At 72.2% G+C, this 50,000-nt stretch carries 54 protein-coding genes and 1 tRNA gene (1 of these 55 only partly in view); 39 read left to right on the top strand and 16 right to left on the bottom strand.

The genetic code is table 11. The features are described from left to right. Positions 1-391, top strand: partial view of a S16 family serine protease gene (locus tag AB0M29_RS26630; protein ID WP_365386869.1) — the 3' portion only. It extends 398 nt beyond the left edge of the window; 391 of the gene's 789 nt are visible here — the last part of the coding sequence; its start codon lies beyond the left edge, outside the window; the stop codon is at positions 389-391. On the opposite strand, the gene AB0M29_RS26635 is transcribed toward AB0M29_RS26630, so the two are convergent. The 3 genes from AB0M29_RS26635 to AB0M29_RS26645 all read right to left on the bottom strand — a co-directional run bounded on the left by AB0M29_RS26635 (position 388) and on the right by AB0M29_RS26645 (position 2,911). Then, complete coding sequence (locus tag AB0M29_RS26635) at positions 388-1,677, bottom strand: MFS transporter (RefSeq protein WP_365386870.1); 1,290 nt, start codon at positions 1,675-1,677, stop codon at positions 388-390. The genes AB0M29_RS26630 and AB0M29_RS26635 overlap by 4 nt on opposite strands. Positions 1,678-1,703: 26 nt before the next feature. After that, the gene (locus AB0M29_RS26640) at positions 1,704-2,336 is read right to left on the bottom strand and encodes a helix-turn-helix domain-containing protein (RefSeq protein ID WP_365386872.1); all 633 of its coding nucleotides are present in this window, start codon (positions 2,334-2,336) and stop codon (positions 1,704-1,706) included. Positions 2,337-2,431: 95 nt separating this feature from the next. Then, positions 2,432-2,911 (bottom strand): Lrp/AsnC family transcriptional regulator, encoded by a 480-nt coding sequence (locus AB0M29_RS26645; RefSeq protein WP_365386874.1) that lies wholly within the window; start codon positions 2,909-2,911, stop codon positions 2,432-2,434. A 123-nt stretch (positions 2,912-3,034) separates the two neighbouring features. On the opposite strand from AB0M29_RS26645, the gene hppD reads away from it, so the two are divergent. Both hppD and AB0M29_RS26655 read left to right on the top strand, forming a co-directional pair. Continuing rightward, complete coding sequence (gene hppD, locus AB0M29_RS26650; RefSeq protein WP_365386876.1) at positions 3,035-4,189, top strand: 4-hydroxyphenylpyruvate dioxygenase; 1,155 nt, start codon at positions 3,035-3,037, stop codon at positions 4,187-4,189. Between the two features lie 33 nt (positions 4,190-4,222). Then, a complete protein-coding gene (locus AB0M29_RS26655) occupies positions 4,223-5,593 on the top strand; it encodes an FAD-linked oxidase C-terminal domain-containing protein (protein WP_365386878.1) in 1,371 nt (456 codons plus the stop codon). Positions 5,594-5,609: 16 nt separating this feature from the next. Here AB0M29_RS26655 and AB0M29_RS26660 read toward each other — a convergent pair whose 3' ends face one another. After that, a complete protein-coding gene (locus AB0M29_RS26660; protein WP_365386879.1) occupies positions 5,610-6,089 on the bottom strand; it encodes an SsgA family sporulation/cell division regulator in 480 nt (159 codons plus the stop codon). A 320-nt stretch (positions 6,090-6,409) separates the two neighbouring features. Here AB0M29_RS26660 and AB0M29_RS26665 point away from each other — a divergent pair, with 320 nt between their 5' ends. Next, complete coding sequence (locus tag AB0M29_RS26665; protein ID WP_365386882.1) at positions 6,410-7,642, top strand: RDD family protein; 1,233 nt, start codon at positions 6,410-6,412, stop codon at positions 7,640-7,642. Positions 7,643-7,716: 74 nt separating this feature from the next. Then, on the top strand, positions 7,717-8,394 hold the full coding sequence (locus tag AB0M29_RS26670; RefSeq protein ID WP_365386884.1) for an RDD family protein: 678 nt from the start codon (positions 7,717-7,719) through the stop codon (positions 8,392-8,394). Positions 8,395-8,476: 82 nt separating this feature from the next. On the opposite strand, the gene AB0M29_RS26675 is transcribed toward AB0M29_RS26670, so the two are convergent. Further along, complete coding sequence (locus tag AB0M29_RS26675; RefSeq protein WP_365386887.1) at positions 8,477-8,782, bottom strand: hypothetical protein; 306 nt, start codon at positions 8,780-8,782, stop codon at positions 8,477-8,479. Positions 8,783-9,097: 315 nt separating this feature from the next. On the opposite strand from AB0M29_RS26675, the gene AB0M29_RS26680 reads away from it, so the two are divergent. Together AB0M29_RS26680 and AB0M29_RS26685 are read left to right on the top strand one after the other, a co-directional pair. Next, the gene (locus tag AB0M29_RS26680) at positions 9,098-11,509 is read left to right on the top strand and encodes an immune inhibitor A domain-containing protein (protein ID WP_365386889.1); all 2,412 of its coding nucleotides are present in this window, start codon (positions 9,098-9,100) and stop codon (positions 11,507-11,509) included. 102 nt (positions 11,510-11,611) lie between these two features. Next, on the top strand, positions 11,612-11,923 hold the full coding sequence (locus tag AB0M29_RS26685; protein WP_365386891.1) for a hypothetical protein: 312 nt from the start codon (positions 11,612-11,614) through the stop codon (positions 11,921-11,923). 24 nt (positions 11,924-11,947) lie between these two features. On the opposite strand, the gene AB0M29_RS26690 is transcribed toward AB0M29_RS26685, so the two are convergent. Both AB0M29_RS26690 and AB0M29_RS26695 read right to left on the bottom strand, forming a co-directional pair. Beyond that, entirely contained in the window at positions 11,948-12,538 is a 591-nt protein-coding gene (locus AB0M29_RS26690; protein WP_365386893.1) for an isochorismatase family protein, read from the bottom strand. 272 nt (positions 12,539-12,810) lie between these two features. Next, the gene (locus AB0M29_RS26695; RefSeq protein WP_365386895.1) at positions 12,811-14,139 is read right to left on the bottom strand and encodes a nicotinate phosphoribosyltransferase; all 1,329 of its coding nucleotides are present in this window, start codon (positions 14,137-14,139) and stop codon (positions 12,811-12,813) included. A gap of 104 nt (positions 14,140-14,243) precedes the next feature. Here AB0M29_RS26695 and clpS point away from each other — a divergent pair, with 104 nt between their 5' ends. The 7 genes from clpS (at position 14,244) to AB0M29_RS26730 (ending at position 18,043) form a co-directional block, all read left to right on the top strand. Further along, a complete protein-coding gene (gene clpS / locus AB0M29_RS26700) occupies positions 14,244-14,555 on the top strand; it encodes an ATP-dependent Clp protease adapter ClpS (protein WP_365386898.1) in 312 nt (103 codons plus the stop codon). Beyond that, positions 14,555-15,118 carry a DUF2017 domain-containing protein gene (locus tag AB0M29_RS26705; RefSeq protein ID WP_365386899.1) on the top strand — a complete coding sequence of 188 codons (564 nt, stop codon included), beginning with the start codon at positions 14,555-14,557 and terminating at the stop codon, positions 15,116-15,118. Before clpS ends, AB0M29_RS26705 begins: the two co-directional genes overlap by 1 nt. Before the next feature lie 43 nt (positions 15,119-15,161). Further along, on the top strand, positions 15,162-15,572 hold the full coding sequence (locus tag AB0M29_RS26710) for a M67 family metallopeptidase (RefSeq protein WP_365386902.1): 411 nt from the start codon (positions 15,162-15,164) through the stop codon (positions 15,570-15,572). A 59-nt stretch (positions 15,573-15,631) separates the two neighbouring features. Beyond that, positions 15,632-15,736, top strand: a complete 105-nt coding sequence (locus AB0M29_RS26715) for a putative leader peptide (RefSeq protein ID WP_365386905.1) — start codon at positions 15,632-15,634, stop codon at positions 15,734-15,736. A gap of 119 nt (positions 15,737-15,855) precedes the next feature. Next, complete coding sequence (locus tag AB0M29_RS26720; RefSeq protein ID WP_365386908.1) at positions 15,856-16,134, top strand: MoaD/ThiS family protein; 279 nt, start codon at positions 15,856-15,858, stop codon at positions 16,132-16,134. Next, positions 16,134-17,084: a cysteine synthase gene (locus AB0M29_RS26725; RefSeq protein ID WP_365386910.1), complete on the top strand. Its 951-nt coding sequence runs from the start codon at positions 16,134-16,136 to the stop codon at positions 17,082-17,084. Before AB0M29_RS26720 ends, AB0M29_RS26725 begins: the two co-directional genes overlap by 1 nt. A 206-nt stretch (positions 17,085-17,290) precedes the next feature. Further along, a complete protein-coding gene (locus AB0M29_RS26730; protein ID WP_365386912.1) occupies positions 17,291-18,043 on the top strand; it encodes an MBL fold metallo-hydrolase in 753 nt (250 codons plus the stop codon). Positions 18,044-18,130: 87 nt separating this feature from the next. On the opposite strand, the gene AB0M29_RS26735 is transcribed toward AB0M29_RS26730, so the two are convergent. Further along, positions 18,131-19,390 (bottom strand): PTS transporter subunit EIIC, encoded by a 1,260-nt coding sequence (locus tag AB0M29_RS26735; RefSeq protein WP_365386914.1) that lies wholly within the window; start codon positions 19,388-19,390, stop codon positions 18,131-18,133. A 231-nt stretch (positions 19,391-19,621) separates the two neighbouring features. Continuing rightward, positions 19,622-20,926 (bottom strand): PTS transporter subunit EIIC, encoded by a 1,305-nt coding sequence (locus tag AB0M29_RS26740; RefSeq protein ID WP_365386916.1) that lies wholly within the window; start codon positions 20,924-20,926, stop codon positions 19,622-19,624. 220 nt (positions 20,927-21,146) lie between these two features. Between AB0M29_RS26740 and AB0M29_RS26745 the strand changes: the two genes are divergently transcribed. From AB0M29_RS26745 to rdgB, 4 genes are all read left to right on the top strand, one after another. Next, on the top strand, positions 21,147-21,380 hold the full coding sequence (locus tag AB0M29_RS26745) for a PTS glucose/sucrose transporter subunit IIB (RefSeq protein WP_365386918.1): 234 nt from the start codon (positions 21,147-21,149) through the stop codon (positions 21,378-21,380). 84 nt (positions 21,381-21,464) lie between these two features. Next, positions 21,465-22,220, top strand: coding sequence for a ribonuclease PH (gene rph / locus AB0M29_RS26750; RefSeq protein WP_365386921.1), 756 nt, complete (start codon positions 21,465-21,467; stop codon positions 22,218-22,220). An 82-nt stretch (positions 22,221-22,302) separates the two neighbouring features. Next, a complete protein-coding gene (locus AB0M29_RS26755) occupies positions 22,303-22,722 on the top strand; it encodes a hypothetical protein (RefSeq protein ID WP_365386923.1) in 420 nt (139 codons plus the stop codon). Positions 22,723-22,771: 49 nt separating this feature from the next. Beyond that, on the top strand, positions 22,772-23,377 hold the full coding sequence (rdgB, locus tag AB0M29_RS26760) for an RdgB/HAM1 family non-canonical purine NTP pyrophosphatase (RefSeq protein WP_365386925.1): 606 nt from the start codon (positions 22,772-22,774) through the stop codon (positions 23,375-23,377). 71 nt (positions 23,378-23,448) lie between these two features. Here rdgB and AB0M29_RS26765 read toward each other — a convergent pair. Next, a tRNA-Leu gene (locus AB0M29_RS26765) sits at positions 23,449-23,532 on the bottom strand. Between the two features lie 52 nt (positions 23,533-23,584). Next, a complete protein-coding gene (bcp, locus tag AB0M29_RS26770) occupies positions 23,585-24,052 on the bottom strand; it encodes a thioredoxin-dependent thiol peroxidase (protein WP_365386927.1) in 468 nt (155 codons plus the stop codon). Positions 24,053-24,152: 100 nt separating this feature from the next. On the opposite strand from bcp, the gene AB0M29_RS26775 reads away from it, so the two are divergent. Both AB0M29_RS26775 and AB0M29_RS26780 read left to right on the top strand, forming a co-directional pair. Then, positions 24,153-24,476: a DUF3618 domain-containing protein gene (locus AB0M29_RS26775; protein ID WP_365386929.1), complete on the top strand. Its 324-nt coding sequence runs from the start codon at positions 24,153-24,155 to the stop codon at positions 24,474-24,476. A gap of 49 nt (positions 24,477-24,525) precedes the next feature. Continuing rightward, the gene (locus tag AB0M29_RS26780) at positions 24,526-24,828 is read left to right on the top strand and encodes a co-chaperone GroES (RefSeq protein ID WP_188282170.1); all 303 of its coding nucleotides are present in this window, start codon (positions 24,526-24,528) and stop codon (positions 24,826-24,828) included. Between the two features lie 50 nt (positions 24,829-24,878). Here the strand turns inward: AB0M29_RS26780 and AB0M29_RS26785 are convergent, their stop codons facing one another. Further along, the gene (locus tag AB0M29_RS26785) at positions 24,879-27,248 is read right to left on the bottom strand and encodes a transglycosylase domain-containing protein (protein ID WP_365386931.1); all 2,370 of its coding nucleotides are present in this window, start codon (positions 27,246-27,248) and stop codon (positions 24,879-24,881) included. Positions 27,249-27,623: 375 nt separating this feature from the next. Between AB0M29_RS26785 and AB0M29_RS26790 the strand changes: the two genes are divergently transcribed. The 5 genes from AB0M29_RS26790 to AB0M29_RS26810 all read left to right on the top strand — a co-directional run bounded on the left by AB0M29_RS26790 (position 27,624) and on the right by AB0M29_RS26810 (position 32,217). Next, positions 27,624-28,406 (top strand): ABC-2 family transporter protein, encoded by a 783-nt coding sequence (locus AB0M29_RS26790; RefSeq protein WP_365386973.1) that lies wholly within the window; start codon positions 27,624-27,626, stop codon positions 28,404-28,406. Between the two features lie 64 nt (positions 28,407-28,470). Further along, positions 28,471-29,286, top strand: coding sequence for an ABC transporter permease (locus tag AB0M29_RS26795; protein WP_365386975.1), 816 nt, complete (start codon positions 28,471-28,473; stop codon positions 29,284-29,286). Positions 29,287-29,289: 3 nt separating this feature from the next. After that, positions 29,290-30,264 (top strand): ATP-binding cassette domain-containing protein, encoded by a 975-nt coding sequence (locus AB0M29_RS26800; protein WP_365386933.1) that lies wholly within the window; start codon positions 29,290-29,292, stop codon positions 30,262-30,264. A gap of 75 nt (positions 30,265-30,339) precedes the next feature. Further along, entirely contained in the window at positions 30,340-31,170 is an 831-nt protein-coding gene (locus AB0M29_RS26805) for a PP2C family protein-serine/threonine phosphatase (RefSeq protein WP_365386935.1), read from the top strand. Positions 31,171-31,224: 54 nt separating this feature from the next. After that, positions 31,225-32,217 (top strand): MASE1 domain-containing protein, encoded by a 993-nt coding sequence (locus AB0M29_RS26810; RefSeq protein WP_365386937.1) that lies wholly within the window; start codon positions 31,225-31,227, stop codon positions 32,215-32,217. Between the two features lie 6 nt (positions 32,218-32,223). On the opposite strand, the gene AB0M29_RS26815 is transcribed toward AB0M29_RS26810, so the two are convergent. After that, a complete protein-coding gene (locus tag AB0M29_RS26815) occupies positions 32,224-33,354 on the bottom strand; it encodes an aminotransferase class V-fold PLP-dependent enzyme (RefSeq protein WP_365386939.1) in 1,131 nt (376 codons plus the stop codon). Between the two features lie 136 nt (positions 33,355-33,490). Here AB0M29_RS26815 and AB0M29_RS26820 point away from each other — a divergent pair, with 136 nt between their 5' ends. From AB0M29_RS26820 to AB0M29_RS26830, 3 genes are all read left to right on the top strand, one after another. Continuing rightward, positions 33,491-34,807 (top strand): DUF445 domain-containing protein, encoded by a 1,317-nt coding sequence (locus AB0M29_RS26820; RefSeq protein ID WP_365386977.1) that lies wholly within the window; start codon positions 33,491-33,493, stop codon positions 34,805-34,807. A gap of 33 nt (positions 34,808-34,840) precedes the next feature. Further along, positions 34,841-35,761, top strand: coding sequence for a class E sortase (locus AB0M29_RS26825; RefSeq protein WP_365386941.1), 921 nt, complete (start codon positions 34,841-34,843; stop codon positions 35,759-35,761). A gap of 172 nt (positions 35,762-35,933) precedes the next feature. After that, on the top strand, positions 35,934-36,788 hold the full coding sequence (locus AB0M29_RS26830; protein WP_365386943.1) for a fumarylacetoacetate hydrolase family protein: 855 nt from the start codon (positions 35,934-35,936) through the stop codon (positions 36,786-36,788). Between the two features lie 310 nt (positions 36,789-37,098). On the opposite strand, the gene AB0M29_RS26835 is transcribed toward AB0M29_RS26830, so the two are convergent. From AB0M29_RS26835 to AB0M29_RS26845, 3 genes are all read right to left on the bottom strand, one after another. Continuing rightward, entirely contained in the window at positions 37,099-37,530 is a 432-nt protein-coding gene (locus AB0M29_RS26835) for a peptidoglycan-binding domain-containing protein (protein WP_365386945.1), read from the bottom strand. 119 nt (positions 37,531-37,649) lie between these two features. After that, positions 37,650-38,153: a heme-degrading domain-containing protein gene (locus AB0M29_RS26840; RefSeq protein WP_365386947.1), complete on the bottom strand. Its 504-nt coding sequence runs from the start codon at positions 38,151-38,153 to the stop codon at positions 37,650-37,652. Further along, positions 38,150-39,217: a Gfo/Idh/MocA family oxidoreductase gene (locus tag AB0M29_RS26845; RefSeq protein WP_365386949.1), complete on the bottom strand. Its 1,068-nt coding sequence runs from the start codon at positions 39,215-39,217 to the stop codon at positions 38,150-38,152. The genes AB0M29_RS26840 and AB0M29_RS26845 overlap by 4 nt, the downstream gene beginning before the upstream one ends. Before the next feature lie 56 nt (positions 39,218-39,273). Between AB0M29_RS26845 and AB0M29_RS26850 the strand changes: the two genes are divergently transcribed. From AB0M29_RS26850 to AB0M29_RS26900, 11 genes are all read left to right on the top strand, one after another. Beyond that, positions 39,274-40,416, top strand: a complete 1,143-nt coding sequence (locus AB0M29_RS26850) for an ROK family transcriptional regulator (RefSeq protein ID WP_365386951.1) — start codon at positions 39,274-39,276, stop codon at positions 40,414-40,416. Positions 40,417-40,458: 42 nt separating this feature from the next. Continuing rightward, positions 40,459-41,217: a GntR family transcriptional regulator gene (locus tag AB0M29_RS26855; protein ID WP_365386954.1), complete on the top strand. Its 759-nt coding sequence runs from the start codon at positions 40,459-40,461 to the stop codon at positions 41,215-41,217. 201 nt (positions 41,218-41,418) lie between these two features. Continuing rightward, the gene (locus AB0M29_RS26860; RefSeq protein WP_365386956.1) at positions 41,419-42,537 is read left to right on the top strand and encodes a TIGR03364 family FAD-dependent oxidoreductase; all 1,119 of its coding nucleotides are present in this window, start codon (positions 41,419-41,421) and stop codon (positions 42,535-42,537) included. 5 nt (positions 42,538-42,542) lie between these two features. Then, positions 42,543-43,253: a phosphonatase-like hydrolase gene (locus AB0M29_RS26865; protein ID WP_365386957.1), complete on the top strand. Its 711-nt coding sequence runs from the start codon at positions 42,543-42,545 to the stop codon at positions 43,251-43,253. Continuing rightward, positions 43,253-44,431, top strand: a complete 1,179-nt coding sequence (locus AB0M29_RS26870; protein ID WP_365386960.1) for an ABC transporter ATP-binding protein — start codon at positions 43,253-43,255, stop codon at positions 44,429-44,431. The genes AB0M29_RS26865 and AB0M29_RS26870 overlap by 1 nt, the downstream gene beginning before the upstream one ends. Then, on the top strand, positions 44,418-45,320 hold the full coding sequence (locus AB0M29_RS26875) for a 2-aminoethylphosphonate ABC transporter permease subunit (RefSeq protein WP_365386961.1): 903 nt from the start codon (positions 44,418-44,420) through the stop codon (positions 45,318-45,320). Before AB0M29_RS26870 ends, AB0M29_RS26875 begins: the two co-directional genes overlap by 14 nt. Next, positions 45,307-46,104, top strand: a complete 798-nt coding sequence (locus AB0M29_RS26880) for an ABC transporter permease subunit (RefSeq protein ID WP_365386963.1) — start codon at positions 45,307-45,309, stop codon at positions 46,102-46,104. Before AB0M29_RS26875 ends, AB0M29_RS26880 begins: the two co-directional genes overlap by 14 nt. Positions 46,105-46,191: 87 nt before the next feature. Continuing rightward, positions 46,192-47,271 carry a 2-aminoethylphosphonate ABC transporter substrate-binding protein gene (locus AB0M29_RS26885; protein ID WP_365386965.1) on the top strand — a complete coding sequence of 360 codons (1,080 nt, stop codon included), beginning with the start codon at positions 46,192-46,194 and terminating at the stop codon, positions 47,269-47,271. A gap of 84 nt (positions 47,272-47,355) precedes the next feature. Further along, on the top strand, positions 47,356-48,135 hold the full coding sequence (locus tag AB0M29_RS26890; protein ID WP_365386967.1) for an HAD-IIA family hydrolase: 780 nt from the start codon (positions 47,356-47,358) through the stop codon (positions 48,133-48,135). A gap of 165 nt (positions 48,136-48,300) precedes the next feature. After that, on the top strand, positions 48,301-49,011 hold the full coding sequence (locus AB0M29_RS26895; RefSeq protein ID WP_365386970.1) for a hypothetical protein: 711 nt from the start codon (positions 48,301-48,303) through the stop codon (positions 49,009-49,011). Between the two features lie 6 nt (positions 49,012-49,017). Further along, the gene (locus AB0M29_RS26900) at positions 49,018-49,701 is read left to right on the top strand and encodes a class F sortase (protein WP_365386971.1); all 684 of its coding nucleotides are present in this window, start codon (positions 49,018-49,020) and stop codon (positions 49,699-49,701) included. Positions 49,702-50,000 lie beyond the last annotated feature (299 nt).

Here is a 50,000-nt window from a genome sequence, read left to right on the forward strand (position 1 = left end):
CAAGCACCTCGGGCTGTCGCCCGCGAAGGTGAAGGTCGACCTGCACCTCGCCGACGTCGGCGGACCGAGCGCCGGGCTGCTCTTCACCCTCGGGATCATCGACAAGATCGACGGCAACGGCCGCGGCGGCGACCTCACCGGCGGCCGTAACATCGCCGGCACCGGCACCATCGACGCCGCGGGCAAGGTCGGCGCCGTCGGCGGCGTGCCGCTCAAGGAGCAGGCCGCCCGCCGCGACGGCGCCACCGTCTTCCTCGTCCCCCGCGCCGAGTGCACCGACGCCAAGCCGGAGCTGCCCGCCGGGCTGAAGCTCATCCCGGTCGACAACCTCGACGGCGCGCTGGCGGCCCTCGCCGCCCTAGACGTGGGGCAGAAGACGCCCAGCTGCTAGACGGCGGGCTCGGGCGGGGTGTTCCACTGGCGGAAGGCGGGGAGGAACAGCGGGCTGAGGGTGGTCAGCAGGTAGAGGGCGCTGACGGTGGCCATACCGGCGGTGAGGCCCGCGTACTGGACGACGTAGCCGCCGAGGAGGCCGCCGAGGGGGACCGCGACCAGGACGCCGGAGGTGACGGCGCCGAACACGCGGCTGCGGAGGCGCTCGGGGACCAACCGGACCATCTCGGTGCCGATGATGGGGTTGAGGACGCCGGCGGCGAGCCCGCAGACCGCGCAGGTGGCCACCAGCGGGGCCAGCCCGGGGAAGACGGCGGCGACCGCGGTGCGGGGGAAGCCGCAGACCAGGAACGCCCCGATGAACAGGGCGCGTTGCGGCAGCCGGTGGCCGAAGGCGCCGTAGAGCAGGGAGCCGGTGAGCGCCGCGGCGGCGAAGGTGCCGGAGACCACACCGATGCTCACCGAGCCGCCGAGGTTCCGCCGGGCGTCCACCGGCAGCAGCACCGCCGACCACGCCTGGTCGAGGGCGTTGGTGACCATCACCATCACCACGACCGCGAACAGCAGCCGGGCGCCCACCAGATAGGCGAAGCCCTCGCGCAACTCGGCCCGGTAGCCGCGCAGCGTGGCCGGTTCGCTCGGCCGCGGCGGCCGCGCCCCGCGGCGCACCCCGAAGCCGATCAGCAGCGCGGAGACGGCGAAGGTCCCCGCGTCCAGGAAGAGCACGTCCGCGGCGCCGGTGACGGCGATCAGCACACCCGCCAGCGGCGCGCCCAGCATCCGGGCGCCGCGCGAGGCGCTCTCGTACGCGCTCGACGCCCGCATGATCGTGGTGCCCGCGTGCTCCGCGAGCTGCGGCATCAGCACCTCGCGGGCGGTCTCGCCGGGGGCGTGGAAGAGCCCGGATATCGCGACCAGCACCAGCAGTTGCCAGAAGGCCAGCCCGGCGGTGAGGTGCAGCACGGGCACCGCGCCGATCGCCACCGCGCAGACCACGTCGGAGATCACGCTGGTACGGCGCAGCCCCAGCCGGTCGATCAGCGGCCCGCCGAGCAGCGCGGCCAGGACGACCGGCAGCGTACCGGCGAAGGCCACCAGACCGGCCCGCGCCGGGCTGCCGGTGGTCTGCAGCACGAACCACGGGACGGCCACGACGGTGAGCATGTTGCCGGTGACCGAGATGACGTTAGCGGTGAGCAGCAGGCCCAGCGGATGGCGGCTGCCGCCCCCGCCGGGCGCGTCGGCGGCGGTGCCGGTGTTCGGTTCCTCGGTGCGTGCGGTCATGATCGGTCCCCCCGCTGGGCAGTCGGTCAGTCGGACGTGACAGGAAAGCTGTGGAACTGGACGCGCAGCCGCTCGCTGCCGTCGTCGCCGTCGGCGCTCTCGCGCTCCCGGAAGCCCTCGATGAGCGCGTGCACCTGCGTGGACAGCTCCTGCGCCTGCTCGGGCGTCAGCCGCAGGGTGAACCGGCTGGCGTCCCAGGCGCGCTGCCACTCCTCGGGCCACTCGTGCATGGTGCTCAGCCAGGTCGTCAACTGCTCGGCGCTGCTGGTGGCGTGCTCGAACAGGAAGGTGGTGATCGCGCCGCGGACCGCGGGGTCCGGGTGCCGGACGAACTCCTCGATGCTGTCGAAGCGGTTGCCCCGGTGCACCGCCTTCCACCACCGCTCGCGCGCGGTGCCGCGCTCCGGCACGTCCTCGACGAACCCGTAGGCCGCGAGCTGCCGCAGGTGGTAGCTGGTGGCCCCGCTGGACTCGCCGAGCCGGTCGGCGAGTTGGGAGGCGGTGGCCGCTCCGTGGTCGCGCAGCGCGGCCAGCAGCCGCATCCGCAGCGGGTGCGCGAGGCCGCGCAGCGAGTGGGCGTCGAGGGTCACCATGTCCTCGGGGGACAGCGGTCCCGCCGGGACTCCGGCGGCGCGCGGCGTCGAGCCGTCATTCGTCATGCCGATCAGCGTACAAACGCAAAGAACCCTTTGCAACGGTCTTTGCAAAGCTCTTTGCACTGATGCCGCAAGGACCCCGCACTAACCCTGCGGCCTCACTCCGCCCGGGTGTCGCGGGCGGCCTGCTCCACCAGCGGGATGATCCGCAGCGGCACCGGGTTCTCCATCACGATCGCGGTGGCCGCGCGGACGATGCCCTCGAAGCCCACCACCCGGTCGATCACCCGCTGGAGATCGGCGTTGGACCGGGCGACCAGCCGGCACAGCATGTCGCCCTCTCCGGTGGTGGTGTGCAGCTCCAGCACCTCGGGCACCGTCGTCAGGTGGGCGCGCACCTCGGGGCCCTGGCCCTGCTTGATCTCCAAGGTGGCGAAGGCCGTCACCGGGTAGCCGAGGGCCGCCGGATCGACCTGCGGGCCGAAGCCGCGGATCACCCCGCCCGCCAGCAGCCGGTCCAGCCGCGCCTGTACGGTGCCGCGCGCCACCCCCAGCCGCCGGGACGCCTCCAGGACACCGATCCGCGGCTCCCGTGCGAGCAGCGTGATCAGCCGGCCGTCCAGCGCGTCGATCGCCATCCGGGGCCCCTTCCATAGTCATGATGCACAGATTGACCCGTCGATCGTGGCTTCGGCTGAGCAGTATGTCCAGCCGAAACGGGAACTGTTGCGCACTCTGAGAGGCGGAGAGACGCTTTTGTCATGACTGAGACCCAGGACGCAGCCACGGAGAACACCCCCGCCACGGCCACCAAGGACGCCTTCCCGGTGAAGGGCATGGACGCCGTCGTCTTCGCCGTCGGCAACGCCAAGCAGGCCGCGCACTACTACTCGACCGCCTTCGGCATGCGCCGCGTCGCGTACGCCGGGCCGGAGAACGGCAGCCGCGAGACCGCCTCCTACGTGCTGGAGTCGGGCGGCGCCCGCTTCGTCTTCACCTCCGTCATCAAGGCCGCCACCGAGCACGGCCGCTTCCTCGACGCCCATGTCGCGGCGCACGGCGACGGCGTCGTCGACCTCGCCATCGAGGTCCCGGACGCGCGGGCCGCCTACGAGTACGCCCTCGCGCACGGCGCCACCGGCCTCACCGAGCCGTACGAACTCAAGGACGAGCACGGCACCGTGGTGCTCGCCACCATCGCCACCTACGGCGAGACCCGGCACACCCTGGTCGACCGCTCCGGCTACGACGGCCCCTACCTGCCCGGCTACGACGCCGTCGGCCCGGTCGTCGAGCCGCCCGCGAAGCGGTTCTTCCAGGCCATCGACCACTGCGTCGGCAACGTCGAACTCGGCAAGATGAACGAGTGGGTGGCCTTCTACAACCGCGTCATGGGCTTCACCAACATGAAGGAGTTCGTCGGCGACGACATCGCCACCGAGTACTCGGCGCTGATGTCCAAGGTCGTCGCGGACGGCTCCCGCAAGGTCAAGTTCCCGCTCAACGAGCCCGCGATCGCCAAGAAGAAGTCCCAGATCGACGAGTACCTGGAGTTCTACGGCGGCCCCGGCGTCCAGCACATCGCGCTGGCCACCAACGACATCGTCGCCACCGTGCGCGCGATGCGGGCCGCGGGCGTGGAGTTCCTCGACACCCCCGACTCGTACTACGACACCCTCGGCGACTGGGCGGGCGAGACGCGGGTGCCCGTCGACACCCTGCGCGAGCTGAAGATCCTCGTCGACCGCGACGAGGACGGCTACCTGCTGCAGATCTTCACCAAGCCGGTGCAGGACCGGCCCACCGTCTTCTTCGAGATGATCGAGCGGCACGGCTCGATGGGCTTCGGCAAGGGCAACTTCAAGGCGCTCTTCGAGGCGATCGAGCGCGAGCAGGAGCGCCGCGGCAACCTGTAGCCCACAGGTACCGGGAAGTGCCAGGGTGGGCGTATGGACGACGATGTCATCACGCTGCTGAACTCCGGCCTCCCGGCCGACGCCGTACTGACCGACCCGGACGTGGTCGCGTCCTACGCCCACGACATGGCCAGCTTCTCGGCCGCCGGTGTGCCGGTGGCCGTGGTGCTGCCGCGCACCGTCGAGCAGGTGCAGCACGTGATGCGTACCGCGACCGCGCTCCGGGTGCCGGTGGTGCCGCAGGGCGCCCGCACCGGGCTGTCCGGCGGCGCCAACGCGGTCACCGGATGCATCGTGCTGTCGCTGGCGAGGATGGACCGGATCCTCGAGATCGACCCGGTCGACCGGATCGCGGTCGTCGAACCCGGCGTCGTCAACGCGGTGCTCTCCCGTGCCGTCGGCGAGGTCGGCCTGTACTACCCGCCGGACCCGTCGAGCTGGGAGCAGTGCACCATCGGCGGCAACATCGGCACCGGCGCGGGTGGCCTGTGCTGTGTGAAGTACGGCGTCACGGCCGAGTACGTGCTCGGCCTCGACGTGGTGCTCGCCGACGGGCGGCTGCTGACCACCGGGCGCAGGACCGCCAAGGGCGTCGCCGGATACGACCTCACCCGGCTGTTCGTCGGCTCCGAGGGCACCCTCGGGGTGGTGGTGCGGGCGGTGGTCGCGCTGCGGCCCGCGCCGCCCGTCCAGCTCGCCCTGGTCGCGGAGTTCCCCTCCGCGGCGGCCGCCTGCCGGGCGGTCTGCTCGATCATGGAGAGCGGCCATGTGCCGTCACTGCTGGAGCTGATGGACGGCACCACGATCCGGGCGGTCAACGCGATGGCCAACATGGGGCTGCCGGAGTCCACCGAGGCGCTGCTGCTGGCCGCGTTCGACACCGCGGACCCGGCCGCCGACCTGGCCGCGCTCGGCGCGCTGTGCAGCGCCGCGGGCGCCACCGAGGTGGTCCCCGCCGAGGATGCCGCCGAGTCCGAACTGCTGCTTCAGGCCCGCAGGTTGTCGCTCACCGCGCTGGAGACGCTGTCCACCGCCACGATGATCGACGACGTGTGCGTACCGCGGGGCAAGCTCGGCGCGATGCTCGACGGGGTGGCGGAGATCGCGGAGAAGTTCGACCTGACGATCGGGGTGTGCGCGCACGCCGGGGACGGCAACACCCACCCCGTGGTGTGCTTCGACGCCCAGGACGCCGACGAGTCGCGGCGGGCCAGGGAGTCCTTCGACGAGATCATGGCGCTGGGGCTGGCGCTCGGCGGCACCATCACCGGGGAGCACGGCGTGGGCCTGCTCAAGAAGGACTGGCTCGCCCGGGAACTCGGGCCGACGGGCGTGGAGTTGCAGCGAGGGGTGAAGGCGGTCTTCGACCCGCTCGGCCTGCTGAACCCGGGCAAGCTCTTCTGATCACCGGCGGGCCGGGTCACACCCCCGCGTCCGGCGTCTCGTCCTGCCCCGACCACGGATCGCTCAGCCACAGCTCGTCCCGGGTGGTCGGGGCCAGCAGCCGGCTCAGCCCGTCGTCCATGCCGAGCTGGTCGTACTCCGTCCCCGGCGGCACCACCCGCAGGGTGCGCTCCAGCCAGGCCGCGACCGGCGAGGAGGGCGCCTCCAGCAGCGCGTTGCCGTCGGGGGAGCTGAGGGCGAGGCAGATCACGCTGCGGCCGTTGACCTTCGTCGGCCAGATCCGCACATCGCCCTGCCCGCAGGGCCTGAACACCCCCTCCACGATCAGCTCGCGGGCGAAGGTCCAGTTCACAGGGGCGTCGGAGCCGATGTGAAAGGTGATGTGCACGGCGAAGGGATCGTCCGCGCGATAGGCCAGCCTGGCAGGCACGCCGATGCTCCGCTCCGGCGAGAGCACCAGTTGCATCTCCAGTTCGCGTTCCACCACGGTGTGCATCGAGTCGGTGTCCTTTCCTCGGCGCGGTGGCCCGTGCGTCGCGGTCGTCGCGTGGCGCGCGATGGCAGCGGCGTCGCGCGGCGGGTGCCGCACGGGGCCTGCACCTGGAGAGAGCGCGTATCACACCAACCATTACGCGTGTTCCGTGGATTTGGTTCAGAATTCCAGAACCTTGGGCGTGAAGGGGCGCGTGGGGGTAAAGACGAGTACGTGCGAGTGGTGTGCGGCTCGGCGGTCACGCCGGGTCCCCACGTCTGATAGATGTGGACTTCGTACGTCGTGTACACCCCCCGGCCGAGCAGATACGGAACCTGTGAACCATGAGCGCACCTACTTCTGGCTCCTCCGGTTCTTCGTCGTCGGCTTCCCCCGTGCCGGGCTACTACCCTGACCCGTCCATCCCGAACTACATCAGGTACTGGAACGGTTCGGCGTGGGTTCCGGGGACGAGCCGGCCCGCGCCGCTCGCCGGGGAGACGCTGAACGCGCCGCCCGGGGTGTCGCTCCCGGCCCAGGCACCCGCCCAGGCACCCGCCCCGACTCCCGCGCCCCCGCCCGCTCCTGAGCCGGTGCGGCAGCCCGCGGTGGACGAGTCGGGACCGATGTACCTGGACGAGGACCCGCGGGCGCCCCTGGCGGAGTACGGTCCGCAGAGCCCGGCGGCCCCGAGCCCTTCGCCTGCCCCTGCTCCCGCTCCTGCCCCCGCTCCTGCCTGGCCGCGGCCCGCGGTGTCGGGACCCGGCGCCGAGCAGCAGCGCATCTCGTGGGGCGCGCCGGGTGGCGTGCCCGCGCAGGCGGGTCCGCAGGAGGTACCGGTACAGCAGACACCGCAGCCGCAGCCGCAGTCGCAGCCGCCGCAGCAGGCGGCCCCGCACGCCCGGCCCGCGCCCGTGCCGCAGCCGCAGCAGCCGCAGGCACCCCAGCCGCAACCCCAGCCTCAGCCCGCCGCTCAGGCTTCGGCGCCGGCGCCCTGGGCGCAGCAGGTGCGTGAGCTGGCCGGGGAGGAGCGGGAGGTGGCGCCGTGGCGGCCGCCGGTCGCGGACCCGTTCCTGGCGATGACGCCGTCGCAGGAGCGGCCGGGCGGGCTGACCCGGCGGTTCGCGGCCCGGGTGGTCGACACCGTGCTCTTCGCGGCGGTCACCGGCGCCGCTGCCGTACCGCTGGGTACCTCCGCGTACCACCACGTCCAGGACAAGGTCGACGAGGCGAAGCTGACCGGCGAGACGGTCAGGGTGTGGCTGATCGACGGCACCACGGGCGCCGAGCTGGGCGCGGTGCTCGCGGTGGCGGTGCTGGCGGGCCTGCTGTTCGAGGTGCTGCCGACCGCGAAGTGGGGGCGCACGCTCGGCAAGAAGCTGGTCGGCCTGAAGGTGCTGGACATCGAGTCGCAGGTGCCGCCCGGCTTCGGCGCGAGCCTGCGCCGCTGGCTGACGCACGCGGTGCTGAACGCGCTCGTGGTCGGTGTCGCCGGGCTCGCCTGGTGTCTGTTCGACCGGCCCTGGCGGCAGTGCTGGCACGACAAGGCCGCCCGTACGTTCGTCGCGGGCGTCTGAGACCCGGGCCGGTCCCGTACTCCGAACGGATGCCGCCGCGGGCGGGGACGCGATGTCCGGGTTTGACTCGGACCATGAGTACCGATCAGCCGCCGCCCGGCTCGCCCGACGACCCGTTCGCCAAGCCGCCCCCCGGCGGCCCCTACGGCGGCGGTCCGTACGGCGCGCCGCCCCCCGGCGGTCCCGGCGGTCAGGAGGGCCCCCGCGGCCCGTATGACGCCCCGCCACCCGGCGGTCCCGGCGACCCGTACGGCGGCGGTGGCGGTCCTTACGGCGGTGGGCCCCCTGGCGACCCGTACGGCGGCGAGCCCGACCCGCTGGCCGGGATGCCGCCGCTGGCCGAGTCGGGCAAGCGGGTACTGGCGCGGATCATCGACCTGGTGATCGTGTTCATCCCGGCGGCGCTGATCGACTGGGGCTCCGGCGGCACCGACGACTTCGGCAGCAGCAGGTCGGCCATCGGCAGTGTGGCCTTCGCGGTGATCGGCTTCTTCTACGAGTGGCTCATGACGCAGTCGACCGGTCAGACGGTCGGCAAGAAGGCGATGAAGCTGCGGGCCGCGATGCTCGACAACGGCAGTGTGCCCAGCTCCTCGGCGTCGGCCGTGCGCGCCCTGGTGCTGTGGCTGCCCGCGTTCTGCTGCACGTGCGTGTGGTTCGGCATCATCGGGATCACCGTGCTGTTCGACAAGCCGTACAAGCAGGGTCTGCACGAGAAGGCGGCCAAGACGGTGGTGGTCCAGGCGGTCTGACGCCCCGACGGCCGCGGCCTCCCGCGGCCGGGCACACGACAGGGCGGCCACGGGATCGTGACCGCCCTGTGAGCCGGGGGACTCAGCGTCGCAGCGCCCCTTCGCCGACCCGGGACTCGGGGGCGCCGCTGGTCACGCGCGAACGCGGGACCGGCACCTGGGAGACCGGGGAGACGGGTATCGCGGAAGTCGCCCGCGCGGAACGGCCGCGGGCGGTGGCGGGCATGGTGACGGTCACCGCGACGAGCAGGCCGAGTATCAGCCCGGCGGCGGCGAGAGCGGCGACGCCTATGCCGGAGCGAACGTCCGACAGCAGCAGCATCGCGAAGGTGGACAGCACCACGGTCAGGGAACCGTAGGCGAGTTGCGCGGTCGTAGGACGAGGCATTGGGGGATCCGTCCTCGGTAGCGGACAGCGGACAGCGGGCACGAACGCAGGAACGGTCTCAACTCTACGAATCGGCATGCCCGGGTCCCACACCTGGTAAGCGTGACCTAACTCATGGTGCGATGCACGAGGGGGCGCACGGGGTCGCAGGCGGGTCAGACGTCTCAACCACCGGACAGGGCCGCCGGGTTGAGTGTCCGCTGAGCGGATTCGGGGGACCGGCTAACGTACTTGCGTGCCATGCTCAAGTCAAGATCTGTTTTTTCTTCCGCCACTTCGATGCAATGGCCTTTCCCAAGGGGAGGTCAAAGAATCTTGAAGACTCAGCGGAGGATCACCCAACCCGCCGCCCTGGCCCTCGCGATAGCCGTGCTGGGCGTGCCCGCGGCCACCGCCGCGGGCGCGTACGCGGCGGCTCCGGAGACCGCGTCGGCGAGTACGGCGGCCACGCACGACCCGGCGAGCAACCCGACCGTGCACGACCTGCCGGGCCCGTTCAGCAAGCAGCAGGCGGCGGAGCGCTCGGCGGCGCTGCAGCAGGTCGTCTCCGGCGACGCGACCGTGGAGCAGCGCGGTGCGTCCAAGGTCGTCCAACTCGGCTCCGGCAAGGGCAAGAAGAGCAAGTACGTCGAGCTGGGCCGGGAGAAGACCGACAAGATCTTCACCATCCTCGCCGAGTTCGGCGACACGGTGGACAACTCCACCATGTACGACCCGGACGGCCCCGACGGCCCCAAGCCTCCGGTGGTCAAGTACGGCGGCCAGCCCGGCCCGGCGCACAACACCATCGCCCAGCCGGACCGCGCCACCAACAACAGCACCGCCTGGCAGGCCGACTACAACCAGGCGCACTTCCAGGACCTGTACTTCTCGCACGACAGCAAGAAGCAGTCGCTGGCGAAGTACTACGAGGCGCAGTCCTCCGGCCGCTACTCCGTCGACGGCGAGGTCGCCGACTGGGTCAAGGTCCCGTACAACGAGGCCCGTTACGGCTCCAACTGGTGCGGCTCCACCATCTGCTCCAGCGCCTGGGACCTGATCCGCGACGCCACGAACGCCTATGTCGCCGACCAGAAGGCGCAGGGCCGCACCACCGCCCAGATCAAGGCGGACCTGGCGCAGTACGACCAGTGGGACCGCAACGACTACGACCACGACGGCAACTTCAACGAGCCCGACGGGTACATCGACCACTTCCAGATCGTGCACGCGGGCGAGGACGAGTCCGCGGGCGGCGGCGCGCAGGCCACCGACGCGCTGTGGGCGCACCGCTGGTACGCCTACGGCAGCAACGTCGGGAAGACCGGCCCCGAGGGCGACAAGGCGGGCGGCACCGAGATCGGTGACACCGGCATCTGGGTCGGCGACTACACCCTCCAGCCGGAGAACGGCGGACTCGGCGTCTTCGCCCACGAGTACGGCCACGACCTGGGCCTGCCCGACGAGTACGACACCACGTACGCCGGCGAGTCCAACGTCAACTTCTGGTCGCTGATGTCGTCGGGCTCCTGGCTGGGCACCGGCAAGAACGCGATCGGCGACCGGCCCGGCGACATGAGCGCCTGGGACAAGCTGCAGCTCGGCTGGCTCAACTACGGCAAGGCCAAGGCGGCCACGCGCTCGACCACCAAGCTGGGGGTCGCGGAGTACAACACCAAGAACAAGCAGGCGCTCGTCGTCCAGCTCCCCGACAAGGCGGTCACCACCACCATCACCACGCCCGCCGAGGGCAGCAAGCAGTGGTGGAGCGGCAGCGGCGACAACCTCGCCAACACCATGACCCGCTCGGTCGACCTCACCGGCGCCACCTCGGCCGCGCTGACCCTCAAGGGCTGGTGGGACATCGAGGAGAACTACGACTTCCTCTACACCGAGGTCTCCGCGGACGGCGGCGCCACCTGGACCGCCATCGACGGCACGGCCAACGGCAAGTCCATCCCGCGTGACGGCAGCGACGCCCCGGCACTGACCGGCACCAGCGGCGCGTACGAGGACCTGTCCTTCCCGCTGAACGCCTACGCGGGCAAGAAGATCCAGCTCCGCTTCCGCTACCTGACCGACGGCGGCGTGGCGCAGAAGGGCTTCGCGGCCGACGCGATCACGGTCACCGCGGACGGCAAGGCGGTCGTCACCGACGGCGCCGAGACCGACGACAACGGCTGGACCGCCACGGGCTTCTCGCGGATCGGGGCGTCGTTCACCAACGACTACCCGGAGTTCTACATCGCCGAGAACCGGCAGTACGTCAGCTACGACACCACGCTGAAGGTCGGCCCGTACAACTTCGGCTTCCTCAACAGCAAGCCGAACTGGGTCGAGCACTTCCCGTACCAGAACGGTCTGCTGGTCTGGCTGTGGGACACCTCGCAGCAGGACAACAACGTGGGCATCCACCCCGGCGCGGGCCAGATCCTGGCGGTCGACGCGCACGCCAAGCCGGAGAAGTGGTCGGACGGCACCCTGATGCGCAACCGCATCCAGGGCTACGACTCGACCTTCAGCTGGTACCCGACCGACGGCCTCACCCTGCACGCCAACGGTGTCGCCACGAAGATCAAGCCGAAGCTCGGCACGCCGGTCTTCGACGACCACTTCGGTACCTACTGGTACGACACCAACCCGACCGGCGGGGTGAAGGTGCCCGACACCAACACCCGGCTGCTGATCACGTCGGAGGCGCTGGACGGCAGCACCATGACCGTCCAGGTCGGGCCCGCCCACCGGTGACCGACCTGCCCGGATCCTCGGGCACCCTGTTTGACCTGCGGTAACCTCGCGTTCGGCCGTCGCCCTCTGGTGGGCGGCGGCCGAACGGCTGATGATGTGACCATGGCCGTCGGCGGATTCATCAAGCTCCCCAGCGGTACGGTCGTGGTCGCTCTGGGCCTGCCGCACCCGTCCTGGCCGGACCGCACCGTACGGGTCGTCGTGCACGCCCTGAACCGGCAGCGCGCGCTGACCCGGCTCAAGAACCTCGGCTTCCGCGGTGCCCGGCTGTCCGGCAACGCCGAGCCGCCCACCCCGGACGAGATCACCGCGGTGCTGCACCACCCGGACGGCCTGATCTGGCGCGAGTACGACGCGACCGGCGGCGCCGAGCTGTGGCACCCCATCTCGGCCCTCAACCGGGCCGTGGGCTGATCCGTCGGGCCCCCGGGCCGCCGCTCAGGCCCCGACGACCGGCTTCCCGGTCAGTTCCACGCCCGCGCCGCGCATCTGCGCCAGCGCCCGGTCGGTGGTCGCCGCGGCCACCCCGGCGGTCAGGTCGAGCAGCACCCGCGTGGTGAAGCCGTCGCGCACCGCGTCCAGCGCGGTCGCCCGTACGCAGTGGTCGGTGGCGATCCCCACCACGTCTACCTCGCTCACCCCGCGTGCCCGCAGCCAGTCCGCCAGCGTCGAGCCGTTCTCGTCCAGGCCTTCGAAGCCGCTGTACGCGGCGGTGTACGCGCCCTTGTCGAACACCGCGTCGACCGCCCCCGAGGCGACCGCCGGGGCGAAGTTCGGGTGGAACCCGGCCCCCTCCGTCCCCGCCACGCAGTGCACCGGCCACGAGTCCACGTAGTCGGGCCGCTCCGAGAAGTGCGCCCCCGGGTCGATGTGGTGGTCCCTCGTCGCCACCACATGCCGGTAGCACCCGGCGGACTCCCCGATCAGATCGGTGATCGCCGCCGCCACATCACCCCCACCGGCCACCGCGAGGCTGCCTCCCTCGCAGAAGTCGTTCTGCACATCGACGACGATCAGTGCGCGATGCATGGTGCCCTTCCGGCGGATCCAGTGAACATACGTGTACGTACGATCCTCCTGCCCGCCCCAGGGCGGAAGAGGTCGAGCCCCGAAGGGGCGCGGGGAAGCGCGCTGCGCTTGCGGTGGACCAGGCACCGTAGTGCCCCGAAGGGGCGCGGGGAACTGCGCGCTCAGCCCCCACCGACCGGTGGTCCGAAGACAACGCGTCTGCCCCATTGGGGCCGGTGGTGACCTGCAGGAGCGCGACGGCTGGTCGCGCAGTTCCCCGCGCCCCTACGGGGCTAGACCACTTCCGTCGGGAGGACCGGCTCTCCGCGGGAGAGTTGGGTGGCGGAGAGGGGGAGGTTGGCGCGGGCGGTGAGGTGACGGGTGCGGGCGGTGTCGAGGGGTTCGCGGGCGAGGACGTGGCCGGCGCGGACGAGGGGGACCAGGAGCTGGTGGGGGGCGAGGTCGGCGGGGATCGGCCCGGTGCCGACGACCTCGGCCGCGGCGACGCCGTCCTCGTCGGGCCGCCGGGCGGCCCACTTCCGGCCGCCCACACTCGTCTTCCCGCCCAGCGACTTCTTGGCCACGGAGACGAGCGGCGCGTCCGCGGCGTCGGACGCCGCGCGGGCGACCAGCTTGTAGACCATCGAGCACGTGGGGTGCCCGCTGCCGGTGACCAGCGAGGTGCCGACCCCGTACGCGTCGACCGGCGCCGCGGCCATCGACGCGATCGCGTACTCGTCCAGGTCGGAGGTGACGACGATCTTGGTGTCCTTGGCGCCGAGGTCGTCCAGCTGCTGCCGCACCCGGTGGGCGAGGAGCAGGAGGTCGCCGGAGTCGATCCGGACCGCGCCCAGCTCGGGCCCCGCCACCTCGACGGCGGTCCGTACCGCGGTGGCGAGGTCGTAGGTGTCGACCAGCAGCGTGGTGTCCCGGCCCAGCGACTCCACCTGGGCGGTGAACGCGTCCCGCTCGGTGTCGTGCAGCAGGGTGAATGCGTGCGCGCTGGTGCCGATGGTGGGGATGCCGTAGCGGAAGCCGGCGGCGAGGTTGGAGGAGGAGCGGAATCCGCCGAGGTAGGCGGCGCGCGAGGCGGCCACCGCGGCCAGCTCGTGGGTGCGCCGGGCGCCCATCTCCATCAGCGGGCGGTCACCGGCGGCCACCGCCATCCGGGAGGCCGCGGCGGCGATCGCCGAGTCGTGGTTGAGGATCGACAGGACGACCGTCTCCAGCACCACCGCCTCGGCGAAGCTGCCCTCGACCCGCAGGATCGGCGAGCCGGGGAAGTACACCTCGCCCTCCGGGTAGCCCCAGATGTCGCCGGTGAAGCGGTAGTCCGCCAGCCAGTCGAGGGTGGGGCCGTCCACCACCCGTTCGCGCCGCAGGAACTCCAGGACGGGCTCGTCGAAGCGGAAGTTCTCCACCGCGTCCAGGACGCGGCCGGTGCCCGCCACCACCCCGTAGCGGCGGCCCTCCGGCAGCCTGCGGGTGAACGCCTCGAAGACCGAGCGGCGGTGCGCGGCGCCGCTCTTCAACGCCGCCTGCAGCATCGTCAGTTCGTACCGGTCGGTGAACAGCGCGGTGGACGGCACGTCCACCGGCAGTCCCAGCTCTGCTGTGCTCATGCTGAGGATGCTACCCCCAATACTCGTCAGAGTGACGATTTCTCTGCGCTCATTTGTGCACCACTCCGGCGCCCATTTGTGCGAGGCACCACAGGAGCGGCAGCATGGAACCTGTGAGTGTCGCGCCCGTAGAGATCGAACGCACCGAATCGAGCGAAGCCCCCTTCGCGGTCCCCGCACCGGACGTTCCGTGGGTGACCCTCGTGCACAACGACCCCGTCAACCTCATGAGCTACGTGACGTACGTCTTCCAGACCTACTTCGGGTACTCGAAGGGCAAGGCCACCAAGCTGATGAAGGATGTCCACCACAAGGGCCGCGCCGTGGTGTCCAGCGGCACCCGCGAGGAGATGGAGCGCGACGTGCAGGCGATGCACGGCTACGGCCTCTGGGCGACCCTCTCGCAGGACCGCTGATGGGCCGCCGCACCCGCTCCGGCTACTTCGAGTCGGTCCCCGGCGGTGGCGCCGCCGTCGCCCTCGACGAGGTCGAGGTCTCCATCCTGCGCAGCCTCGCCGTCCAGCTGCTGGAACTCGTCGGGCCCGGTGACCAGCCCGCCGACGCCCAGGACGCGGACCCGCTGGCGTCGCTGTTCACCGAGGGCCCCAGCAAGCCGCCGGAGGACCCCGCGCTGGCCCGGCTGTTCCCCGACGCGTACGACCAGACCGCAGACGCCGCCGAGTTCCGCCGCTTCACCGAGAACGACCTGCGGGCCCGCAAGCGCGACGACGCCCTCGCGATGGTCCGCGGACTCGACGCGGGCGGCTCGGTGGTCGAGCTGACCCCCGACGACGCCCGGCAGTGGCTCGGCGCCCTCAACGATCTGCGGCTGACCATCGGCACCCGGCTGGAGGTCACCGAGGACGAGACCAGCGAGCTGTACCGGCTGCCGGACGACGACGAGCGCAAACCGCTGGTCATGGCCTATCTGTGGCTCGGCGGCCTCCAGGAGTCGCTGGTCGAGGCACTGATGAAGTGACCTGACACCCACCGGACCGCGGGGCCCCTGTTACTTTTCCCGCATGCTCACCATCACCCAGGACCTGTACGACGCGATCGTCGCCCATGCCCGGGCCGACCACCCCGACGAGGCGTGCGGGATCGTCGCGGGCCCGGAGGGCGGCGACCGCCCCGAGCGGTTCATCCCGATGCTGAACGCCGCCCGGTCGCCCACCTTCTACGAGTTCGACTCCGCCGACCTGCTCAAGCTCTACCGCGAGATGGACGACCGCGACGAGGTCCCGGTGATCGTCTACCACTCGCACACCGCCACCGAGGCGTACCCGTCCCGTACCGACATCGCGTACGCCAACGAGCCGGGCGCGCACTACGTGCTGGTCTCCACCGCGGAGGAGTTCCAGTTCCGCTCGTTCCGCATCGTGGACGGTGTGGTCACCGAGGAACCCGTACAAGTCGTGCCTTCCGGCGCATGACGTCCCGCATCGTGGAACAGCGGGCTCGGCCCACTGGCGGGAATCGATACGATGAGCCCATGGTTCTCCTCGACGTGAGTGACAAGGCGCCGGGCTCGCTGCTCGTGGCGCGGCTGCACGTCGACCTGTGCCGCCGCACCAGTGCGGCATGTCCGCGCGGCTGACGCCGCCCCGCGCCCGCGCACCACAGCACCGCCGCCCCGGCACAGCCACCCACCGCACCGCAGCCCCGCCAGAACCGCACCACCCCCCTGACTTCTCCCGCATTCACTGGAGCGCAGCCATGGCCATCGAGGTCCGCATCCCGACCATCCTCCGCACGTACACCGACGGCCAGAAGGCCGTCGAAGGCGCCGGCGGCACGCTCGACGAGCTTTTCTCGGACCTCGACAGCCGGCACGCGGGCCTGCGCGAGCGCGTCGTGGACGGCGGCGAGCTGCGCCGCTTCGTGAACGTCTACCTCAACGACGAGGACGTCCGCTTCCTGGAGGGCATCGCCACCAAGCTCACCGACGGCGACAGCGTCACCATCCTCCCGGCCGTGGCCGGAGGCATGTACTGATGCGATACGACAGCCCGCTGGCGGCGGTCGGCAACACACCGCTGGTCCGCCTGCCGCGACTGTCCCCGTCCGACGACGTGAGCGTCTGGGCGAAGCTGGAGGACCGCAACCCCACGGGGTCGGTCAAGGACCGCCCGGCCCTGCACATGATCGAGCAGGCGGAGGCGGACGGCCGCCTCACCCCGGGCTGCACCATCCTGGAGCCCACCTCGGGCAACACCGGCATCTCACTGGCCATGGCCGCCCGCCTCAAGGGCTACCGGATCGTCTGCGTGATGCCGGAGAACACCTCCTCCGAGCGGCGCGAGCTGCTCGCGATGTGGGGCGCCGAGATCATCTCCTCCCCGGCCGCGGGCGGCTCCAACACCGCCGTCCGGGTCGCCAAGGAACTCGCCGCCGAGCACCCCGACTGGGTGATGCTCTACCAGTACGGCAACACCGCCAACCCGGCCGCGCACTACGCCACCACCGGCCCGGAGATCCTTGCCGACCTCCCCACGGTCACCCACTTCGTGGCGGGCCTGGGCACCACCGGCACCCTGATGGGCGTCGGCCGCTTCCTGCGCGAGAAGGTCCCCGGCGTGGCGATCGTGGCCGCCGAGCCGCGCTACGACGACGTCGTCTACGGGCTGCGCAACCTCGACGAGGGCTTCGTGCCCGAGCTGTACGACGAGTCCGTGCTCACCACCCGCTTCTCCGTCGGCTCGCAGGACGCGGTCCGCCGCACCCGTGAACTCCTCCAGCAGGAGGGCATCTTCGCCGGTGTCTCCACCGGCGCCGCGCTGCACGCCGCGCTCGGCGTCGCCGCCAAGGCGCAGCGCGCGGGCGAGCGCGCCGACGTCGTCTTCGTGGTCGCCGACGGCGGCTGGAAGTACCTGTCGACCGGCATTTACACCGCGCCCTCCACCGAGGCCGCCGTCGAGGCGCTGCACGGCCAGCTCTGGGCCTGACGCCCGCCACGCGCCCGGGGGGAGCACCCGCCCCCGGGCCCCCGCCACCCCGCCCGTACTGGTGATTCCGCCCACAACGGGGTGCGGGAGAGGCGCGTGAGGGACCCCCGCGCCTTACCCTCTCAAGATGGCGGACCGCTCCCGCCAATCCCCCCACTCCAGCCGGAATGGGGTGATGTGGTGCGCCTGCGGAGGTGTTTCCAGGAATGAAGCTCACCGTCGTCGGCTGCTCGGGGTCGTTCCCGTCCGCGGAATCGGCTTGTTCGAGCTACCTCGTCGAGGCCGACGGCTTCAGGCTGCTGATCGACATGGGCAACGGCGCCCTTGGCGAACTGCAGCGCCACTGCGGCCTGTACGACCTGGACGCCGTACTGCTCAGCCATCTGCACGCCGACCACTGCATCGACATGTGCGGCTACTTCGTGGCCCGCTACTACCGGCACGACGGCGGCCCCGCCGCCGCGATCCCGGTCTACGGCCCCGAGGGCACCGAGCGGCGGCTCAGCATCGCCTACGGTGACGTCCCGGACGAGAAGTGCATGAGCGAGGTCTTCGACTTCCGCACCCTGGAGCCGGGCAACCTGCGGCTGGGACCGTTCTCGATCACCACCGACCAGGTCAGCCACCCGGTCGAGGCGTACGGCTTCCGGATCGAGCACGACGGCCGCACGCTCGCCTACTCCGGCGACACCGGTCCCTGCGACGCCCTGCTCGGGCTCGCGGCCGGCGCCGACCTGTTCCTGTGCGAGGCGTCCTTCACGTACGGCAAGGAGGACATCCCCGAGCTGCACCTCAACGGGCGCGAGGCAGGGGACGCGGCGACCGCCGCGGGCGCCTCCCGGCTGGTGCTCACCCACATCCCGCCGTGGACCAACCCGGCCGTCAACCTCCGCGACGCGCAGGCCACGTACGACGGCCCGGTGGAACTGGCCGTCTCCGGCGCGGTGTACGAGATCTGACCGCGGCCGCACGTACGACGCAGGGCCCGGAACCGTCCACGGTTCCGGGCCCTGCGTCGTGCTGTGGTGAGGAGGGTCAGGCGTACGTCACCTGGTGATGTCCTCGATCTCCTCCTCGGGCTCGCGGCCCGGGGTGGGGATGTTGAACTTCACGATGGCGAACCGGAACACGAAGTAGTAGATCGCGCCGAAGCACAGGCCGATCGGGATGATCAGCCACGGCTTGGTGGCGAGGTTCCAGTTCAGCGCGTAGTCGATGAAGCCCGCGGAGAAGGTGAAGCCCGCGTGCACGCCCAGCGCCCAGGTGATGGCCATCGACGCCGCGGTCAGCACGGCGTGGATCGCGTAGAGCAGCGGCGCGATGAACATGAACGAGAACTCGATCGGCTCGGTGACACCGGTGACGAACGAGGTCAGGGCCAGCGAGATCATCATGCCCAGCACGGCCTTGCGGCGCTCGGGGCGGGCGGTGTGCGCCATGGCGAGCGCGGCGGCCGGCAGACCGAACATCATGATCGGGAAGAAGCCCGCCATGAACTGGCCCGCGGTCGGGTCGTGGGCGAAGAAGCGGGTCAGGTCGCCGTGCACGACGGTGCCGGAGGCGTCCTTGAAGTCACCGATCTGGAACCAGGCGACCGAGTTGACGAACTGGTGCATGCCGACCGGGATCAGACCGCGGTTGATCAGGCCGAACAGACCCGCGCCGAACGCGCCCAGGCCCGTCATCCACTCGCCGAAGTGGCTGATGCCCTCACCGATCGGCTTCCAGACCAGACCGAAGAAGACACCCATGCCGGTGCCGACGAACGCCATGATGATCGGGACCAGCCGGCGGCCGTTGAAGAAGCCGAGCCAGTCGACCAGCTTGGTGCGGTGGAAGCGCTGCCACAGCACGGCCGCCAGCAGACCCATGACGATGCCGCCCAGGACACCGGGGTTGTTGTACGTGGCAGCGACGTCGACGCCCTTGTTGGCCGTGGTGTTGACCACCGCGTCGGTGACCGGGAACGCCTGGATCACCCGGCTGTAGACCAGGAACCCGACCAGCGCGGCGAGCGCGGTGGAGCCGTCGGCCTTCTTCGCGAAGCCGATGGCCACGCCTATGCAGAACAGCAGCGGCAGGTTGTCGAAGACGGCGCCGCCGGCCTCGGCGAACACGGTCGCGACCTTGCCCCAGTGCAGCCCCGTCTTGCCGAAGACGTCGTCCTGGCCGAGCCGGAGCAGAATGCCGGCGGCCGGCAGCACGGCGATCGGGAGCTGCAGGCTCCGACCGACCTTCTGCAGGCCCTGGAAAATGCCGGATCCCCGCTTCTTCGCGGGGGCCGCCGTGGCGGTGGCCGTACTCATCAGATTCCTCCTGGTGACGCGGGCGCAAGAAGGGGGACGGCCCGCCGCCATGGTCTATACCACTCAGTGGTGTAGACCAGTTTTAACACGTGAGGGACGCGTAAAGGAATCCTCGATTCCGTGTGTCCTGGGTCACAGGACAAAGGCCCCCAAGTCCACGGACTTGGGGGCCTTTCCGAGGCCGAAACGTGATGTGGCGGGGCCGTCGGCCACGCGGCGGTCACACCGCGGTCACGCCTTGATGTTCGCCGACTCCATCTCGTCCCCGATCTCGTCGGGCTCCCGGCCGGGGGTCTTCAGATCGAACCTGGTGATCACGAACCGGAAGATCGCGTAGTAGACGACGGCGAAGCACGCGCCGATGATCAGGATCATCCAGGGCTTGGTGGCCAGGTTCCAGTTGAGGGCGTAGTCGATCAGACCGGCGGAGAAGCTGAACCCGTCCTTGACGCCCAGGCCCCAGCACACCGCCATCGAGACGCCGGTCAGCACCGCGTGCAGCGCGTACAGCAGCGGCGCGATGAACAGGAAGCTGTACTCGATCGGCTCGGTGATACCGGTGACCAGCGACGTCAGGGCGACCGAGAGCATCATGCCGCCGATCTCCTTGCGGCGGTGCGGCTTGGCGCAGTGCGCGATCGCCAGCGCCGCGGCGGGCAGCGCGAACATCATGATCGGGAAGAAGCCGGTCTGGAACTGGCCCGCCGTCGGGTCGCCCGCCAGGAAGCGCGGGATGTCGCCGTGCACCACGGTGCCGTCCGGTTTCGTGAAGTCGCCGAACTGGAACCACACGAAGGTGTTCAGGAACTGGTGCAGGCCGATGGTGAGCAGCGCCCGGTTGGCCACGCCGAAGATGCCCGAGCCGCCCGAGCCCAGGTCGACCAGCCACTTGCTGAAGCTGGTCAGCGCGTCGCCGATCGGCGGCCAGACCCAGGTGCAGAGCACCGCGAAGACGATCGCCACCCCGGACATGATGATCGGGACGAGCCGGCGGCCGTTGAAGAAGCCGAGCCAGTCGACCAGCTTGGTGCGGTGGAAGCGCTGCCAGAAGTACGCGGTCAGCAGGCCGAGCACGATGCCGCCGAAGACGCCGGGGTTCTGGTACGTCGCCGCGGCGGCCGGGCCGGCCTTGGAGATGCAGACGCCCGCGGTGTAGACGGTGTCGGGGCCGCAGTCCTTGGGGAACTGGTGCAGCACGCCGTTGTAGACCAGGAACCCGGCCACCGCGGCGAGCGCCGTGGAGCCGTCCGACTTCTTGGCCATGCCGATGGCGACGCCGATGCAGAACAGCAGCGGCAGGCCGACCGTGCCGTCGATCAGGGCGCCGCCGGCGCCCGCGAAGACCTTGGCGAGCCGGTCCCAGCCGAGCCCGTCCGCGCCGAAGACGTCGGGCTGGCCGAGCCGGTTGAGGATGCCGGCGGCGGGCAGCACCGCGATCGGCAACTGCAGGCTGCGGCCCATCTTCTGGAGGCCCTGGAAGAGGATCGAGCCGCGGGACTTGCGCGGCGCCGCGGGAGACGCGGTCTCCGAACTCATCCGGTGTCCTCCCTGACGGCCGCGGCCGGCCGGTCCCGTACAGTGGTGTAGACCACTTGCGGCGCGAGTGGTGCGGAGGGGTGCCACCGCCCGGTTCGGCGGGGGTGCCCGTGAGCGCCATGTTTCTCTACATGGCGGTCAACCGCCCGTGAAGCTGGGCCAACCGTGCGTTACCGTGACATATCGGACTCACGGTGGGTCAGGGAAACAGGAGACAGACATGGCCAGCAAGGCTGAGAAGATCGTCGCCGGTCTCGGCGGGCTCGACAACATCGAAGAGGTCGAGGGCTGCATCACCCGGCTGCGTACCGAGGTCAAGGACCCCGCCCTCGTCGACGAGGCCGCGCTCAAGGCCGCGGGCGCCCACGGCGTCGTCAAGATGGGCACCGCCATCCAGGTCGTCATCGGCACCGACGCCGACCCGATCGCGGCGGACATCGAAGACATGATGTAGTCCCGGCGGCGCGCCCCCGGACACCCGCCATGGGGTGCCACCGTCCGGCCCGCGGGGCGCGCTCACCCGGATAGGCTCAACGCCATGTCACGATTCGACGGCCGCACCCCCGACCAGCTCCGCCCCGTCACCATCGAGCGCGGCTGGAGCAAGCACGCAGAAGGCTCCGTCCTCGTCTCCTTCGGCGACACCCGCGTGCTGTGCACCGCCAGCGCCACCCAGGGCGTACCCCGCTGGCGCAAGGGCAGCGGCGAGGGCTGGGTCACCGCCGAGTACTCGATGCTGCCGCGCGCCACCAACACCCGCGGCGACCGCGAGTCCGTCCGCGGCAAGATCGGCGGCCGCACCCACGAGATCTCCCGCCTCATCGGCCGCTCCCTGCGCGCCGTCATCGACTACAAGGCGCTCGGCGAGAACACCATCGTCCTGGACTGCGACGTCCTCCAGGCCGACGGCGGTACCCGCACCGCGGCGATCACCGGCGCGTACGTCGCCCTCGCCGACGCCGTCTCCTGGATGCAGGCCAACCGCCTCATCCGCGCCAAGGCCCAGCCGCTCACCGGCACCGTCTCCGCCGTCAGCGTCGGCATCGTCGGCGGCGTCCCGCTGCTCGACCTCGCCTACGAGGAGGACGTCAAGGCCGAGACCGACATGAACGTCGTCTGCACCGGCGACGGCCGCTTCGTCGAGGTCCAGGGCACCGCCGAGGGCCAGCCCTTCGACCGCGCCGAACTCGACTCGCTGCTCGACCTCGCCGTCGCCGGCTGCGCCGACCTCGCCACCGCCCAGCGCGCCGCACTCGCCGCCGCCGCCGAGGCCGCGGAGGCCGGCGGCTCCTGACGCAACCCTGACGGCGGCTGCCGCGTGTGTAGAGATACGCACCCGGCGGCCGCCGGGCGCGGGCCGGGGGAGGGGCCCTGAGATGAGCCGCACGCGCACCAGCCGTCGTCGTACCGTGCTCGCCACCACCACCGCCGTGGCCGTACTGCTCGGGGGCGCCGCCCTCACCGCGTGCGCCGGCGTCCACCGCGCACTCGACTGCGCCAGAACGGCCGCCAGCATCGCCGGAGACGTTCAGGACCTGCAGAACTCCGCCACCAACGTCGGCCAGGTCTCCGACGCCTCCCGCCGCAAGAACACCGTCAACTCCCTCGACAAGGTCGAGCGCGACCTCAAGAAGCTCGGCGGCAAGGACCGCGGCAAGGACGTGAACAAGGCCGTCGACGACCTCGACACCGCCGTGCACAACGCCCGCACCGCCGCCGACCAGGGCAAGACGCCCGACCTCGCACCGGTCGGCAGCGCCGCCTCCCATCTGACCGGGGTCTGCGCCAAGGGGTGACGCGGGGGCTGGACGGGGGCAGCCGGGCGGCGGGCGGGATAATCACCGCATGACCCGCCGCCTCGTACTCGCCACCCGCAACGCCCACAAGGTCACCGAACTCCGGGCGATCCTCGCCGAGACCGGCCTCGACGTGGACCTCGTCGGCGCCGACGCGTACCCCGAGATCCCCGACGTCAAGGAGACCGGCGTCACCTTCGCCGAGAACGCCCTCCTCAAGGCGCACACCCTCGCCCAGGCCACCGGACTGCCCGCGATCGCCGACGACTCCGGCCTCTGCGTCGACATCCTCGGCGGCGCCCCCGGCATCTTCTCCGCCCGCTGGGCGGGCCGCCACGGCGACGACGCCGCCAACCTCGCGCTGCTCCTCGCCCAGCTCGGCGACATCGAGCACCCCCACCGCGCCGCCCACTTCGCCTGCGCCGCCGCCCTCGCCCTCCCCGACGGCACCACCCGCGTCGCCGAAGGCCGCCTGCACGGCACCCTCCGCCACACCCCCACGGGCACCAACGGCTTCGGCTACGACCCCATCCTCCAGCCCGACGACTCCCCCCACACCTGCGCCGAACTCACCCCGGCCCAGAAGAACGCCATCAGCCACCGCGGCAAAGCCTTCCGCGCCCTGGCCCCGCTGGTGGCGGAACTCCTCGACTGACCCCGGCCCGGCCCCGGGAAGCGGCAACGCCGAAGGCCCGCCCCACGCGGTGGGACGGGCCTTTCGGGGTGTGCGGCCGGTGGGACTCGAACCCACACGGGATTTCTCCCACTGGGACCTAAACCCAGCTCGGCTGCCAGTTACGACACGGCCGCGTGTCATCGACCATGCTAGCGAGCCGGGGGCCCGTGTGGAGGCCCGGTACCGTCAGATCGCCAGGTCCTTGAGGAGTTTGGCCACGTGGCCGGTGGCCTTCACGTTGTAGAAGGCGTGTTCCACCGTGCCGTCGGGGGCGACGATGACGGTGGAGCGGATGACGCCCGTGACGGTCTTGCCGTAGAGCTTCTTCTCGCCGAAGGCGCCGTAGGCGGTGAGGACGGACTTGTCCTGGTCGGCCACGAGGGTGACCTTGAGGGACTCCTTCTCGCGGAACTTGGCGAGCTTCTCGGGCTTGTCGGGGGAGATGCCGATGACGTCGTAGCCGGCGGCGGCGAGGACGTCGAGGTTGTCGGTGAAGTCGCAGGCCTGCTTGGTGCAGCCCGGGGTGAGGGCGGCGGGGTAGAAGTAGACGATGACCTTGCGGCCGCGGTGGTCGGCGAGGGAGACGGGGTTGCCGTCGGCATCCGGAAGGGTGAAGTCGGGGGCGGTGTCGCCGGGGGCGAGACGCTCGGACATGGGGAAGCTCCTCAGGCAAACGGGGTGCCGACGGGGCGCGGGCCGCGTCGTACTGACAGACTGTCCGAACGCTACCGAATCAGGCGATGGAGGAGTTGCGGTGTCGGAAGGCAGGACGCCCGCTCAGATCGAGGCGGAGATCACCCGCAGGCGGCAGGATCTCGCGGCGACGCTGGACGAGATCGCGGTCCGGGTGCACCCCACGACGATCGTGCGGGACACGAAGGCCAAGGCCGTCTCCGCGGTGGACCGCACCGTCGGGCAGGCGTACGTGGCCGCGCACCGGGCGGTCAGCCGCACCCGGTCGCGCTTCGTCACCGAGGACGGCTCCCCCCGGCTGGACCGGATCGTGCCGGTCGCCGTGGCCGGGGTGGCGGTGGTGGCAGTGGTGGCCGGTCTCTCGGTACGGCGCCGCCGCCGGTAACGTCGTGGCCGTGAGTTCGAAGAGTGAGCACGACAAGCTGCCCATCCGCATGCTGCACGACCGCGTTCTGGTGCGGCAGGACAGCGGTGAGGGCGAGCGCCGCAGCGGCGGCGGCATCCTGATTCCGGCGACCGCCGCCGTCGGCAAGCGGCTGGCCTGGGCCGAGGTCGTCGCGGTGGGCCAGAACGTACGGACGGTGGAGGTCGGCGACCGGGTCCTCTACGACCCGGAGGACCGGGCCGAGGTCGAGGTGCGCGGTGTCGCGTACGTCCTGATGCGCGAGCGCGATCTGCACGCCGTGGCCGCCGAGCGGCTCCAGGGCTCCGAGGACTCCACCGGGCTGTATCTGTAGCGCGGCACGATTCCGCGGCCGGAGATCCCCGATCCCCGGCCGCCCGCCCGTCAGCCGCCCGGCGTCGCGCCGCCGCCGGCCGCCCCGCCCGTGCCGCCGCCCGTGGTGCCCCCTCGGCCGCCGGTGCCTCCGCCGCCACCCGTGCCGCCGCCGGCTCCGCCACCGCCCCCGGTGATGCCGCCGATCGGCGACAGCGTCGAGGTGTCGGTCGGGACCGGATCGGTGGTCGGCGGCGCGGTGGGCCACGTCCGGGTGTCGGTGGGCGTCGGCGGAGTGACCGGCGGCGTCGTCGACGGGGTCGACGGCGGCGGGCTGGTCGGCGACTGCGTGGTGTCGGTCGGCGTCGGCGCGGTGGTCTGCGGGAGCGAGCCCGCGCCGCTCTCCAGCTTGAGGTCGAAGTCCTGCTGGGGGACGCCGTGCAGGGCGGTGGCGGTGTAGTCGGCCCAGACGCTGCCGGACGGGCCGCCGCCGTTGACCCGGTCCTGGCCCATGGCGCCGTAGAGGCTCTCCTGCGCCCCGGTGTCGGGGTTCATGCCGAACACCGCGACGACGGTGGCGAGTTTGGGCGTGTAGCCCGCGAACCAGGCGGCCTTGTCGTCCTCGGCGGTGCCGGTCTTGGCGGCCGACGGCCAGCCGGAGTCCTGGGCGGCGTACGCGGTCGCGCCGGGGCTCTCGACGACGCTCCGCAGGACGGAGGTGGTGGTGTCGGCGGCGGACCGCGGCACCGACTGCACCGGCTCCCGCTTCGGCAGGCTGAGGTCGTCGCCGTCCTTGGTGACCTTGCTGACCAGGGAGTACGGGATCTCCTTGCCGTGGTCGGCGAGGGTCGCGTACACCTGGGCCATGTCCAGCGGGCTGGCGCCGAAGGAGCCGAGCGCCATGGCGGGCGTGGTGGGGATCTTCACCCCGTCGGGCATCCCGAGGTCGTGCGCGGTGTCGACGACCTTGGAGGTGCCGACGTCCTGCGCCATCTGCGCGTAGACGGCGTTGACGGACTTGTCCATGGCGCGGGTGACGGTGATCGAGGGGAAGGTGTTGCCGTCCTCGTTGCCCGGCTTGTAGCCGGTGGGGCCGTCGGGGCCGATCACCTCGCGGTGGTTCTGGCCGTCGTACATCGTGTTCGGCGTGATGGTCTCGCCGTCCTGCGTCTGCGAGTCGTGCTGGACGGCGGAGGTGAACACCACCGGCTTGAAGGTCGAACCGACCTGGTACGTGGCGTTGGTGGCGCTGCTGACGTACTGCTTGGTGTAGTCGACGCCGCCGTAGAGCGCCACGACGTTGCCGGTGGCGGGGTCGATGGAGGCACCGCCCGCGCGGACGTACTTGTCGGCGGTCCTCTTGCCGAGCTTGTCGTAGACGTGCTTCTGCGCGGCGGCGACGAAGGCGTCCTCCTTCGGCTTCTGGATCGTGGTGACGATCCGGTAGCCGCCGCGGTGCAGGGTGTCGGCGTCGATGATGTTGTTGTCGGCGAGATAGCGGTTGACGGCCTCGATGATGTAGCCGCGCTGGCCGGACTTGCTGGCGACGGGCTTGGGCTTGCCGATGGTCGGGAACACGGTGGCGCTGCGCTCCGAGGGGGTGAGCCAGCCCTCCTTGACCATGCCGTCGAGTACGTAGTTCCAACGGCCCTTGGCGGCGGGCGCGTTCTCCGGGTGCGCGGCGAGGTCGTACTCGCTGGGGGCGTTGAGCAGGGTGGCGAGATAGGCGCCCTCGGCGGTGGTGAGGCTCGCGGCGTCCTTGCCGAAGTACGCCTGCGAGGCGGCCTGGATGCCGTAGGCGTTGCGGCCGTAGTAGCTGGTGTTGAGATACCCCTCGAGGATCTGGTCCTTGGTCTCGTTGCGGTCCAGCTTGATCGCGATGAAGAACTCCTTGACCTTCCGGCCCGCGGTCTGGTCCTGGTTGAGGTAGTAGTTCTTCACGTACTGCTGGGTGATGGTCGAACCGGACTGCCTGCCCTTGCCGGTGGCGGTGTTCCAGGCGGCGCGCACCATGGCCTTCGGGCTGACCGCGGACTCGTGGTAGAAGTTGCGGTCCTCGGCGGAGAGCACGGCGTACTGCGCGGTCTTGGCGACGCCGCTGAGCGTGACGTTCTGCCGGTTGACGGCGCCGTCGCGGGCCAGCTCGGTCTTGCCGTCGGCGTAGTAGTAGACGTTGCTCTGCGCGGTCGCGGCGGCGTTGGCGTCCGGGATGGAGACCAGGGCGTAGCCGAGGAAGAAGGCGCCGATGCCCAGCACGAGCACGGTGAGGATGCCGCCGGTCACCATCCGCCAGGTGGGGAGCAGCCGGCGCAGCCCGGTGCGGCGGGGGCGGCCGCGGCGGTCGGTGAGCGTCGGGCGGGGTCCCCAGCCCGCGGATCCGGCGGGCTGGGGACCGCCGAACCCGCCGGCTCCGCCCGTCATCCGATTCGCTTCGTCACTCATAACTGTGGGGACTCCTCCGCCGCCGCCGAGGTTGGGTGTGCGGCGGGAACAACTTGGACCAAACGTTACGTACACCTACGTACGTAGCCTTCCTACACTGCCGCATCCTCCGTCTGTCCGAGATCGCCCGCGCGTATCCGTGACAGGGCTGTGACAGGCGGGACGCGGCCCGCCGGGGTCCCGGGAGGGCCGAAAATCCCTTGGTGGGCCCGGGTCGTGGCCGGGTAAGGTCGTGCGCTTGTGTGCCGGGCGGCTGGGGTCGGAGGTCATGGGGTGGCGGCAGGGGTGGTGACAAGGTTCACAGCGGGACTGGCGGGACGGACGAGCGCGTTGACGGCGGCGCTGTCGGCGGGGAACGGTGGCTTCTACGGGGCGGTGCTGGTGCGCGGCTTCCGGCGGCACGCGACCTACCGGACGGCGACGGCGGCGGGCGTCTTCACCAACTCGGTCTTCGGCCTGATCGTCTCCTACACCTACATCGCGCTGTGGGACCAGCGCCCGCACCTGGGCGGATACACCCAGGCGCAGGCGCTGACGTACGTCTGGGTCGGGCAGGCGCTGCTGCAGACGATGGCGCTGATGGGCGGCGGCTTCGAGGACGAGCTGATGGAGCGGATCAGGAACGGCGACATCGCGGTGGACCTGTACCGGCCTGCCGACCTGCAGCTCTGGTGGCTGGCCGCGGACCTGGGCAGGTCGGCGTTCCATCTGCTGGGGCGCGGGGTGCTGCCCATGGTGTGCGGGGCGCTCGTCTTCGAGCTGGCGCTGCCGCGGGGGCCGGGGACCTGGCTGCTCTTCCTGGTGTCGGTGGCGCTGGGGGTGGTGGTCAGCTTCGGGGTGCGCTTCCTGGTGGCGCTGAGCGCCTTCTGGCTGCTGGACGGCGCGGGGGTGAGCCAGGTGGCGTTCCTGTCGGGGTTGTTCTTCTCCGGGATGCTGCTGCCGCTGACCGTCTTCCCCGGGCTGCTGGGCGAGGTCGCGCGGGCGCTGCCGTGGGCGGCGATGCTCCAGGTGCCCGCGGACGTCCTGCTGGGGCGGCACCGGGGGACCGGCGCGCTGCTCGCGCTGGCCTTCCAGGCGGGCTGGGCGGCGGCGCTGCTGCTGGCCGGGCGCGCGCTGCAGTCGGTCGCGGCGCGCCGGGTGGTGGTGCAGGGTGGCTGAGATCGTGACAGGGACGGCGGCGGACACCGCGACGGCGACGGCGGCGGACACCGGGGCGGAGACCCTGGCCTTCCGGGTGACGGAGACCGTCCGCACCTACCGGCTGATCGTCGCCATGTGGGTGCGCTCCACGATGGCCTACCGCACGTCCTTCGTGCTCACCGCGATCGGCAACTTCGCCGCGACCGGCCTGGACTTCGTGACGATCATGCTGATGTTCTCGCGGATCACGGTGCTCGGCGGCTTCACCCTGCCCGAGATCGCCTTCCTGTACGGCACCACCAGCACCGCGTTCGGCATCGCGGACCTGCTGCTCGGCTCGATGGACCGGCTGGGCCGCCGGGTCCGTGACGGCACCCTCGACACCCTGCTGCTGCGCCCCGTCCCGGTGCTGGCGCAGGTCGCCGCCGACCGCTTCGCGCTGCGCCGCCTCGGCCGGATCACCCAGGGCGGCCTGGTCCTCGGCTGGTCGCTGGCGCACATCCACGTGGCCTGGACGCCGGTGAAGGCCGCGATGGTGCCGATGACGGTGCTGTCCGGCGCGGTGATCTTCAGCGCGGTGTACGTGGCGGGCGGCGCCTTCCAGTTCTGGGCGGGGGACGCCTCCGAGGTGCAGAACTCCGTGACGTACGGCGGCAACACGATGCTGCAGTACCCGCCGGGTCTGTTCGCCCGCGACCTCGTCCGCGGTGTCACCTTCGTGGTGCCGCTGGCCTTCGTCAACTGGCTGCCCGCCCTTCACATCCTGGGCGAGCCCGACCCGCTCGGCCTGCCGCGCTGGGTGGACTTCACCTCCCCGCTGGTCGCCGTCGGGTGCTGCGCGCTCGCCGGCGCGGCCTGGCGGGTGGGCCTCCGTTCGTACCGCAGCACAGGGAGTTGAGGCATGTCAGCCGAGCCGATCATCGCGCTCGACGGGGTCGAGAAGGTCTTCGACGTACGCCGCAAGGCCGGTCCGCTGCGCCGCGAGCGCCACCAGGTGCGGGCGGTCGACGGCATCTCCTTCACGGTGCCGCGCGGCGAGATCGTCGGCTACATCGGCCCCAACGGCGCGGGGAAGTCCACGACGATCAAGATGCTCACCGGCATCCTCAACCCCAGCGGCGGCCGGATCCGGATCTGCGGGCTGGACCCGACCCGCGAGCGCACCCGGCTGGCCCGCAGGATCGGCGTGGTCTTCGGCCAGCGCACCACCCTGTGGTGGGACCTTCCGCTGCGCGACTCGTACCAACTGGTCCGACGTATGTACCGGATCGAGGACGCCCGCTACGCCCGCAACCTCGACGCCTGCGTCGAACTCCTCGACCTCGGGCCGCTGCTGGACGTCCCCGTACGGCAGCTCTCGCTCGGCCAGCGGATGCGCGGTGACATCGCCGCGGCACTGCTGCACGACCCCGAGGTGCTCTACCTCGACGAGCCCACGATCGGCCTGGACGTGATCAGCAAGTCGAAGGTCCGCGACTTCCTGCGGGAGGTCAACGCCGAGCGCGGCACGACCGTGCTGCTCACCACGCACGACCTCACCGACATCGAGCAGCTGTGCGGCCGGGTGATGGTGATCGACCACGGGCGGCTGATGTACGACGGCGGGCTCGACGGTCTGCACGAGGTCGGCGAGAGCGAGCGCACCCTGGTGGCCGACTTCGCCCGCGAGCTGCCGCCGGTCGAGGTGGCGGGCGCCCGCCACGTCAGGACCGAGGGGCCCCGGCAGTGGCTTGCCTTCCCCGCGGCCGCCAGCGCCGCGCCCCTGGTGGCGGCGGTCGCCGCCCGCTACCCGCTGGTCGACCTGTCGATCCGCGAGCCCGCGATCGAGGACGTGATCGCCCGGATGTACGGGGCGGCGGCGGGCGGCTCCGGCTGACGGCAGGCCGGATGCGGCCCCGAGGACCGGGGCTAAAGTGGTGTAAGGGACACGGCGACAGGTATCGGAGACACCATGCGCCGACACCGCCGTACCACGCCGGACTCCGCCCAGGAGCTGCTGACCAACCTGGGGCACCTCGTCGACGAGGCGCTGGAGCGGGTCAGGCTCCAGCGGGCCCGGGTGGACCTCGCCATAGCCCTCCAGCGCCATATGCTCCCGCCCGACCTGCCGAGCCTTCCCGGCGTGGGGATCGCCGCGCGGTACGTGCCCTCCCGCGGCGGCCTGGAGGTCGGCGGCGACTGGTACGACGCGTTCCTGCTGCCGGACGGGAAGGTCGCGATCGCCATCGGCGACGTGCAGGGCCACGACGTGGAGGCCATCGCCTTCATGGGGCAGGTGCGCACCAGCCTGCGGGTGCTGGCCACCGCCGCACCCGACCCCGGGAAGGTGCTGAGCGAGGCCAACGACCTGCTCATCTCGATGGGGAACGACCTCTTCGCGACCTGCTGCTTCCTGCACTTCGACCCGGCCACCGGAGACGTCGCCGTCGCCCGGGCCGGCCATGTCCCGCTGGTCTGGGCCACCCGGTCGGGCCAGTACGGCATCGCGCTCGACCGGGGCGGTCCGCCGCTGGGCGTGCTGGCCGGTGAGCGCTACCCGGTGACGCACCGGAAGGTGGCGGACGCCGGGTCGCTGGTGCTGCTCACCGACGGGGTGGTGGAGGGCCCGTCCTGTCCCATCGAGGAGGGGCTGGCGGCGGTGGCCCGGCTGGTGCGCACCGGGTGCGACGGCGACCCCGACGAACTCGCCGCCGATGTCATCAAGGTGGCCGATCTGACCGGCCACAGCGACGACGCGGCCGTCCTCGTCGTCCACTACGACGGGCCCCCGGTACTGGACTGAGCAGAGCTATCTCCCCGTTCGCGCCGGTATGGCGGATGGTGTCTGATGAGTGCCATGGTCCGGAACCACGGGTGGGTGCCGAGCCGCGGGCTCCAGCCCCTCGGCCCGGCGGTTCCGGTCGTGCTCACCGCGGCCGCCTACTACGGCGCGGCCCGCCTCGGCCTGCTGGAGCAGCTGGTACGCGGCCAGGTCACCCCGCTCTGGCCGCCGACGGGCATCGCGGTCGCCGCCCTGCTGATCTTCGGCCTGCGGGTGTGGCCGGGCATCGCGCTCGGCGCCCTGGTGGCCAATGTGACCCTCGGCCCGTCGGTCGGCGCCGTGTTGATGATCGTCCTGGGGAACACCCTCGCCACGGTCTGCGCGTATCTGCTGCTGCGCCGCGCGGGCTTCCACGACGGGATGGACCGGCTCCGGGACGCGGTGACGCTGGTCTTCCTGGGCGCGCTGTGCGGCACCCTCATCAGCGCGACCACCGGCACCTCCACGCTGGTGATCAGCGGCGCGCTGGACGGAGGCGACTTCTGGCCCACCTGGTCGGTGTGGTGGACCGGCGACGCGATGGGGGTGCTGGTGGTGACCCCGTTCCTGCTGCTGCTGCGCCGGTTCCGCTTCCCGCGCGCGGCGCCGCCGCTGCGCTGGGCCGAGGCGGCGGTGCTGTCGGCGGGCCTGGTGCTGGTCACCGTGCTGGTGACGCGTACGAGCAGCAACTCGCTGCTCTTCCTGATCTTCCCGTTCCTGATGTGGGCCGCGTTCCGCTTCGGGCTCGCCGGGGCGGCCCCGGCCGCGCTCTGCGTGTGCACGCTGGTGATCCTCGCCGCCGGGCGCGGCGACGGGCCCTTCGCCCACCACGACCTGCTGGCCAACATGGTCACGCTCCAGGCGTTCAACGGGGCCGCGGCGCTCACCGCACTGGTCCTCGCCGCCGTCGTCACCGAACGCGACCGCACCTACGAGGAGATCAAGCGCGTGTGCGACGAGCTGACCGACGTGGTGGTGGCGCTGCGCCTGGGCACGGACGCCGACCGGCGGCCGCCGGACGGCGGCTGAAGGCGGTCAGCGCAGCGACATGAGAGCCGCCTGGACCCGGTCGACGGCGGCCAGCCGGGTCGAGGCGTGCGCCGACAGGCGTACGGAGTCGGTCCGCACCGACGGGGTGACCTCGTGGGCGTGCAGTGCCTTGGCCACCCGCGCCGGATCGGTGCCGGGCATCCGGAAGGCGACGATGCCCGCCCGCTGGGCGGGTGCGGTGGGGGACAGCACCTCGCCGCCGCAGCTCCTGACGGTGTCGACGAGCTGGTCCACCCGGGTGGAGATGTGCGCCTCGACGGCCGCGACGCCGCTGCGTTCGAGCAGCTCCAGGGCGGCGGCGAGCGCGGCGGCGGTGATCGGGCTGAGATTGGTGATGCTCCAGCGCTGGGCGCCCGCGGCCGGCGGGTGCTCCAGGTCGTCGAAGAGGGCCACGTCCTCGATCCCGGTCCAGCCGGTGAGGGTGGGCTCCAGCCGTTCCAGCGCCCGGTCGGAGAGCGTGGCGAAGCCGGTGGCCCAGCTCGCCCGCAGCCACTTCTGGCCGCCCGCGACCACCACGTCGGCCGCCTGCCAGGGCAGCTCGGCGACGCCGAACGCCTGCATCGCGTCCACGATCAGCAGCCGGTCGCCGATCACCTCGCGCAGCGCCGCCAGATCGGTCCGGTAGCCGGTGCGGAAGTCCACCGCGCTGACCGACACCGCCACCACGTCGTCGGCCAGCGCGGCCCGTACGGTGTCGGCGGTGACCCGGCCGCGCTCGTCGGGCGCCAGCCAGCGCGGCTCCGCCCGGCCCAGCGCGGCGGTACGCCGCCAGGGGTAGTGGTTGGCGGGGAAGTCCGCGGCGGGCACCAGGACCGCGCCGGACGGCAGCCCGAAGGCGGCGTGGAACATCCCGGTGGAGGCGTTGGGCAGCAGCACGGTGTGCGCGGCGTCGGTGCCCGCCAGCCGGGCGGCGGCCTCGCGGGCCCGCGGCTCCGCGCGCATCAGGTCGTTGACGGTGTCCTGGTCGGCGCGGGCGGACCGGGCCAGCGCCTGCGTGGTCGCGGCCAGCACCTGGCGGGACGGCGGCCCGTAGCGGGCGAAGTCGAGATAGCCCTCCGGCTCCTCGAAGTGTTCGGCGTATCCGGCCAGCCCTCCGGCGCTGTGCCGCTGCGTCATGACGCTCCGCTCCTGTCCGGTCTCGCGCGGGTACGGACGGTGACGTACGACACCCGGGAGGCGCCGGGAACCCGCCGTACGTTCCCAGACTGACAGGGACGGCGACAATACGCGGGTGGATACGCGGGTGGAGCGGATGGAAGCGGCGAGAGCGGCGGGCACGGCGGGTTCGAGCGGGATGGCCCCGGAACCGGGGGCGACGCCGGACACCGACGCGGCACGGCGGCGGGGCCTGCGCAGGATGAAGCTGATCGCGACCGGCTTCCTGCTGGTCGCCACGCTCGTCTACGGGCTGGCCAAGTGGGCCGACGCGCGGGGAGCGGGGGCCTGGGCGGGATATGTGGCCGCAGCCGCGGAGGCGGGCATGGTCGGCGCGCTCGCCGACTGGTTCGCGGTGACCGCGCTCTTCCGGCGGCCGATGGGCCTGCCCATCCCGCACACCGCGATCATCCCGACGAAGAAGGACGCGCTGGGCGCCAGCCTCGGCGAGTTCGTCGGCGAGAACTTCCTGTCGGCGCAGGTGGTCCGCACCCGGCTGCGCGCGGTCGGCATCGGCGGCCGGCTCGGCGGCTGGCTGGCCGAGCCCGCCAACGCCGACAAGGTCACCGAGCAGGCCGCCGCGGCGCTGCGCGGCATGCTGACGGTGCTGCGCGACTCCGATGTGCAGGCGGTGGTCAGCGAGGCGATCACCCGGCGGGCGGACGCGCAGGAGATCGGCCCCGGGCTCGGCAAGATGCTGGAGCGGATCGTGGCCGACGGCGGGCACCGCCGGATGGTCGACCTGGTGTGCGTCCGCGCCCACGACTGGCTGGTCACCCACGGCGACTCGGTGATGGACGCGGTGCAGGGCGGCGCGCCGGGCTGGACGCCGCGCTTCGTGGACCGCAAGGTCGGCGAGCGGGTCTACAAGGAACTGCTGCGCTTCGTCACCGAGATGCGGGACTCGCCCCACCACCCGGCGCGCGGCGCGGTCGACCGCTTCCTCGGCGACTTCGCGGTGGAGCTGCAGTCCGACCCGGACACCCGGGCGCGGGTGGAGCGGCTGAAGAAGGACCTGCTGGCGCGCGGCGAGGTGCAGGACCTGATCGAGTCGGCGTGGGGCTCGGTGCGGTCGATGATGGTGGCGGCGGCCGAGGACGAGCGCAGCGAACTGCGGCTGCGGGCCCGCGCCTCGCTGCTGTCGCTCGGCACCCGGATGGCGACCGACCCGCGGCTGCAGGAGAAGGTCGACCACTGGCTGGAGGACGCGGCCACCTACCTGGTGACGACCTACCGCGACGAGATCACCTCGCTGATCTCGGAGACCGTGGCGGGCTGGGACGCCGACCAGACCTCGCGCAAGATCGAGGCCCATGTCGGGCGCGACCTGCAGTTCATCCGGATCAACGGCACCGTGGTCGGCGCGCTCGCGGGCCTGGCCATCTTCACGATCTCGCGGCTCGCGGGGGGCTGACGGGCGGCGCTCCCCGGCCGTATCCTCGCCGATGTGACGGTTCGTCAGAAAGGCGGTGCCGGGCGGCGGTCGGCGCGTCCGGGCGGTCCCGTGCGCTCCGGGCGGCGCGGCGCCGACGGGCGGCGGTCGGGCCGGCCGGTGGTGGCCGGCCCGGGGCGCGGCGCCGGACGGTCGCGGCTGCCGCGCGGCCCGGCGTACCCGGGCGCGGTGCCGGGGCGGCCCCGGCGGTCCCCGCTGGGACGCGCGCTGTGGGTGGCGGCCGAGCTGGCGATGACGGCGGGCGTGCTCGTACTCCTGCTGGTGGCACACCAGTTGTGGTGGACCAATGTGCAGGCGCACGCGGCGGCCCGGCGCGAGGTGGCGGCGCTGGAGCGGCAGTGGACCACCCCGGGGCCCTCGGCGGCCACCACGCCCGGGGACGACAGCCCGGTGGTGTCCGGGACGCCGACGACTGCCGCGACGGCCGCCGCGCCGCCGTCGGGCGACGCCGCCCCGGCCCGCGAGGACCTGGCCTTCGCGGTGATCCGCATCCCCCGGATCGGCGTCACCGCGCCCATCGCCGAGGGCACCAGCAAGCCGCACATCCTCAACCACGGCTACGTCGGCCACTACCCCGGCACGGCTGGCCCCGGGCAGACCGGGAACTTCGCGCTGGCCGGGCACCGCAACACCCACGGCGAGCCGTTCCGCTACATCAACCGGCTGCGGCCCGGCGACACCGTCGAGATCGAGACGGCCACCTACCGCTACACGTACGTGATCCGCCGGACCCTGCCGCAGACGTACGCCTCCGACGGCACGGTCGTCGCCCCGGTCCCCTACAGCTCGGTCCACCCGGGGGCGCGGATGAGCGGGGTCGACCGCTACATCACGCTGACCACCTGCACACCGGAGTTCACCTCGCGGTACCGGCTGATCGTGTGGGGCGTGCTGACGGGCGCCCACCCGAGGTAGGGCTTCTCGGCGGCGGGATCCACGAGGATTTCCGCGGTCTCACGGGTTGGGCCGGGGCTTGCGCGGGCCGGGGAAGTAGTTGGAGGATCGGACAAGACATCCGATGACCGTCCCCATGGGATGCCGTAGGACGACCCTCGATCACCACCTTCTCGACCAACGGAGAGCCACTGTGAAGCTGCTGCGAGTCGGACCCGCCGGGGCGGAGCGCCCGGCCCTGCTTGACGTCGACGGTGTGCTGCGCGACCTGAGCGGGCTGGTGCCCGACATCGACGGAGCGCTGCTCGCCGACGGGACGGCCCTCGAAGCGGTGGCCTCCGCCGCGGCCGACGGCTCGCTGCCGGTACTTGACCCGGGCCTGCGCGTCGGCCCGCCGCTGGGCCGGATCGGCAAGATCGTCTGCATCGGCCTCAACTACCACGACCACGCCGCCGAGACCGGTGCCCAGGCGCCCGCCGAGCCCGTCGTCTTCATGAAGGCGCCGGACACGGTGATCGGACCTGACGACACCGTCCTCGTGCCGCGCGGCAGCGAGAAGACCGACTGGGAGGTGGAGCTGGCCGTCGTCATCGGCCGCGAACTGCGCTACGCCGCCTCGCACGAGGAGGCGCTTGCCGCCGTCGCGGGCTACGCCATCGCCCACGACGTCTCCGAGCGCGCCTTCCAGATCGAGCGCGGCGGGCAGTGGGACAAGGGCAAGAACTGCGAGACGTTCAATCCGCTGGGGCCCTGGCTGGTCACCGCCGACGAGGTCGCCGACCCGCAGGACCTGACGCTGCGGCTGTGGGTCAACGGCGAGCTGAAGCAGGACGGTTCCACCGCCCGGCAGATCTTCCCGGTCGCGGAGGTCGTCCGCTACCTCAGCCACTTCATGACGCTCTACCCGGGTGACGTCATCAACACCGGTACCCCGGCGGGCGTCGCCATGGGCCAGCCCGAGCCCAAGCCGTACCTTCGTCCGGGGGACATTGTCGAGCTCAGCATCGATGGGCTCGGCACCCAGCGCCAGCAGTTCAAGTCCGCGTAGGCGCTGCGCTTGCGGAGGGCCAGGCACCGTACGTGCCCCGAAGGGGCGCGGGGACGCGGGCTGCGCTTGCGGTGGGCCAGGCACCGGTCGTGCCCCGTAGGGGCGCGGGGAACTGCGCGCTCAGCCCCCACCGGGCCGGTGGTCGGGAAACAACGCGTCTGCCCCATTGGGGCCGGTGGTGACCTGCAGCCACGCGACGGCTGGTCGCGCAGTTCCCCGCGCCCCTTCGGGGCACGACCTCCGCAAGCACAGCGCGCTTCCTCGCGCCCCTAAAGACGGGGCACCGTCCTACGCAAGCGCCGCGCAGCGGTTAGTCGAGGACGACGTGGCCGGGAGGCGGCATGTCGTTGGTGGTGCTGGGGACGTAGCCCAGGCAGTAGTTGTTGCCGCCGTAGTACTCGTCACCGTTGTTGAGCAGGAGATAGCCCGTCTGCGGGCCGACGATGCCGTCCACCTTCACGCCGCCGAACTCGTACGGACCCAGCTCCGTCTGGACCCAGCGGACCTGGTTGTAGGTGTTGTTGCCCCAGATGCCGTCCTCGGCGACGGTCCCGTGGCCGAGGTCGCGGGCGATGTCGTTCGCGAGGTGCTGCACGCACCACACGGCGTGCGGGTTGTTCGTGTACCCGTAGCCGACATACGGCGAGCTGGTGGAGGCGGACGCCGAGCCGACGCTCGCCGTCAGTGCCAGGCCCGCGGCCGCGGCGGCCACGGCCGTGCGGGCCAGGATCTTGCTGAACAAGGAAGGTCCCTTCGTCAAACTGCCGCCGGAAGGCGGACCGCCCCCCGGCGGCAGCAGACTCCCAAGCCCCGCCAACCGTTCGCTAACACCGCGCCAACGCCCGTACGGGCAAGGCGAGTTCAGCCGACAGCGGGTTCCGACAGGAACCGCGTCAGTCCCGCCACCACCAGCGCGTGGTCCTCGGCCTGTGGGAGACCCGAGACGCCGACCACACCGACGACGCCGACGCCCGCCACCCGCAGGGGAAACGCGCCGCCGTGCGCGGCGAAGAGATCCGGGTCGAGCCGGGAGGAGTCCTCGAAGGTGCGCCCCTTGGCGCGGAAGCGCTCGCCGACGGCCAGGGACGAGGCGGCGAACCGCTCGACGACGCGGGCCTTGCGGTCGAGCCACGCGTCGTTGTCGGGACTGGTGCCGTCCAACGCGTAGTGGAAGAGCTGCTGGCCGCCGCGCCTGATGTCCACCGTGACGGCCGCACCGCGCTCGCGGGCCAGCTCCACCAGCAGGCAGCCGAGCCGCCAGGCGTCGTCGTTGCTGAACCGCGGCAGCACCAACGCCTCTTCCTGGGCGGCGAGTTCGCGCAGCAGGGCAGCGCTGTCGGTGGCCCCGTCGCTCGCGGCGCTCACAGTGCCACCGCCTGGCCGAGGTGGGCGGAGCGCCGGGCGGCCTCCAGGACGTCGAGCGCCGCGGCGGCCTCCACCGCGGTGACCGGGGGAGCGGTGCCGTCCCGCAGCGCGGCGGCGACGGCCGCGTAGAAGGCGGGGTAGTCGCCGGGCACGGAGGGGACGGGCGCCGCGTTCTCGTCGGTGCCCAGGGTGCCCCAGTCGGACTCCGGCTCGACGCCCCAGGTGCTGCCCGGGACCGGCCGCAGCCCCTCGCGCAGGGCACCTTCCTGCGGGTCGAGCCCGTAGGTGACATAGCCGCCAGTGCTGCCCAGCACCCGGAAGCGCGGCCCGAGGCGGGGGGTGGTGGCGCTCATCCACAGATGCGAGCGGACGCCGCCGGCGTGGGTGAGCGCGACGAAGGCGTCGTCGTCCGCCGCGGCGCCCGGCCGCCGTACGTCGACCTCGGCGTAGACCCGCGAAACCGGGCCGAAGAGCGTCAGTGCCTGGTCGACGAGGTGGCTGCCCAGGTCGTACAGGAGCCCGCCGACGTCGGCCGGGTCGCCGGACTCGCGCCAGCCGCCCTTGAGCTGCGGGCGCCAGCGCTCGAAGCGGGACTCGAAGCGCCGCACCTCGCCGAGCGCGCCCTTGTCGAGCAGCGCCCGCAGGGTGAGGAAGTCGCTGTCCCAGCGGCGGTTCTGGAAGACCGTGAGCAGCAGGCCCTCCCGCTCGGCCAGCGCCGCCAGCTCGCGTGCCTCGGCGGCGGTCCCGGCCAGCGGCTTGTCCACCACGACCGGCAGCCCGGCCCGCAGCGCGGCCTTGGCCAGCGGCACATGGGTGCGGTTGGGGGAGGCCAGGACGACCAGGTCGAGCCCGGCCGCGCGCGACCACAGCTCGTCGGCGCTCGCCGCGAAGGACACCTCCGGGTGTTCGGCGCGGGCCTGGGCGCGCCGCTCCGGGTCGCTGGTGACGATCGTGTCCAGGACCAGGCCCTCGGTGGCGGCGATCAGCGGGGCGTGGAAGAAGGAACCGGCCGGGCCGTAGCCGACGAGGCCGACACGCAGGGGGGTACCGGGAGGAGTGCTCATGGCAGCCACTTTGGCAACAGTGTTGCCAAAGTGCAAGCGCAAGGGACAATGGCCGGGTGAACCCGTCCACGTCCGGCGCCAACCTGCCCGCCCTCCGCAGCCACAACGCGGCCCTCGTCCTGGATCTGCTGCGTGCCGCCACGCTGGCCGCGCCCGGTGCGGACCGCGGCATCAGCCGCCTGGAACTGGCCGAGCGGACCGGTCTGACGCCGCAGGCGGTCAGCAAGATCACCGCCCGGCTGCGGGCGGACGGGCTGGTCGAGGAGGCGGGCCGCCGCGCCTCGACCGGCGGCAAGCCGCGCACCGAACTGCGGCTCGCGGTCACGGCCCGGTACGCGGTGGGCGTGCACCTCGACGGCGAGCGGCTCACCGCCGTCCTCACCGACCTCGCCGGCCGCACCGTCGCCGACCGCGAGGCGCCGCTCGACCTCGGCCTGCCGGTCGGCGACGCCCTGGACGCGATCGTCGACGAGGTACGGCGCACCGCCGCGGCCGCCCCCGGTGCGGTCCTCGGCGTGGGCGTCGGCATGCGCGGCCCCCTCGACCACCGCACCGGCACCCTCCACCGCGTCACCGGCTTCCCCCACTGGGCCGGCGTCCCCCTCCGCACCACCCTCAGCACCCGCCTCCACCTCCCGGTGGCCCTCGACAAGAACACCAACGCCGCCGCCCTCTCCGTCCTGGCGGAAGCGACCCCGCGAGTGCCGTCCGTCGAAAGCGCCCCCGGGGACGCCGGAGCGTCCTTCGCGTATCTGCATCTCGGGACCGGGCTCGGGGCCGCGCTGGTGCTGGGTGGGGGGTTGTTCCGTGGGGGGCGGACGGGGGCGGGGGAGTTCGGGCATCAGGTGGTGGAGCTGGACGGGCCGCTGTGCAAGTGCGGGAACCGTGGGTGTCTGGAGGCGCTGTGCCTGGCGGCGGTGGGGCGGGGGGATGTGGCGGGGGCCGCGCGGCTGCTCGGGGTGGGGGCGGCGAATCTGGTGGCGCTGCTCGACATCGACCGGGTGGTCCTCGGCGGCCGGACCGTACTCGCCGACAAGGCGGTCTTCGCGGAGGGTGTGGCCGCCGTGCTGGCGGAGCGGGCCGGGCCCGCCGCCGCCCCCGTGCCGGTCGCCTTCGCCGCCGCGGGCCCGCGCGCCGTCGCGGAGGGCGCGGCGCTGCTCGCCCTCGCCCCGCTCTACGGCCATGCCGCCCTCGGCTGAGCCGCGGCCGGAGCGACGCCGCCCGTCTGCGAGGATCACACCATGAGCGAAGCGGCGGATCCCCATGCCCCGATCCGGGCGGGCATCCCGGAGCACGGGCGGGTGCCCAAGTACTTCGCCGTCAAGGCGCGCCTCGAAGTGCTGCTCGACGAACTGGGCGAGGGCGGACTGCTGCCCACCGAAAGGGAGTTGGCGGCCCGCTTCGAGGTGGCCAGGGAGACGGTGCGGCAGGCGCTGCGTGAACTGCTGATCCAGGGCCGGGTGCGCCGCCGCGGGCGCGGCACCGTCGTGGCCGGGCCCAAGCTGGAGCAGCCGCTGTCGACGGCGAGCTACACCGAGGGCGTACGGCGCCAGGGCCTCACCCCCGGCCGTAACCTCATCGGCCTGGAGCGGCTCGACGCCGACCCCGTACTGGCCGCGGAACTGCGGCTCGCACCCGGCGACCCGGTCTGGCACATGGAGCGGGTGCTGCTCGCCGACGAGGAGCGGGTCGGGCTGGAGAGCACCTATCTGTCGGTGGCCCGACTGCCCCACCTGGAACGGGACTTCGCGCCCGACACCTCCTTCTACGCCTATCTGCGCGACCGGATCGGCGTCGAGCCGGTGTCGGTGGACGAGCGGATCGAGACGGTGCTCGCCACCCCGCGCGAGGCGCTGCTGATCGGCACGCCGCCGGCGCTGCCGATGCTGCTGCTGCACCGCTCCAGCCGGGACGCCGCGGGCGCGCCCCTGGAGCGGGTGCGCTCGCTCTACCGGGGCGACCGCTTCAGCTTCACCGTCCACCTCGACAAGCGGAACTGAGCCCCGGGCCGCGCCCGCCCGCCCCGGAACCGCCCCGTCCAGGATCCGCCCCGGACCCGCCCCGCCCTGGATTCGTGCCGTCCACTGCCCCTAATATGGTCACGGAAAGATAACGGGTCTAGGCCAGACTTGCGACCCTGTTCACCCGCCGGTCGGCAACCCGTCGCAACCCGTCCATCTACCGCCGGGAGTCTCGTCGCCGTGAGAGTCACTGTCGTAGGAGCCGGGGTGCTGGGCACCATGCACGCCTGGCACGCCATAGAACGCGGCCATGAGGTCGTCCACCTGGAGCGCGAGCGCGAGGCCCGCGGCGCGTCCGTACGCAACTTCGGCCTGGTCTGGGTCGGTGGCAGGGCCTCCGGGCCCGAGCTCGCCACCGCCCTGCGGGCCCGCGAGCTCTGGGAGGAGATCGGCCGCCGGGTGCCGGGCACCGGCTTCCGGGCCAACGGCTCGCTGACGGTCGTCCGCACGCCCGCGGAAGCGGCCGTCGCCGAGGAGGTGCTGGGCCGCCCCGACGCCGCCGAGCGCGGCTTCCGGTGGCTGTCGGCCGCCGAGGCACGGGCCCACAACCCGGCCCTGCGCGGCGAGTTCACCGGGGCGCTGCTGTGCGAGCGGGACGCCGCCGTCGAGTCGCGCGTCGCCCTCCCGGCGCTGCGCGCCCACCTCGCCGCCACCGGCCGCTACACCTACGTCCCGGGCCGCGAGGTCCGCGAGGTCGAGACCGGACGGGTCCGCGACGACCACGGGGACTCGTACGCGTCCGACAGCGTCGTCGTCGCCACCGGCGCCTGGCTGTCCGGCCTCGCCCGGGAGCTGGCCCCCGAGCTTCCGGTCCGCCGGGTCCGGCTGCAGATGGCGCAGACCGACGCGCTCGGCGAGCCGCTGACCACATCCGTCGCCGACGCCGACAGCTTCCGCTACTACCCCGCCTACGAGGGCGGCGCGCTCGACGCCCTGCGCACGGGCCAGCCGCAGCCGCCGGTCGCCGCCGAGCACCGGATGCAGCTGCTCATGGTGCAGCGCCTCGACGGCGGTCTGACCATCGGCGACACCCACGAATACGACGAGCCCTTCGCCTTCGACGTCGTCGAGGACCCGTACGACCACCTGCTGGGCCGGGCCGCCGAACTCCTCGGCCGCCCGCTGCCCCGGATCCGCCGCCGCTGGGCCGGGGTGTACGCGCAGTGCGTGGCCACCACCGAGGTGGTCCACCGCGAGCAGGTGCGGGACGGGGTGTGGCTGGTCACCGGCCCCGGTGGCCGGGGCATGACCTGCTCGCCTGCGATCGGCGAGGCGACAGCGCACGAGATCGGCTGGTGAACGACATGACCGACAACCGCACCCCCGCCCCCGGATCCGGATCCGGCATCCGGCTGGTGGTCCTCGACATGGCGGGAACCACCGTCGCCGACGACGGCCTGGTGGAGCTGGCCTTCTCCAGCGCCGCGGCCGAACTCGGCGTCGAGCCCGGCAGCGCGGACCACACCGCCAAGCTGGAGTACGTCCGCGCCACCATGGGCGAGTCCAAGATCACCGTCTTCCGCGCCCTGTTCGGCGACGAGGAGCGCGCCCGGCGCGCCAACACCGCCTTCGAGCAGGCGTACGCCGCCCTCGTCGACGGCGGCCGCTGCGCACCGCTGCCCGGCGCCGCCGAGGCGATCGAGGCGCTGCGCGCCGACGGCCGCAAGGTCGCCCTGACCACCGGCTTCGCCCGCACCACCCAGGACGCGATCCTCGACGCACTCGGCTGGCAGGACATCGCCGACCTCACCCTCTGCCCGGCCGACGCCGGCCGCGGCCGCCCCTACCCCGACATGGTGCTCACCGCGCTGCTGCGCACCGGCACCGACGCCGTCGGCGAGATCGCGGTGGCCGGTGACACCGCCTACGACATGCTCAGCGGCGTACGCGCCGGGGCCGCGGTCGTGGCGGGCGTGCTCACCGGCGCGCATGACGAGCCCGCGCTGCGCGCCGCCGGGGCCACCCACGTCCTGCCGTCGGTCGCCGCACTTCCCGCGCTGGTCAGGGGAGAGTGATGGGAGCCGCACGGGCCGGGGAGATCCGCTTCGACCGGCTGACGGTCACCTACGGCGGCCGCAAGGGCGACGGGAAGAGCGGGCAGACCGTACTCGACGCGCTCGACCTGACCGTCGAGCCCGGCGAGGTGATGGCCCTGCTCGGCCCGTCCGGCTCCGGCAAGACCACCGCGCTGCGGGCCGTCGCCGGATTCGTCCAGCCGTCCGGCGGCCGGGTGCTGATCGGCGGCCGGGACGTCACCGGCCTGCCGCCGTACCGGCGTGGCGTCGGCATGGTCGTCCAGCAGTACGCGCTCTTCCCGCATCTGCGGGTCGAGCAGAACGTGGCCTTCGGGCTCAAGGCCCAGCGGGTGCCGCGCGCCGAGATCCCCGGGCGGGTCGCCGAGGTGCTCGACATGACGGGTATGGCCGCCTATGCGCGGCGCTACCCGCGCGAGCTCTCCGGCGGCCAGCAGCAGCGCGTCGCGATCGCCCGCGCCCTGGCCATCCGGCCCGGGGTGCTCCTGCTGGACGAGCCGCTGTCCGCGCTGGACGCGCAGCTCCGCTCCGGCATGCTCGCCGAACTCGCCCGGCTGCACCGCGAGTTGCCCGAGATGACGATCCTCTACGTCACCCACGACCAGATCGAGGCGTTGACCCTCGCCGACCGGATCGCCGTACTCGACCAGTCCCGGCTGCAGGACTGCGGCACCCCCCACGACCTCTACCGCCACCCCCGCACCGCCTTCACGGCCACGTTCGTCGGCAACGCGAACCTGCTGCCCGTGACGGCGGAGGCGGACGGCGGCCTGCGGCTGGGCGACGCGACCCTGCGCCTGGGACCGGAGGCGCCGGCCCCGGGCGCCGGCGCCGAGGCGACCCTGTGCGTCCGCCCGCACGCCCTGCGCCTCCTGCCGCTCGCGGCGGCCCCGCGGCTCACCGACGACGCCGCCGGTGACGACACGCCCGGCGCGGAGCGCAATGTGCTGCGCGGCACCGTCACCGCCGTGCAGTGGCGCGGCCACACCCACCGGCTGATGGTCGACGCGCACGGTCACGACGTCCGCGCGGACGTCGGTGACCTGCGGGAACCGCCGCAGGTCGGGTCGCCGGTGGCGCTCACCTTCGACGCCCAGGACGCCGTGCTGCTGCCCGGCGGCCTGGCGGTGGCGGGAGGTGTCGGCGTTGGCCGGGGCTGAGGCACTCACCGGGCCGCGGGCCGGCGCCTGGCGGCCACGATGGCGCGGGCTGCCGACCTGGGTCTACGCGCTGCCGCCCGTCGCCGGCCTCGGGCTGGTCTTCCTGTACCCGCTCGCGCTGGTCGGCTGGCAGTCGGTGTCGCCGGACAGCGGCGGGCACTCGACGGCCGCGTACCGCGAGATCTTCACCGAGGAGTCGTTCCGCAAGGCGCTGTGGAACACCGTCTGGATCGCGGTCGGTTCGACGGCGGGCTGCATGGTGCTGGGCTTCGCGCTGGCGCTGGTGATCGCCTTCGTGCCCTTCCCCGGCGGCAAGGCGCTCAGCAGGTTCATCGACATCTTCCTGGCCTTCCCGTCCTTCCTGATCACCCTCGCGCTGCTCTTCCTCTACGGCACCGTCGGCATGGCCAACGGCCTGTGGACCGACGTCACCGGCGCGGCGAGCGGCCCCGTCGACTTCCTGCGCACCCCGTGGGGAGTGCTCCTCGCCGAGGTCACCTACTTCACGCCCTTCGTGATGCGCCCGCTGCTCGCGGCCTTCTCCCAGGTGGACACCGCCCAGTTGGAGGCCGCCTCGTCGCTCGGCGCACGGGCGCCGAGGATCGTACGGCAGGTGATCCTGCCCGAGGCGCTGCCCTCGCTCGCCGCCGGCGGCAGCCTCGTCCTGGTCATGTGCCTCAACGAGTTCGGCATCGTGCTCTTCACCGGCGCCAAGGGCGTCACCACGCTGCCGATGCTCGTCTACAGCAAGGCGATCCTGGACGGCGACTACCCGGGGGCGTGCGCGGTCGCCGTCGTCTCGGTGGCGCTGTCGGTCTCGCTCTACGCCCTCTACCGGGTCGTCGTCGCCCGCACCGCCGTGGGAGGTGGCCGCCGTGCTGGTGCATAGCAGGGCCGGGCGCTGGGCCGCCTGGACCGTCTTCTTCGCGCTCTTCCTGCCGCTGTTCGCGCTGCCGCTGCTGGTCATCGTGATGGCGTCGTTCGCCACGAACTGGAGCGGCGCGTTCCCGTCCCACCCGACGCTGAGCCACTACCAGGACATCGCCAAGGGCGACTCGCTGCACGCCCTGACCACCAGCCTGCTCACCGCGCTCGCGGCCAGCGCGCTCGCCCTGCTGCTCGGCGGCTGGGCCGCGCTCGCCGCGGAACGCCTGCGCGGCGGGGTACGGCGGGTGCTGGACGGGCTGTTCATGCTGCCCGTCGCGGTGCCCTCGGTGGTCGTCGGCCTGTCGCTGCTGGTGGCGTTCTCCAAACCGCCGCTGCTGCTCAACGGCACCGCGCGGATCGTCATCCTGGCGCACACCGTCCTGGTGACCGCCTTCGCCTACCAGTCAGTGAGCGCCGCGCTCACCCGGCTCGACCCCGCCTACGAACAGAGCGCCGCGAGCCTCGGCGCCCGCCCCGGCTATGTGCTGTGGCGGATCCGCATCCCCCTGCTGCTGCCCTCGCTGACCGCCGCCGCCGGGCTCTGCTTCGCCCTGTCCATGGGGGAGCTGAGCGCCACGATGATGCTCTACCCGCCGGACTGGCTGCCGCTGCCCGTCGCGATCTACGGGGCCACCAACCGCGGCTCGCTCTTCGCCGGTGCGGCGCTGGCCGTCGCCCTGATGACCGCCACCCTCCTCGTCCTGCTCGCGATGTCCCGGCTGCGCACCCGCGCCTCCTACCGCTGATCGCCCACCCGCTCACCGCTCACCGCTGACCTCTTTCTCTCCTCTTCTCTCCTCTTTCCCTCCGCCGAACAAGGAGCTCGATCTGTCATGCCCAAGCGCCCCCTTACCCCGCTCACCGCCGTCGTCGGCGCCCTCTCCCTCGGCCTGGTACTGACCGCCTGCGGCGGCTCGTCCGACTCCGGTTCCTCGGACGGCAAGGCGTCCACCTCGGTCACCGTGTACAGCGCCGACGGCCTGCACAGTGACGCCGGTGACGGTTTCTACGACAAGGTGTTCAAGGACTTCACGGCGAAGACCGGGATCAAGGTCGACTACGTGGAGGGCGGCTCCGGCGAGATGGTGCAGCGCCTGGTGCGGGAGAAGTCCAACACCAAGGCCGACCTCGTCGTGACGCTGCCGCCGTTCATCCAGCAGGCGGGCGCCAAGGGCCTGCTGGACACCTACCGGCCCGCCGGGTCGGACAAGGTGGCGGCGGCGGACAAGAGCGCCGACGGCACCTGGACTTCGATCGTGAACAACTACCTGTGCTTCATCTACAACACCAAGGAGCTCCCGCAGCCGCCCAAGACGTGGAACGACCTGCTGGACGGGAAGTTCAAGGGCAAGCTGCAGTACTCGACCCCGGGCGTGGCCGGTGACGGCACCGCCGTGATGATCAAGGCGATGCACGACTTCGGCGGCAAGGGCCCCGCCATGGACTACCTGAAGAAGCTGCAGTCCAACAACGTCGGCCCGTCGGCCTCCACCGGCCAGCTCGCCGCCAAGGTCGACAAGGGCGAGCTGCTGGTCGCCAACGGCGATGTGCAGATGAACTACGCGGACATGGCGTCCATGCCGCACCAGGGCATCTTCTTCCCCGCCGCCGACTCCACCGGCAAGCCCACCACCTTCGCGCTGCCGTACGCCGCGGGCCTGGTGAAGAACGCGCCGCACGCGGACGCCGGGAAGAAGCTGCTGGACTTCCTGCTCACCACCGAGGTCCAGCAGGAGGTCTCGTCGGTGGGCGGCGGCTTCGCGGCCCGCAGCGACGTGACCGCGAACGACCCCAACGCGGCGAAGCTGAAGCAGATCATGGCCGGGGTGGACGTCTTCACCCCGGACTGGAAGGACGTCAACGACAACCTGGCGTCGTACGTGGACGCCTGGAAGAACGCGACCGGCAGCTGACCAGCACGCGAGACGGCCGGGGCGGTCCTCATCCGCCCCGGCTACGCTGAGCAGCCCGACGCACGAAGGACAGGAGACGGATCCGTGTCGAACCGCAGGCCCATCGACTCGTGGCTGACCGACATGGACGGGGTGCTGATCCACGAGGGCACGCCCATCCCCGGCGCCGACGCCTTCATCAAGGGGCTGAAGGAGTCCGGCAAGCCGTTCCTGGTGCTCACCAACAACTCCATCTACACCCCGCGCGATCTGCACGCCCGGCTCAGCCGGATGGGACTCGACGTGCCCGTCGAGAACATCTGGACCTCCGCGCTCGCCACCGCCAAGTTCCTGGACGACCAGCGGCCCGGCGGCACCGCGTATGTGATCGGCGAGGCGGGACTGACCACCGCGCTGCACGACATCGGCTACATCCTGACCGACTCCGACCCCGACTACGTGGTGCTCGGCGAGACCCGCACCTACAGCTTCGAGGCGCTCACCAAGGCGATCCGGCTGATCAACGGCGGGGCCAGGTTCATCTGCACCAACCCCGACGAGACCGGCCCGTCGCCCGAGGGTGTGCTGCCCGCCACCGGCTCGGTGGCCGCGCTGATCACCAAGGCCACCGGCAAGGACCCGTACTTCGTCGGCAAGCCGAACCCGCTGATGATGCGGGCCGGGCTCAACGCGATCGGCGCGCACTCCGAGGCCAGCGCCATGATCGGGGACCGGATGGACACCGATGTGCTGGCCGGGCTGGAGTCCGGCATGACGACCTTCCTGGTGCTGACCGGGCTGACGACGCCCGAGGACGTCGACCGCTACCCCTTCCGGCCCTCGCGGGTCGTGGAGTCGATCGCGGATCTGATCGCCGAGATCTGACCGGCGCCGTCCTCACCCGCGCGGGGGCCTTGATCGGTCACTCTGCGTAGAGCGCGGGTCACTCCGATGGGTCAGTGGACCGCCCTCCGGCGTGCGGGGGGCGGTCGGCCCGGGGATGTTCGTAGCACCGGTGCGCGTCCCCGCCCCGGTCGAGCGGAGGTCCTCATGTTTCGTCTGAAGGTTCCTGCCATCGCCGCCGCCGGTGCGGCCACCGTCTTCGCCCTCGGAGGGTTCTCGTCCCTCCCCGGCAGCCGGGCTCTGGCCGACGACGGCGGTGGTGGAGGCCCGGGGGACTCCTCGGTCAGCTCCGCCGCGACGACGGACGCCGGTTCCTCGGCGGCGGACGGCGGCGCGGACGTGGGCGCGGACGTGGGGGTGGGTACGGACGCCGGTGCCGGGGCGGACGCGGGGGCCTCCGCCGGCGCCGACTCCATGGCGGTCTCGCCGTCCAGCGTGGCGCCCGGCGGGGTGGTCACCCTGCACCTGCAGACGTCCTGCAAGTCGGGCGGAAAGGCCAAGGCCAGCGCCGAGGTGTTCGTGGACACCGTCACGCTCGCGCCCGCCTCGGACGGCTCGCACGGCCTGGAGGGCAGCGCGTTCATCAAGTCCGACGCGGTCGAGGGCTCGTACGCCATCTCCGTGCAGTGCGACGGGAAGACCAGCTCCGCGTCGGCGTCGATCACCGTCACCACGGGCGGCTCCAGCCTGCTGCCCATCGCGCCGGTGCCCGCGGGCGGCGGCGGCACCGCGCAGCTCGCGGCGGGCCCCGGCTCCGCGGGTACGGGTGACGGCCCGCTGCTGGCCACCGGCGCGTTCGCCGCGGCCGGGCTCGCCGGGCTCGCGGTCTACCGCCGCCGCACCGCCGACCGCGGCTGACCCGGCATGATCGGAGGGGCCGACGGCCGGGACGCCGACGACGGCCCGCGGCCGGACAACCGCACCTGGACGACGGTCGCCGTCGCCCTGGTACTGCTCGCGGCCTGGCTGCTGGGCCACGGCGGCACGGGCGGTGGCGCGGCGGCCGACCTCACGCCGGGCGGCCGTGCGCTGGCCGCCGCCGCGGCCGACCACCCCGCGCAGGTCTACGCCCCGCACCTTCCGCTGGCCGCGTCCCGGCCGGTGCACATCGACATCGGCGCGATCGGGGTGCACGCCGCCGTCGTCGGGCGCGGCCTCAAGGACGGCGCCGTCGACCCGCCGCCGTACGACACACCCGATGTCGCGGGCTGGTACCGCGACGGCCCCTCCCCGGGCGCCGCCGGGGCCGCCGTCATCGTCGGCCATGTCGACACCGAGACCCGCGCCGCGGTCTTCTACGCCCTCAGCACCGTCCGCCCCGGCGCCCTCATCGAGGTGACCCGCGCCGACCGCACCGTCGCCGAGTTCTCGGTCGAGGCCGTCGAGGTCGTCCAGAAGGACCACTTCGACGCCACCCGCGTCTACGGCTCCACCACCCGCCCCGAACTCCGCCTCATCACCTGCGGCGGCACCTTCGACCGCACCACCCAGACCTACTCCGCCAACATCGTCGTCTTCTCCACCCTCACCGGCACCCACCCCGCCTAGCGCTTCCAGCGCGGCCGCCAGTCGGGGTTCAGCGCCCGCGGCGCGGGCTTCCGGCACCCCGCCCCTTGCACCTGCGGCGCGGGCTTCGGGCTGCGCCGGGTTTCTGCCTCCAGCGGACCTTCCGGCTGCCTCCCGGCAATGTGCCTGCGGCGCGGCTTCGGGCATCGCCGCCGCGTGGCTCCTGGGTCAACTCCACTTCCCGACCTGCCCGCCCGCTGCCTCTGGCAGCGGGCGGGGCGGGGGGGGGGGGGGGTTTGGGGGGCGGGGGGGGGCGCTCCCCCGGGGACGGGCGCGGGGCG

Origin of the sequence: Streptomyces sp. NPDC051976, from assembly GCF_040680795.1 — a bacterium.
Lineage (GTDB): Bacteria > Actinomycetota > Actinomycetes > Streptomycetales > Streptomycetaceae > Actinacidiphila.

Excerpts from the sequence above, each read along its gene's own strand:
- AB0M29_RS26635 (WP_365386870.1), bottom strand. The coding sequence starts at position 1,677 with ATGACCGCACGCACCGAGGAACCGAACACCGGCACCGCCGCCGACGCG.
- AB0M29_RS26640 (WP_365386872.1), bottom strand. The coding sequence starts at position 2,336 with ATGACGAATGACGGCTCGACGCCGCGCGCCGCCGGAGTCCCGGCGGGA.
- AB0M29_RS26645 (WP_365386874.1), bottom strand. The coding sequence starts at position 2,911 with ATGGCGATCGACGCGCTGGACGGCCGGCTGATCACGCTGCTCGCACGG.
- hppD (WP_365386876.1), top strand. The coding sequence starts at position 3,035 with ATGACTGAGACCCAGGACGCAGCCACGGAGAACACCCCCGCCACGGCC.
- AB0M29_RS26655 (WP_365386878.1), top strand. The coding sequence starts at position 4,223 with ATGGACGACGATGTCATCACGCTGCTGAACTCCGGCCTCCCGGCCGAC.
- AB0M29_RS26660 (WP_365386879.1), bottom strand. The coding sequence starts at position 6,089 with ATGCACACCGTGGTGGAACGCGAACTGGAGATGCAACTGGTGCTCTCG.
- AB0M29_RS26665 (WP_365386882.1), top strand. The coding sequence starts at position 6,410 with ATGAGCGCACCTACTTCTGGCTCCTCCGGTTCTTCGTCGTCGGCTTCC.
- AB0M29_RS26670 (WP_365386884.1), top strand. The coding sequence starts at position 7,717 with ATGAGTACCGATCAGCCGCCGCCCGGCTCGCCCGACGACCCGTTCGCC.
- AB0M29_RS26675 (WP_365386887.1), bottom strand. The coding sequence starts at position 8,782 with ATGCCTCGTCCTACGACCGCGCAACTCGCCTACGGTTCCCTGACCGTG.
- AB0M29_RS26685 (WP_365386891.1), top strand. The coding sequence starts at position 11,612 with ATGGCCGTCGGCGGATTCATCAAGCTCCCCAGCGGTACGGTCGTGGTC.
- AB0M29_RS26690 (WP_365386893.1), bottom strand. The coding sequence starts at position 12,538 with ATGCATCGCGCACTGATCGTCGTCGATGTGCAGAACGACTTCTGCGAG.
- AB0M29_RS26695 (WP_365386895.1), bottom strand. The coding sequence starts at position 14,139 with ATGAGCACAGCAGAGCTGGGACTGCCGGTGGACGTGCCGTCCACCGCG.
- clpS (WP_365386898.1), top strand. The coding sequence starts at position 14,244 with ATGGAACCTGTGAGTGTCGCGCCCGTAGAGATCGAACGCACCGAATCG.
- AB0M29_RS26705 (WP_365386899.1), top strand. The coding sequence starts at position 14,555 with ATGGGCCGCCGCACCCGCTCCGGCTACTTCGAGTCGGTCCCCGGCGGT.
- AB0M29_RS26710 (WP_365386902.1), top strand. The coding sequence starts at position 15,162 with ATGCTCACCATCACCCAGGACCTGTACGACGCGATCGTCGCCCATGCC.
- AB0M29_RS26715 (WP_365386905.1), top strand. The coding sequence starts at position 15,632 with ATGGTTCTCCTCGACGTGAGTGACAAGGCGCCGGGCTCGCTGCTCGTG.
- AB0M29_RS26720 (WP_365386908.1), top strand. The coding sequence starts at position 15,856 with ATGGCCATCGAGGTCCGCATCCCGACCATCCTCCGCACGTACACCGAC.
- AB0M29_RS26725 (WP_365386910.1), top strand. The coding sequence starts at position 16,134 with ATGCGATACGACAGCCCGCTGGCGGCGGTCGGCAACACACCGCTGGTC.
- AB0M29_RS26730 (WP_365386912.1), top strand. The coding sequence starts at position 17,291 with ATGAAGCTCACCGTCGTCGGCTGCTCGGGGTCGTTCCCGTCCGCGGAA.
- AB0M29_RS26735 (WP_365386914.1), bottom strand. The coding sequence starts at position 19,390 with ATGAGTACGGCCACCGCCACGGCGGCCCCCGCGAAGAAGCGGGGATCC.
- AB0M29_RS26740 (WP_365386916.1), bottom strand. The coding sequence starts at position 20,926 with ATGAGTTCGGAGACCGCGTCTCCCGCGGCGCCGCGCAAGTCCCGCGGC.
- AB0M29_RS26745 (WP_365386918.1), top strand. The coding sequence starts at position 21,147 with ATGGCCAGCAAGGCTGAGAAGATCGTCGCCGGTCTCGGCGGGCTCGAC.
- rph (WP_365386921.1), top strand. The coding sequence starts at position 21,465 with ATGTCACGATTCGACGGCCGCACCCCCGACCAGCTCCGCCCCGTCACC.
- AB0M29_RS26755 (WP_365386923.1), top strand. The coding sequence starts at position 22,303 with ATGAGCCGCACGCGCACCAGCCGTCGTCGTACCGTGCTCGCCACCACC.
- rdgB (WP_365386925.1), top strand. The coding sequence starts at position 22,772 with ATGACCCGCCGCCTCGTACTCGCCACCCGCAACGCCCACAAGGTCACC.
- bcp (WP_365386927.1), bottom strand. The coding sequence starts at position 24,052 with ATGTCCGAGCGTCTCGCCCCCGGCGACACCGCCCCCGACTTCACCCTT.
- AB0M29_RS26780 (WP_188282170.1), top strand. The coding sequence starts at position 24,526 with ATGCTGCACGACCGCGTTCTGGTGCGGCAGGACAGCGGTGAGGGCGAG.
- AB0M29_RS26785 (WP_365386931.1), bottom strand. The coding sequence starts at position 27,248 with ATGAGTGACGAAGCGAATCGGATGACGGGCGGAGCCGGCGGGTTCGGC.
- AB0M29_RS26800 (WP_365386933.1), top strand. The coding sequence starts at position 29,290 with ATGTCAGCCGAGCCGATCATCGCGCTCGACGGGGTCGAGAAGGTCTTC.
- AB0M29_RS26805 (WP_365386935.1), top strand. The coding sequence starts at position 30,340 with ATGCGCCGACACCGCCGTACCACGCCGGACTCCGCCCAGGAGCTGCTG.
- AB0M29_RS26810 (WP_365386937.1), top strand. The coding sequence starts at position 31,225 with ATGGTCCGGAACCACGGGTGGGTGCCGAGCCGCGGGCTCCAGCCCCTC.
- AB0M29_RS26815 (WP_365386939.1), bottom strand. The coding sequence starts at position 33,354 with ATGACGCAGCGGCACAGCGCCGGAGGGCTGGCCGGATACGCCGAACAC.
- AB0M29_RS26820 (WP_365386977.1), top strand. The coding sequence starts at position 33,491 with ATGGAAGCGGCGAGAGCGGCGGGCACGGCGGGTTCGAGCGGGATGGCC.
- AB0M29_RS26845 (WP_365386949.1), bottom strand. The coding sequence starts at position 39,217 with ATGAGCACTCCTCCCGGTACCCCCCTGCGTGTCGGCCTCGTCGGCTAC.
- AB0M29_RS26855 (WP_365386954.1), top strand. The coding sequence starts at position 40,459 with ATGAGCGAAGCGGCGGATCCCCATGCCCCGATCCGGGCGGGCATCCCG.
- AB0M29_RS26865 (WP_365386957.1), top strand. The coding sequence starts at position 42,543 with ATGACCGACAACCGCACCCCCGCCCCCGGATCCGGATCCGGCATCCGG.
- AB0M29_RS26870 (WP_365386960.1), top strand. The coding sequence starts at position 43,253 with ATGGGAGCCGCACGGGCCGGGGAGATCCGCTTCGACCGGCTGACGGTC.
- AB0M29_RS26885 (WP_365386965.1), top strand. The coding sequence starts at position 46,192 with ATGCCCAAGCGCCCCCTTACCCCGCTCACCGCCGTCGTCGGCGCCCTC.
- AB0M29_RS26895 (WP_365386970.1), top strand. The coding sequence starts at position 48,301 with ATGTTTCGTCTGAAGGTTCCTGCCATCGCCGCCGCCGGTGCGGCCACC.
- AB0M29_RS26900 (WP_365386971.1), top strand. The coding sequence starts at position 49,018 with ATGATCGGAGGGGCCGACGGCCGGGACGCCGACGACGGCCCGCGGCCG.